Annotated in this window: 54 protein-coding genes (1 of these 54 running past the window's edge); 29 read left to right on the forward strand and 25 right to left on the reverse strand. The window is 52.1% G+C overall.

The genetic code is table 11. From position 1 onward, the window contains the following. From F552_RS0105725 to F552_RS0105740, 4 genes are all read left to right on the forward strand, one after another. Positions 1-309 (forward strand): 5-deoxy-glucuronate isomerase (locus F552_RS0105725; protein ID WP_026182424.1); only part of this gene is annotated, 309 nt, incomplete at its 5' end. A gap of 104 nt (positions 310-413) precedes the next feature. After that, on the forward strand, positions 414-1,178 hold the full coding sequence (locus tag F552_RS0105730; protein WP_245546663.1) for a MurR/RpiR family transcriptional regulator: 765 nt from the start codon (positions 414-416) through the stop codon (positions 1,176-1,178). A gap of 17 nt (positions 1,179-1,195) precedes the next feature. Then, entirely contained in the window at positions 1,196-2,812 is a 1,617-nt protein-coding gene (locus F552_RS0105735) for a methyl-accepting chemotaxis protein (protein WP_018150774.1), read from the forward strand. 65 nt (positions 2,813-2,877) lie between these two features. Continuing rightward, positions 2,878-3,216, forward strand: a complete 339-nt coding sequence (locus tag F552_RS0105740) for a hypothetical protein (RefSeq protein ID WP_018150775.1) — start codon at positions 2,878-2,880, stop codon at positions 3,214-3,216. Here the strand turns inward: F552_RS0105740 and F552_RS0105745 are convergent. The 4 genes from F552_RS0105745 to F552_RS0105760 form a co-directional block, all read right to left on the reverse strand. Beyond that, positions 3,213-4,274, reverse strand: a complete 1,062-nt coding sequence (locus F552_RS0105745; RefSeq protein ID WP_211208229.1) for a LacI family DNA-binding transcriptional regulator — start codon at positions 4,272-4,274, stop codon at positions 3,213-3,215. The two genes, F552_RS0105740 and F552_RS0105745, sit on opposite strands and share 4 nt — an antisense overlap. 219 nt (positions 4,275-4,493) lie before the next feature. Beyond that, on the reverse strand, positions 4,494-5,390 hold the full coding sequence (locus F552_RS0105750; protein ID WP_018150777.1) for a sugar phosphate isomerase/epimerase family protein: 897 nt from the start codon (positions 5,388-5,390) through the stop codon (positions 4,494-4,496). 34 nt (positions 5,391-5,424) lie between these two features. Further along, positions 5,425-6,435, reverse strand: coding sequence for a bifunctional inositol 2-dehydrogenase/D-chiro-inositol 1-dehydrogenase (gene iolG, locus F552_RS0105755; RefSeq protein ID WP_018150778.1), 1,011 nt, complete (start codon positions 6,433-6,435; stop codon positions 5,425-5,427). A 272-nt stretch (positions 6,436-6,707) separates the two neighbouring features. Beyond that, the gene (locus F552_RS0105760; RefSeq protein WP_018150779.1) at positions 6,708-7,373 is read right to left on the reverse strand and encodes an SOS response-associated peptidase; all 666 of its coding nucleotides are present in this window, start codon (positions 7,371-7,373) and stop codon (positions 6,708-6,710) included. Positions 7,374-7,500: 127 nt separating this feature from the next. Between F552_RS0105760 and F552_RS18595 the strand changes: the two genes are divergently transcribed. Together F552_RS18595 and F552_RS0105770 are read left to right on the forward strand one after the other, a co-directional pair. Then, positions 7,501-7,893 carry a LexA family protein gene (locus F552_RS18595; RefSeq protein WP_156802234.1) on the forward strand — a complete coding sequence of 131 codons (393 nt, stop codon included), beginning with the start codon at positions 7,501-7,503 and terminating at the stop codon, positions 7,891-7,893. A gap of 33 nt (positions 7,894-7,926) precedes the next feature. Further along, complete coding sequence (locus tag F552_RS0105770; RefSeq protein WP_245546664.1) at positions 7,927-9,168, forward strand: Y-family DNA polymerase; 1,242 nt, start codon at positions 7,927-7,929, stop codon at positions 9,166-9,168. A gap of 93 nt (positions 9,169-9,261) precedes the next feature. Here the strand turns inward: F552_RS0105770 and F552_RS20915 are convergent, their stop codons facing one another. From F552_RS20915 to F552_RS0105795, 5 genes are all read right to left on the reverse strand, one after another. After that, complete coding sequence (locus F552_RS20915) at positions 9,262-9,393, reverse strand: hypothetical protein (RefSeq protein ID WP_018150782.1); 132 nt, start codon at positions 9,391-9,393, stop codon at positions 9,262-9,264. Between the two features lie 187 nt (positions 9,394-9,580). Next, complete coding sequence (locus tag F552_RS0105780; RefSeq protein WP_018150783.1) at positions 9,581-9,853, reverse strand: hypothetical protein; 273 nt, start codon at positions 9,851-9,853, stop codon at positions 9,581-9,583. Positions 9,854-9,869: 16 nt separating this feature from the next. Continuing rightward, positions 9,870-10,067, reverse strand: coding sequence for a hypothetical protein (locus tag F552_RS0105785; RefSeq protein WP_018150784.1), 198 nt, complete (start codon positions 10,065-10,067; stop codon positions 9,870-9,872). A gap of 150 nt (positions 10,068-10,217) precedes the next feature. Further along, the gene (locus tag F552_RS19975; RefSeq protein ID WP_018150785.1) at positions 10,218-12,149 is read right to left on the reverse strand and encodes an AAA family ATPase; all 1,932 of its coding nucleotides are present in this window, start codon (positions 12,147-12,149) and stop codon (positions 10,218-10,220) included. Positions 12,150-12,238: 89 nt separating this feature from the next. Further along, entirely contained in the window at positions 12,239-12,688 is a 450-nt protein-coding gene (locus F552_RS0105795) for a hypothetical protein (RefSeq protein ID WP_018150786.1), read from the reverse strand. Between the two features lie 238 nt (positions 12,689-12,926). On the opposite strand from F552_RS0105795, the gene F552_RS20700 reads away from it, so the two are divergent. Together F552_RS20700 and F552_RS0105805 are read left to right on the forward strand one after the other, a co-directional pair. Then, positions 12,927-13,136 (forward strand): hypothetical protein, encoded by a 210-nt coding sequence (locus F552_RS20700; RefSeq protein WP_211208230.1) that lies wholly within the window; start codon positions 12,927-12,929, stop codon positions 13,134-13,136. Positions 13,137-13,173: 37 nt separating this feature from the next. Then, positions 13,174-13,452 (forward strand): hypothetical protein, encoded by a 279-nt coding sequence (locus F552_RS0105805; protein ID WP_018150788.1) that lies wholly within the window; start codon positions 13,174-13,176, stop codon positions 13,450-13,452. 25 nt (positions 13,453-13,477) lie between these two features. Here the strand turns inward: F552_RS0105805 and F552_RS0105810 are convergent, their stop codons facing one another. Continuing rightward, the gene (locus F552_RS0105810) at positions 13,478-13,741 is read right to left on the reverse strand and encodes a hypothetical protein (protein WP_018150789.1); all 264 of its coding nucleotides are present in this window, start codon (positions 13,739-13,741) and stop codon (positions 13,478-13,480) included. A 216-nt stretch (positions 13,742-13,957) separates the two neighbouring features. Between F552_RS0105810 and F552_RS0105815 the strand changes: the two genes are divergently transcribed. Both F552_RS0105815 and F552_RS0105820 read left to right on the forward strand, forming a co-directional pair. Next, a complete protein-coding gene (locus tag F552_RS0105815) occupies positions 13,958-15,109 on the forward strand; it encodes a branched-chain amino acid ABC transporter substrate-binding protein (RefSeq protein ID WP_018150790.1) in 1,152 nt (383 codons plus the stop codon). Positions 15,110-15,130: 21 nt separating this feature from the next. Next, entirely contained in the window at positions 15,131-15,322 is a 192-nt protein-coding gene (locus F552_RS0105820; RefSeq protein WP_156802235.1) for a hypothetical protein, read from the forward strand. 281 nt (positions 15,323-15,603) lie between these two features. Here the strand turns inward: F552_RS0105820 and F552_RS0105825 are convergent, their stop codons facing one another. Genes F552_RS0105825 through F552_RS20785 form a run of 3 tightly spaced genes read right to left on the reverse strand, consistent with a single transcriptional unit; the run spans position 15,604 to position 17,794 of the window. Continuing rightward, positions 15,604-16,380 (reverse strand): SDR family NAD(P)-dependent oxidoreductase, encoded by a 777-nt coding sequence (locus F552_RS0105825; protein ID WP_018150792.1) that lies wholly within the window; start codon positions 16,378-16,380, stop codon positions 15,604-15,606. Positions 16,381-16,406: 26 nt separating this feature from the next. After that, a complete protein-coding gene (locus F552_RS0105830) occupies positions 16,407-17,663 on the reverse strand; it encodes a purine-cytosine permease family protein (RefSeq protein ID WP_018150793.1) in 1,257 nt (418 codons plus the stop codon). Next, complete coding sequence (locus F552_RS20785) at positions 17,663-17,794, reverse strand: cytosine permease (protein ID WP_018150794.1); 132 nt, start codon at positions 17,792-17,794, stop codon at positions 17,663-17,665. The genes F552_RS0105830 and F552_RS20785 overlap by 1 nt, the downstream gene beginning before the upstream one ends. A 320-nt stretch (positions 17,795-18,114) precedes the next feature. Here F552_RS20785 and F552_RS0105840 point away from each other — a divergent pair, with 320 nt between their 5' ends. Then, complete coding sequence (locus F552_RS0105840; RefSeq protein WP_245546660.1) at positions 18,115-19,038, forward strand: helix-turn-helix domain-containing protein; 924 nt, start codon at positions 18,115-18,117, stop codon at positions 19,036-19,038. 219 nt (positions 19,039-19,257) lie between these two features. Here F552_RS0105840 and F552_RS20705 read toward each other — a convergent pair whose 3' ends face one another. Continuing rightward, the gene (locus F552_RS20705) at positions 19,258-19,458 is read right to left on the reverse strand and encodes a hypothetical protein (protein ID WP_018150796.1); all 201 of its coding nucleotides are present in this window, start codon (positions 19,456-19,458) and stop codon (positions 19,258-19,260) included. Here F552_RS20705 and F552_RS20710 point away from each other — a divergent pair, their 5' ends adjacent. The 5 genes from F552_RS20710 (at position 19,459) to F552_RS0105870 (ending at position 23,808) form a co-directional block, all read left to right on the forward strand. Continuing rightward, positions 19,459-19,662 (forward strand): biotin/lipoyl-containing protein, encoded by a 204-nt coding sequence (locus tag F552_RS20710; protein WP_018150797.1) that lies wholly within the window; start codon positions 19,459-19,461, stop codon positions 19,660-19,662. It abuts the gene before it with no gap. Between the two features lie 238 nt (positions 19,663-19,900). Further along, on the forward strand, positions 19,901-20,452 hold the full coding sequence (locus tag F552_RS0105855) for a HutD family protein (protein ID WP_018150798.1): 552 nt from the start codon (positions 19,901-19,903) through the stop codon (positions 20,450-20,452). 12 nt (positions 20,453-20,464) lie between these two features. After that, positions 20,465-21,202, forward strand: a complete 738-nt coding sequence (locus tag F552_RS0105860) for an electron transfer flavoprotein subunit beta/FixA family protein (RefSeq protein ID WP_018150799.1) — start codon at positions 20,465-20,467, stop codon at positions 21,200-21,202. A gap of 24 nt (positions 21,203-21,226) precedes the next feature. Beyond that, positions 21,227-22,159 carry an electron transfer flavoprotein subunit alpha/FixB family protein gene (locus tag F552_RS0105865; protein WP_018150800.1) on the forward strand — a complete coding sequence of 311 codons (933 nt, stop codon included), beginning with the start codon at positions 21,227-21,229 and terminating at the stop codon, positions 22,157-22,159. An 11-nt stretch (positions 22,160-22,170) separates the two neighbouring features. Continuing rightward, the gene (locus tag F552_RS0105870) at positions 22,171-23,808 is read left to right on the forward strand and encodes an electron transfer flavoprotein-ubiquinone oxidoreductase (RefSeq protein WP_211208231.1); all 1,638 of its coding nucleotides are present in this window, start codon (positions 22,171-22,173) and stop codon (positions 23,806-23,808) included. 63 nt (positions 23,809-23,871) lie between these two features. Here the strand turns inward: F552_RS0105870 and hutG are convergent, their stop codons facing one another. Then, positions 23,872-24,669 carry an N-formylglutamate deformylase gene (gene hutG, locus F552_RS0105875; RefSeq protein ID WP_156802236.1) on the reverse strand — a complete coding sequence of 266 codons (798 nt, stop codon included), beginning with the start codon at positions 24,667-24,669 and terminating at the stop codon, positions 23,872-23,874. Positions 24,670-24,817: 148 nt separating this feature from the next. On the opposite strand from hutG, the gene F552_RS0105880 reads away from it, so the two are divergent. Further along, entirely contained in the window at positions 24,818-26,008 is a 1,191-nt protein-coding gene (locus tag F552_RS0105880; protein WP_018150803.1) for an NAD(P)/FAD-dependent oxidoreductase, read from the forward strand. 67 nt (positions 26,009-26,075) lie between these two features. Here the strand turns inward: F552_RS0105880 and F552_RS18610 are convergent, their stop codons facing one another. Continuing rightward, positions 26,076-27,350, reverse strand: coding sequence for a DUF3422 family protein (locus F552_RS18610; protein WP_018150804.1), 1,275 nt, complete (start codon positions 27,348-27,350; stop codon positions 26,076-26,078). Positions 27,351-27,604: 254 nt separating this feature from the next. On the opposite strand from F552_RS18610, the gene pruA reads away from it, so the two are divergent. From pruA to F552_RS0105920, 7 genes are all read left to right on the forward strand, one after another. Beyond that, on the forward strand, positions 27,605-29,215 hold the full coding sequence (gene pruA / locus F552_RS0105890) for an L-glutamate gamma-semialdehyde dehydrogenase (RefSeq protein WP_018150805.1): 1,611 nt from the start codon (positions 27,605-27,607) through the stop codon (positions 29,213-29,215). A gap of 15 nt (positions 29,216-29,230) precedes the next feature. Continuing rightward, positions 29,231-30,307 carry an ABC transporter ATP-binding protein gene (locus F552_RS0105895; RefSeq protein WP_018150806.1) on the forward strand — a complete coding sequence of 359 codons (1,077 nt, stop codon included), beginning with the start codon at positions 29,231-29,233 and terminating at the stop codon, positions 30,305-30,307. A gap of 20 nt (positions 30,308-30,327) precedes the next feature. Continuing rightward, positions 30,328-31,398: an ABC transporter substrate-binding protein gene (locus tag F552_RS0105900; protein WP_018150807.1), complete on the forward strand. Its 1,071-nt coding sequence runs from the start codon at positions 30,328-30,330 to the stop codon at positions 31,396-31,398. Positions 31,399-31,439: 41 nt separating this feature from the next. Next, positions 31,440-32,699: an ABC transporter permease gene (locus F552_RS0105905; RefSeq protein WP_018150808.1), complete on the forward strand. Its 1,260-nt coding sequence runs from the start codon at positions 31,440-31,442 to the stop codon at positions 32,697-32,699. 4 nt (positions 32,700-32,703) lie between these two features. After that, positions 32,704-33,534, forward strand: coding sequence for an ABC transporter permease (locus tag F552_RS0105910; RefSeq protein ID WP_018150809.1), 831 nt, complete (start codon positions 32,704-32,706; stop codon positions 33,532-33,534). 17 nt (positions 33,535-33,551) lie between these two features. Beyond that, positions 33,552-37,283: a proline dehydrogenase family protein gene (locus tag F552_RS0105915; protein ID WP_033374872.1), complete on the forward strand. Its 3,732-nt coding sequence runs from the start codon at positions 33,552-33,554 to the stop codon at positions 37,281-37,283. Positions 37,284-37,354: 71 nt separating this feature from the next. After that, a complete protein-coding gene (locus F552_RS0105920; RefSeq protein ID WP_018150811.1) occupies positions 37,355-38,335 on the forward strand; it encodes a LysR family transcriptional regulator in 981 nt (326 codons plus the stop codon). A gap of 136 nt (positions 38,336-38,471) precedes the next feature. Here F552_RS0105920 and F552_RS0105925 read toward each other — a convergent pair whose 3' ends face one another. The 3 genes from F552_RS0105925 to F552_RS0105935 all read right to left on the reverse strand — a co-directional run bounded on the left by F552_RS0105925 (position 38,472) and on the right by F552_RS0105935 (position 41,908). After that, the gene (locus F552_RS0105925) at positions 38,472-39,596 is read right to left on the reverse strand and encodes an FAD-binding oxidoreductase (RefSeq protein WP_156802237.1); all 1,125 of its coding nucleotides are present in this window, start codon (positions 39,594-39,596) and stop codon (positions 38,472-38,474) included. An 8-nt stretch (positions 39,597-39,604) separates the two neighbouring features. Beyond that, entirely contained in the window at positions 39,605-40,855 is a 1,251-nt protein-coding gene (locus F552_RS0105930) for an aromatic ring-hydroxylating oxygenase subunit alpha (protein ID WP_026182430.1), read from the reverse strand. 138 nt (positions 40,856-40,993) lie between these two features. Further along, the gene (locus F552_RS0105935; protein ID WP_018150814.1) at positions 40,994-41,908 is read right to left on the reverse strand and encodes a LysR substrate-binding domain-containing protein; all 915 of its coding nucleotides are present in this window, start codon (positions 41,906-41,908) and stop codon (positions 40,994-40,996) included. A gap of 299 nt (positions 41,909-42,207) precedes the next feature. On the opposite strand from F552_RS0105935, the gene F552_RS0105940 reads away from it, so the two are divergent. Both F552_RS0105940 and F552_RS19805 read left to right on the forward strand, forming a co-directional pair. Continuing rightward, positions 42,208-43,278, forward strand: coding sequence for an ABC transporter substrate-binding protein (locus F552_RS0105940; RefSeq protein WP_026182431.1), 1,071 nt, complete (start codon positions 42,208-42,210; stop codon positions 43,276-43,278). Between the two features lie 125 nt (positions 43,279-43,403). Continuing rightward, positions 43,404-44,324: an Ldh family oxidoreductase gene (locus tag F552_RS19805; RefSeq protein WP_018150816.1), complete on the forward strand. Its 921-nt coding sequence runs from the start codon at positions 43,404-43,406 to the stop codon at positions 44,322-44,324. A gap of 195 nt (positions 44,325-44,519) precedes the next feature. Here the strand turns inward: F552_RS19805 and F552_RS0105950 are convergent, their stop codons facing one another. From F552_RS0105950 to F552_RS0105965, 3 genes are all read right to left on the reverse strand, one after another. Beyond that, positions 44,520-45,797 (reverse strand): MFS transporter, encoded by a 1,278-nt coding sequence (locus tag F552_RS0105950; protein ID WP_245546661.1) that lies wholly within the window; start codon positions 45,795-45,797, stop codon positions 44,520-44,522. A gap of 735 nt (positions 45,798-46,532) precedes the next feature. Then, positions 46,533-47,186, reverse strand: a complete 654-nt coding sequence (locus tag F552_RS0105960; protein ID WP_018150818.1) for an SOS response-associated peptidase — start codon at positions 47,184-47,186, stop codon at positions 46,533-46,535. Positions 47,187-47,487: 301 nt separating this feature from the next. Beyond that, the gene (locus F552_RS0105965) at positions 47,488-47,898 is read right to left on the reverse strand and encodes a winged helix-turn-helix transcriptional regulator (RefSeq protein ID WP_018150819.1); all 411 of its coding nucleotides are present in this window, start codon (positions 47,896-47,898) and stop codon (positions 47,488-47,490) included. A gap of 91 nt (positions 47,899-47,989) precedes the next feature. On the opposite strand from F552_RS0105965, the gene F552_RS0105970 reads away from it, so the two are divergent. Continuing rightward, positions 47,990-48,841 carry an SDR family oxidoreductase gene (locus F552_RS0105970; RefSeq protein ID WP_018150820.1) on the forward strand — a complete coding sequence of 284 codons (852 nt, stop codon included), beginning with the start codon at positions 47,990-47,992 and terminating at the stop codon, positions 48,839-48,841. Positions 48,842-48,901: 60 nt separating this feature from the next. Here F552_RS0105970 and F552_RS0105975 read toward each other — a convergent pair whose 3' ends face one another. Beyond that, positions 48,902-52,252, reverse strand: a complete 3,351-nt coding sequence (locus F552_RS0105975; protein ID WP_018150821.1) for an EAL domain-containing protein — start codon at positions 52,250-52,252, stop codon at positions 48,902-48,904. Between the two features lie 194 nt (positions 52,253-52,446). Next, positions 52,447-54,036, reverse strand: a complete 1,590-nt coding sequence (locus tag F552_RS0105980; RefSeq protein ID WP_018150822.1) for a methyl-accepting chemotaxis protein — start codon at positions 54,034-54,036, stop codon at positions 52,447-52,449. A gap of 292 nt (positions 54,037-54,328) precedes the next feature. Here F552_RS0105980 and F552_RS18620 point away from each other — a divergent pair, with 292 nt between their 5' ends. Together F552_RS18620 and F552_RS0105990 are read left to right on the forward strand one after the other, a co-directional pair. After that, positions 54,329-55,252, forward strand: a complete 924-nt coding sequence (locus tag F552_RS18620) for an NUDIX hydrolase (RefSeq protein WP_018150823.1) — start codon at positions 54,329-54,331, stop codon at positions 55,250-55,252. 77 nt (positions 55,253-55,329) lie between these two features. Next, positions 55,330-55,530, forward strand: coding sequence for a hypothetical protein (locus F552_RS0105990; RefSeq protein WP_018150824.1), 201 nt, complete (start codon positions 55,330-55,332; stop codon positions 55,528-55,530). A 118-nt stretch (positions 55,531-55,648) separates the two neighbouring features. On the opposite strand, the gene F552_RS0106000 is transcribed toward F552_RS0105990, so the two are convergent. Beyond that, a protein-coding gene (locus tag F552_RS0106000; RefSeq protein ID WP_018150825.1) for a malate synthase G crosses the window boundary here: on the reverse strand, positions 55,649-57,671 show its 3' portion. The gene runs 143 nt beyond the window's last position; only the last 2,023 of its 2,166 coding nucleotides appear in the window; the start codon falls outside the window, past its right edge; it ends in the stop codon at positions 55,649-55,651.

Raw genomic sequence — 57,671 nt, forward strand, 5'->3', positions numbered from 1 at the left:
AGCTTTCTGGAAGAAACCTACTACCACCGCATCAACCCGCCGCAGGGCTTCGTGTTCCAGCGGGTGTATACCGACGACCGCAGCCTGGACGAAAGCATGGCGGTGGAAGACGGTGACGTGGTGATGGTGCCGCGAGGCTACCACCCGGTGTGTGCCCCGTACGGTTACGAGAGCTACTACCTGAACGTGATGGCCGGACCGAAGCGCCAGTGGTGCTTCAAGAACGACCCGGCGCACGAATGGCTGATGACGCGCGGACCGGGGCAGGCCAATGCGCCAGCGCCGACACCGCCGGTGTTCTTCAAGTAAATTCTTTGCTGGGAAAAGGCTTGCGACCTTTGCAAGCCTTCCTTTCTGTTTAACCGGGTGGAGCCTATATGTCTGGTGGAGAAGTCATGCAACAGATGCGGGTAATGGAAAGGATTTCGTTTGCCTATCAGACGTTGAGCCCACAGCTTCAGCGCGTGGCCGATTTTCTGGAAAAGAACCAGCATCAGGTCTGGCAGCTCCGCAATATGGATATTGCTGCAGCTTGCAATGTGACGCCCTCTACCATCGCCCGATTTGCTAACCGGTTTGGGTATGCGGGTTTCAGCGACATGCAAGCCGCATTCGTGAATGATTTTATTGCCAGAAACATACCAGTCAGCAATCCGATAGATGAGACACCGGCAGGTAGTATCACTGATCAAGACGTGCTCCAGCGGCTGAAGGGCGACATAGACAGTATCCAGCAGATCATCCGCAATGACATCGTCGGTTTCAGCAAGTTGAAATCATCCATTGTCAATGCACATCGGGTCTATGTCATTGGTCTAGGCTGGCTGTACTCTGCCGCTATTTATCTGGAAAACACCTTAGTCGACTGCGGACTGGACGCAAGCACGCTCAACGGTGTCAGCGGTTTCTTCGTCAATGATGTTCATCGGGTGAAAAGCAAAGATATCCTCATCGTGATTGGCGAAAAAAAGGAGCTGCAATTATTTGACGAGCTGATGAGGTTCAAAAGCGGTATCAAGCAGCAAACCATCCTGATTACCGCCGATGATCATGTAAAAACGCCATCCTGGGCAAGCTATGGCGTGACAATCCCATCCCGAAGAAATACACAGCAAAACAAGAGGTCGATGATTGGCTACATTGCATTCCTGAATGCATTGATAGCGTCATTAGAATAATAAAGCAGGAGAGCACAATGCAGATTCGTCATAAACTGGTGGTTGTTCTCGCCATTTTATTTGGTTCGCTGTTATTGGTTGGGCTGGTCGGGTTTACCTTGCTCCAGCATTCTGAATCCCGTATGGAGTCAGCACAAACGGCAGCATCAGCACGTATCGAATCTTTATCCGCCCTGAAGGACAAGATTGCCAGCATCAGAACCCAGGCTTTCATGCATGCATTTAACTTTGACATGGATGCCAAAGCCGAACTGGAAGAGCAGATCAAGCGGCAGGACAAGGAAATTGCCAGCGGTTTTGATGCCTATACCAGTCTGCAACACGGGATGTCGCATGATCAGGCATTGCTGGATAAAGACGTGTCAGCATTCAATCAGTTCAAGTCGACCCGCGATCTGATGCTGGAGAAATCTCGAAATAACGACAGCTCATCGGCCCGGGAGATCATCACCAAGGATTTGTCTGTTGTGTCAGACCATCTGGATCTGGCGATTGGTAACCATATCCGTGCTAATCAGGATGATCTGAAAAAGTCCTATGTAGACATCATCGCCTTTAACAAGCAGGCCAATTATTTTCTGGGGATATTTATTATCGCGATTGGTGGTTTGACGCTACTGATCTCGATCAAGGTGTATCGCGAAGTGGGCGGCGGACTGTTTCAGATCAAGCAGTATGTGTCGGATATCGAACAATCCAAAGACTTTACTGCCCGGCTTAATTACGGTGGCAAAAACGAGTTTGCAGAACTGGCCGGATCGTTTAACAAATTACTGGAAACCCTTCAAACCAGTTTCAAGCGCTTTGCAGAGACGTCCGGGAATATGTTCCAGTCATCCCATGCCATGAAGCAGTTCTCTGAAAATGTAGGCTCGGCTGCCAGAGAGTCTTCCTCAGTCTCACATGAAGCGCTGGATTCGGTACGCGTTGTACAAACGCTGATGTCCGAAGTATCGGACAAATCCTCACAAGCCAAGGCCGTAGCAACTTCTGCCAGCGAATACGTGATTAATTGTAGCTCGGTGATTTCCAATACCCTGCTGGATGTGAAAAACGTGATCAACTCTGTCAATGAGGTTAGCAAGAGCATTTCGACGCTGGAAAACTACAGTAACGATGTGGGCCGGATTATTCTGGTGATCAAGGAAGTGGCAGACCAGACCAATCTGCTGGCACTAAATGCAGCCATTGAAGCTGCACGGGCAGGGGAGCTGGGCAGGGGCTTTGCCGTGGTGGCGGACGAGGTAAGGAAGCTCGCTGAACGCACATCTTCTGCCACCATGGAAATCAAGGAAACGATTCAGGCTATCAATTACCAGACCATGGCGGCGTCTGGTCACATGAAACGGGCGGAAGGCAAAATTTCGGAAATCATCAAAGGCTCGGATGAAGCCCTGATTGCTATGACGGAAATCGACCATACGTCCGAACGGCTGACCACCTGCATTCACTCGATAGCGGAAGCCGTGATGGCTCAGGAGACGGTTACGGGGGCCGTGTTGAACAAGGTCGGTATCATTTCTGAAAACGCCTCACTTACAGAGGCGCTCGCCAATGAAAATGCCGTCAAGTCTGGTGAGCTGGCGTTGCTGGCCAATGAGCAGATTTCATCAATAGAAATCTTCAAGTATTAAGGTCCAGTACGCTGATGCAGTCGTTGTTACTTGCACATACGCACATCGAGCTTACAGGTTCGCGTATGGTGCAGGTTATCTACGGGGTGGATCTCTTTGATCATACCTGCCTGTTTCTGAAACGGGCAGATGCATTTTCTGCTGCAGATCTGCGAGTCCTGGGAGGCTCCGGTAAAGTCATTTTCAAGGATGCAGACTCCCGGGCCATTTTTCTGGCAGCGGTACAAAGACACCAGATCTACTGGCAGTGCCAGATGCAGATAGACCGGCAAGTAAAAAGCTTTTTTGAAGACTTTCTTAACCGGTTTCTTGCAAACCGATATTTTGTATGTTCGACAGAAGGACTGGAACACAGCCTAGCCTGTGCCCGTCAGCTTTACAACCAGCAGTATGATTGTCGCTAGCTGTTGAAGTACTGTGTCTTCCAGATATTGGCTTCACAAAAGAGTTTGAAGTCAATCGGCTTGGATTGGGGGTCTGTTTCGATAACTTTGTTGGCATACAGCACATGCTGTAAGGCTGAGATTGCCTGGCCATCCGGATCCTGATCAATAACAAAGTTAAGCAGGCCAGCCTCCATAAACTTTCGGTGTTCATCGGTAGCTTCATGTGCCACCCAGGTCAACTGATTATCCGGCAAAAATTTGCGAATGGCCGCCTCGATGCCTGCAGAGCCAGCGCCACTGTTGTAGATGGCTACAATGCATTCTGGTGCAGGATGCTGTCTGATATGGTTCTGCAATGAGAAATAGACATTATCGACGTTATCCAGGGTCTCAATTGGCTTGTCATTATGGGTCAAATGGCCAAATTTCTCATGCAGGATAGTGGAAAAACCTCCGGTTCTGTCCTGGTGGGCTTTATAGGCCAGATTGTTGGTGAGCAGAATGACATCACCCGGCTGACGGTTCAATTTGCCAATCAGATATCCTGCCGTTTCACCTGCGCGGTAGTTATCGATCCCCGCATAATGATGCGGCTGAATACCCGGAAAATCTGACATCATGGTCACTACGGATTCTCCGCGTGCCATGACCTGTTCAAGCGCATTTCTAATCATGTCGTTGTAACGTGAGACCACAATCAGGCCGTTGCGTCTAAATTTTGGGTACAGGATATGCTGTACATACCCGTCATTGCTGGATTCCGGAATCACGGTTCGTTGCACGATCACTCGGTTATCCAGCATCTGGGCGTAGCGTTGCAGACTATTGGTCAGGCGCTGAATGAAATGGGTTTTATCTGCAGGTAGCAATACTTCGATACGCACCAGACCATGACGGATATCCGGCAAGATTCTGGGTACACCCAGTTTTTTGGCGGCGGCGACCACTTTGGCCCGTGTTGCTGCTGAAACACTACCGCGCTCGTTCAGTACCCGATCCACCGTGGTCTCGCTGACCCCTGCTTCAATGGAGATTTCTTTCAGGCGTGGTGCGCGTTTTCTTCTGTTTTCATCCATGGCAATGACCATCCTGCTAGGTTGTGGCAAACAGGCTGCCGTGACCGAAAACTATACTGTTATTGATCAGGAATCAACACATTCCAGCTGGCGTCTTGCAGCTAGAAGCAAGGAACAAAAAAATGAGGGGAGGCCAGATGGCTTCCCCTCAAAGTTACCCAAAGGAGCTGAGAGTAAAACTGATTCCGTTAAACTGCGTAAAACAATAGAAAAAGCTGTTTATTTCCAGTATTTGCGGATGTATTCATCCATTTTCTTGCGCATGAAAATGGACGATTCATCTGCGCGTTCTTCCCATGCAAATACACAAGAAGACATTACGCCATCAAAGCCGTTTTCAGCCAGGGTAGAAAAGAACACATCCCAGTTGATTTCACCCTGACCGATGTCCAGATGTTGGTGCACGCGCACATTGGAGCCTGGCGGGTTCACAATGTAACGAAGACCGGAAGAAGCCTTGTGGTTAAAGGTATCTGCCACCCGCACGTGTGCCAGAATCGGCGCCGCTTCTTTCAGCATGGCCGCCATGTCATCCCCGTAGTAGAAGGTATGCGGGGCTATGTAAGACAGTTTCAGGCGATCTGAGCCCAGCATTTTCACAATGTCGATGGCCGGGTGGAAAGTCTCTACCCAGTCTTCCGGATGCGGCTCAACCGACAGGGTGATCCCTTCGCGTTCCAGGATGGGTAGAAGTTCATCCATGGAGGCCAGGAATGCGGCCTCACACTGTTCGCGTGTATTCACGCCTGGCCCCATGCCGACAGAACGCTCTGGTGAGGCACCACGGCCAAACTCAGAAATCATCAGCTCACAACCCATCTCTACAGAGACTTCGATGGCTTTCTTCCAGTTTTTCATGGCCGTCTTGCGCTCGTCTTCAAACGGACTAGCCCAGCGATACATGGGTTGCAAGGTTGCAAGCTGTACGTGATGGTCTTTCAGGGCCTGCTTGAATTCCTTGATGCGCTCAGGGTAAGCCCGTGGCAGCACCCACCAGTCCAGAAAATCGGCGCGTGGCGAGAGTTCAATGTGCTCGTATCCCAGATCTGCCGTTTTTCTGACCAGTTCCGGCAGAGAAAGATGACGGTGCATGTATGGATCAAGTGCGATCTTCATGTGTGTCTCCGTTCTTGTGGTGATGGCTTAATGCTTACAGGTAGAAGGCCGGGGTTGGTGGGGTAGTAATTGCCACAATTTTCCCGGAGTTTTTGGCTTCGATACATGCATCAGAGGTCACAGCGGTGAAGTAGCCATCCCAAGCAGACGGGCCGGTCATCTTGCCTGCTTTGGTATCGTTGATCCACGCTTGCAGTTCTACGTCGTAAGAATCGATAAAGCGTAGTTTCCAGTCGTTCATGATGTTGGTAGACAGTTTTTCGTGCTGGCGAATCAGCAGGCTGCTTGGTTCCGGCAGGCTGACCACGCCTTCTTCTGCAACCACTTCACACTGAATGTCGTAACCGTATTTGCAGTTCACGAAGATTTCACCGTTAATACGGATACCTGATTTGGTTTCCAGTAGTACCAGAATCGGGTCTTTCAGGTTCGGATTGGCGTATTTGGTGTTCTTGGAAGCAACCACTTGCACGCTGACATAATCATCATCCAGCAACCAGCGTAATACATCGATTTCATGCACAAAGGTATCTGTAATTGGCATATCACCTACGTAGGCGTCCGGCACTGACGGATTGCGGTGGGCGCAATGAACCATCAGTGGCGCACCGAACTGGCCGCTGGTCAGCGCGGCTTTCAGCTGTTTGTAACCCTGGTCATAACGGCGCATGAAGCCTACCTGCACCAGTTTTTTGCCGGCTTTCATTTCGGCTTCAACAATGCGGTAGCAGCCTTCTGCGGTGGTAGCCAGTGGCTTTTCGCAGAAAACCGGCTTGCCGGCAGCAATGGATGCCAGCACAAATTCTTCGTGAGACGGACCCCAGGAGGTCACCACAATCGCATCAACATCAGCCGCGTTGATCAGGTCATGCGGAGAATCAATAAAGCGGGCATTCAGTGCTTCGTTATCCAGAAACTTCAGCGCACCTTCTTTATTGATATCATTAACGGCCACTACCTCTGCGCCTACCAGTTTTTTGGAAAGACGACGGATATGCTCCTGACCAATGGCACCGGTACCGATTACACCAACACGTAAACTCATGATTGCTCCTCGAAATAGTTATATTGACTTGTAAAAATAATCAGACAGTGGCCCGCTCGGGTATCTGATTGCACAACGGATTTGAAGAAAATATACAAGGAGGGCAGGGATGCCTGCATCAAGAAGAATGACGATAAATCGTCATTGATTGCTAAATATTAGTTGGCTAATTTGAATGATGATGCAGCTGGTTTCATCCTGTCTTGATATTGATTTTTCTGACTTTAAATAGTGGGCCTTACTACCCGACTTTCGTACTATCAAGAAATTTCTTAAAACAGGTTCAAATTACCAGTATTTTTATCAGTTTTCCTTGGCACTGCTTGAGCGGCCATTTTTGTGCTTGGATACAGTGCTAGAAAACTTCTTGTCACCTCCGAGTCTTTGCAGTTCAGCCAGTCTTGATATTGATCCGCTGGCACGATCACTAAAGAGCGCTTTTCATCCCCCGGCTTGTGCATGCGTTTCATTAACGGGTGCTCATCAGCATTGATGGTGATTTGCGTGAACGAGTGCCTGATATCTCCCTCTGCTTCATTCCATGCTCGCCACAGCCCTGCCACCGCAAACGGTTCACCATCTGCCATGCTGATTTTCCAGCGTTCGGCTTTACCTGATTCATAACACGGTTCAAAGAATCCCAGCATCGGGACAAGACATAAATGGGCATTGTGCCAGGCGTGGCGATAGGTTTTGAGCTGACCGATCGTTTCGGCTCGTGCGTTCATCGTCGAAATGCGTACCCCTGCTGGTAAATGCTGTTTCGGGATCATGCCAAAACTAGCCAGTACCGCCTTTGAGGTTCCATCCTCCTGCAAGATGATCGGGGCAGCGTAGTCTTGCCACGTTTCCGTCGGCCAGCCTGTGCTGGTGTCCAGTTGCACCTTGAAATGCTCGCGCAACTGCTGAGGAGATGGGGGAATAAAGTTCACGCACATGATGCAGCTCGCAAGCAAGTTGATATCTGTATTGTAGGCATTTCTTCACCTATTCATATCGGGTATTTGTTTCTGTAAGTGCTTTACGCACTTCACTTAACAGAACGATCGTTCTACAATGTTTTGTATGAACACACTAACCCAGATTCCTTTCGATCCAAACAGTCCAACCCATTGCTACCAGATGCTAATGGGGCGCGTGACTGCGGGCTTTCCAAGCCCAGCCGCAGACTGGCTTGATGAACCCCTCAATGTCGTGGATTACCTGATTGAGCATCCCTCAAGTACCTTCTTTATGTCCTACACCGGCAAACCCATCCAGAAAGTGATGGTGAATACGGGCGATATTCTGGTGGTAGATAAGAGCGTGTTACCCCGCACTGGTACTTTGGTGGTGCTCTGTCAGGAAGGGGAAATGAAGCTGCGCCTGTGGCAGGGAGATGAGAACGCCACGCTTGAAACCGAGGACTGGTATGTCTGGGGTTCGGTGATTGGTCTGGCGAGAAAATTGGTGAAGTAAATGCTGCTGTGGGCGCTAGCGGATGTGAACAGTATGTATGCCTCCTGCGAGCAGGTCTTTCGGCCTGATCTGCGAGGTAAGCCTGTGATCGTGGCGTCAAACAACGACGGTTCCATTATCGCCAGAAACAAGGAAGCCAAGCTGCTGGGTATCAAGATGGGCGCGCCGCTACATCAGTGCATGGATGTCATTCGTCAAAACCGGGTGGCGGTGTTCAGTTCGCAGTACACCTTGTATGGCGACATGAGTAATCGGGTGATGACCTTGTTAGCAGACATGGCACCTGCGCATGAGGTTTACAGTATTGATGAAGCGTTCTTGCTGTACCCGAATGGACTGCATCAAGCGGAAAGTCATGGCCGTGCGATTGTGGAGCGCATCAAACGGTGTACTGGCTTGGGTATCGGAGTCGGATTTGGCCCGACCAAAACACTGGCCAAACTGGCCAACCATATAGCCAAGACTAGCCCATCCGCTAAAGGAGTATTTGATATTTCGGTACTCAATCAGCTGGAATTGGATGCGTTGCTGGAAAGCCTGCCTATTAGTGAGGTTTGGGGCGTGGGGCGGAGACATGCAGAACGTCTGGGACTGTTGGGTATTCAATCGGTTAAACAACTGCGTGACGCAGATATTGATCAGATTAAAACCCAGTTTGGTTCGGTACTGTGCCGCACGGTGCTGGAGCTGAGAGGGATTGTGTGTTTTCCGCTGGAAGAAAATGCGCCCGACAAACAACAGATCATGTGTAGTAGGTCATTCGCGCATGAAGTGTCTGATCTAGATGTACTAGGCTCTGCCATTTCCCATCATGTCTGCCGGGCGATGCAGAAGCTGCGCAGCCAGCAATCTGTCACTAACGGTTTCACTATAATGATTCGGACGAATCCGTTTAAACCGGAACTGATTCAACACTATGGCAGTATGACCGGTATGCTGTCACGCGCTACGGATGATACGTTGGTGGTACAACGACTGGCACTTCAGGTATTGGCCAAGCTCTATCGCAAAGGTTACCGTTACAAAAAGGCAGGGGTGATGTTGCTGGAAGTCCAGCCAAAGAGCTTTCACCAGCATGACCTGTTTGAACCAATACAGCTCTCCAACCCTCGCCGTGATGCCCTCATGCAATCCATGGACAAAATTGCGCACCGATTTGGCCGAGAGAAAATCAAACTGGCCAGTGAGCTATACAAGGGGTGGGAGATGCGTCGGGAGCGTTTGTCTCCTCGCTATACCACCCGGTGGAACGAACTCCCCAAAGTGACTTGCTAAAGGCAATTCAAAATTAGAAATGGACATAGTCTCTCATGCAGGCCGTCGATCCCAGTTGATCTACACAAATCATCTGGTGTCGACGGTATCTGCTTAATCCCTTGGCTTCGCTGCTATAAGTAGCTTCACGATAAAGCGATACATCCCCACCAGCGGCTTAAAGAACAGCCTTGGAGTCTCTTTGGCAGCTGCCCAGGCGATCTGTTTCAGGGTCGGGTTTTGCATATGTTTCTCCTTGTTTCATTCGGTTTCATGATCTGCTGACATTTTGTTGCAGTGCAATTTACTGCCTATTTCTTCATCATCGCAGTGACAGGCCTGTTTGATCAGGGTTTTTACGGAGTCATCCCGTCGTTTTTCAACAGATTCTGTGGATAACTCTCAAATCCTGATCGTCTGCCTAGATGCGGATTTATGAGGTCTGCACATAACGGATGGTCTCGACGTTTCTGGGGCCGATCATCACCGGTGTATGTGGGTCCTTGATCAACCACGGTTGCTTCGGATTCAGTTTGTCCGGAATGTTCAGATTGCAGCGGACGGGCAGGGGATCGTGTACCCGTAGTTCTGCACTCAAACGATGACATTGGGTTTCCAGCTGGTTAATACGACGCTGTGCGATCAGGCGATAACGTAGCAGTTGCAACAGATTGAGTAGCGTCAGGGCCAGAATAAGCTGGTTCATGATGTTTCCTTTTCTATCAGTGGTCGTACTGTGCTGCTTCCGGTTGCCGCAGGGCTCTTACATACCGTGCGAGTGCTGCGCGCACCTTTGCGTTGCCGGGGCGTGGCGAATCAAGCTGCTCCAGTAACCACTGCGTCCGTTTGCCCTGGCAGGACCCTGTGGCCATGCCTGGCTGCCCATCGTCGTGATGGGTGAGGTGTCTGTCTTGCTTCATAGCGATAATCTCCTGAGTGATGTAGTGAAGATATGCAGTACAGTCATGACCTGGTGCAGTAAAACCAGCTTCTCATAAAACGTTCCCGAGTCAAGTTTCCAGGATGTGCGAATCCGGCCGGGATTTTCCCCATACGCTGTATGAATTTCTTCACGCAAAATCCTCATTACGCAGCCAGACTTTGCCTTCCGGGGTACGCAAGATCGCCTTGGTCGCCGCCTGATTCAGACAACTCACCACGTCCGCATGCGCACGACCAGCGAGTCGTCGATACAGCGTGTCCAGGTGGAGCTCTGGTGCAAACTGCAGTTGTGGGCGTTTGGCGTGCCAGCGTTGCAGTAATGCTTGGACCTGATGCAGGTCGGTGACTTCAAAGGTAATGGCTTGCCCGAAGCGTCCGCCGCGCAGAAAGGCCGGGTCGATCATCTCCGGGTGGTTGGTGGCGGCCAGAAACACCACCTCACTGACCGCCGACTTGGTGCCATTCATGGCAGTCAACAAGGCTTCAAACACGGTGCTGTTGCTGTGATATTGCGCACGGTCCAGCATCACTTTTTCTGCTTCATCAATGAACAGAATGGCGGGTTTGGACTGTTTGGCTTTCTCTAGCAGGGTAGCCAGCTTGTCCGGATTACCGATCAACTCACTGGCAGTGGTGCTGAAGAAGGTCCAGCTGGCGGCATGGGCAATGGCCATGGCGGCTTCCGTCTTACCGGTGCCTGGAGCCCCAGTCAGTAACCAGCCTCGCGGGATGGCTTGTCCCATCTCGACTAAGCGCTGTGCCTGTTGCAAGGTGGCGACCAGTTCATGAACACGAGCCTTGGTATTAGGGCTAAAGACCAGTTCATCCAGACTCAGGGCATCTTCCCGCCGGGTTTCGCCGGCCCGGGTAATCTGTTTGAGCGCCTGCTGCAGGGCGGGGCCATCCACCACCGTCAACGATTCGTCATCCGCCAGTTGCCGAGTGACGGCTTCCAGCCGCGCCACCGAGAAACCATCCCAGCGCTTGGCCACTTGTACCAAAGCCTGCTCATCCAAGCGGATGGCGGTCGATCTTGCCAGCACATACTGGTGAATGAATTTCTTCAACAAGCCGATGCGGGCGGCCAGGTCAGGGCAGGGGATGTGGATTTTAAGGTCAAAGCGCCCGTCGCGAATGGCGGCCGCATCCAGCTTGTCCGGATGATTGGTCGCCCCAATCAGCACCACCTTCTGTTCACGCAGCAGCACTGAGGCACTGAGAAACTCGTTCACCAGGTCTTCTTTCTCGCTGTTGGCACCCGCCACCATGGCACCCCGATCGGGTAAAAAGCTGTCGATCTCGTCCAGAAACAGGACACAGGGTGCCTGTGCGCGGGTATCTTCAAAGATCTTGCGCAGATTCTGAGTCGATTCCCCAATCCACATACTGCGGATATCGCCAAAGGACACATAAATCATCGGTAGCTTGAGACTACCCGCCAATGCCTTGGCAAATTCGGTCTTGCCGTTACCGGGTTCACCTTCCAGCAAGATCCCGTTGCGACGTTTCACGCCATGGGTATCCCGCATCCCCGCAGCTTCCTGGCCAGCCTTTAACAACGCCTGTTTGGTGTTCGCCATGCCGGCGAGATCGTCCAGCGTTACCCGGGTAGGTACAGCCTTGTAACGGATGCCGGCTTGTCCGGCAGGTAGCTGTCCCGGATGCAGGGTGCTGGGGGCGCGTTCTAAGGAGGCAGGTCCGGACCAGGAGGGATCCACTGCACTTTGATCAAACATGGCTGCCACCAGCGGTACCAGAAACACCACCAGGTTCAAGCCGGCAAACAACCAGAAGGTGCCACTCTGACCGGTCCCCGCCTCAAGGAACTTGCCGCCGGCAATGGCATTCACCAGAAAGAACAACAGATTGATGGATGCCCAGGCGACAGCCCAGAACGAACCCAGGAGCGTGACAAATGCGGCACCGCCCACCGCAATGACGATGGCCGCCTGGGCCATGAATAATGCATCCCCGCCTAATTGATGGGTGGAATGCAGCAAGCCCACCAACAGGGCAAACGCGATCAAGACGGTGTTGAGTAAGCCAAAGCCAGCCAGCATGATGAACTCCTGTGTTGCAGTGTGATAAGTATTCCGATCCAGCCAAATCAAAGCGCTCCGGATGAACGCGGTGGAAGATGATTGAATGACTACATCCGCACGCCCGAAGTGGACAAACGATGCTTGCCTTTGCCGGTGTGACGGGGACGAGGCGAGGCCGGTACGACAGACACGGGCGGCGGGTCTTTGAGCACAATCGTGCCATGCATGCTCGAACCGGTCAGATGTGCCCAGAAGGCTTCGTTATTGCTGACTGGAAAGGCATCCAGTGCCTCTTGAAAATCCGGCAAAGCCGCACGTTCAGCCGGGGACAATTTGGAGGTATCCAGGGTAAGGCGATACTGAATCACCTTGCCATTGAACAGATTCGGCACTTCGGTGTAACTGTCCATGTGCAGGCAAGCGGGATGGCCCATACACAAACTACGTGGGTAATCACTGCCGAGATGAACACCCCGATACATGGCAATCATTTCCAGACCTGCAAACCCCACCAGAGCCGAAGCCCCGAGACGCAACAACACTTGACGACTAGACATGGCGAATCTCCTGAGGTGATATCCACCAAGCTAACAAATTTTTTTGATCTGGCAAGTTTGTAACGGGTTCGCAGCAACTCGAAGATAGCGGCCGCCAACTACCATAAAACTTGCCATTGTCAAGTGCATGTCCAGACGAAAAATCCAACCCTCGCAAGGGTTTACCGGCAAATTAATGGGTGTATGCTAGGAAGAGAGGCTGCATGCCGAATGAAAGGATATTTCAATGAAACCGCACATGTCTGATGCCGATAGTGGTACTGCGAATATCACCCCTGTGGGGGGAAATATATTTTTGGATCTGGGGTTCCCACCTGATGAAGCTGTTGCCTTAAAAGCAGCGTCGGACCGAAAGATCTGGGCCCAACTGGCTGCAAACGCGGCCGCTGGCAAGGACAATGCCACCGCAGAGGAAGCACCCGCAATCCGGCAGGATGAACGCAAATAGTGGTGAATGACTCTAGCAGACCAACGTGGAGACTGATATGACCGAACTGGTTTTGCAATTGCCCGAGAAAGACTCGAATACCGGTGTCTCTCTGGAAACCCTGTCGATGTACTGCCAGCACCGGGGTGTCGATCTGAACGCCTTTATCAATCAAACCCTGGCCTGGCATATGGGGTTTCGAGTGCCTGCAACTGACTATGATGAGTGGGAAACACCGCTGCGCCGAATGGGGGTAGAGCCTATCGACCCTGAAAGCTTGCGAGGCAGCATGGATAAATTCCTTGCTCAGATGGAACTACTTAAAAAAGACGAATAAGTAGCCCATCTTGAGTATAAATGCGTCAGATCCTAAAGACCGCCTGTAGCAGATAGAGGCTAGTCAGTATCAGCCCGGCATCCAGAGCCAACCCTCCCCAGCGTGCGTGCAAGCGTTTTGGCCCGGTGAGTACAAGCCAGACAAATCGAAGTGAACTTCCCAGTTGATAGGCAAAGGAGCGGTCGCCATCCAGGTCATAGCGCAGTCTCAACGGTAGGCGAGGAAACCAGCCGCCATGCAACTGGTAGGAAGTTGAACGGTAATCCGTATAGGCATGATCGCGTTGCATGATGTAATCCTCAGTGAGTGAATGACATCTTCAAGCTATCATAAAAAGGACGTCTGGCAAGTTTTTGGTCAGGGATAGATCATAAAGGACCCTATACAGATTGTAGAGCTGAAATATACCCAATGAATTTGTATTGCTATAGAACAATTACTATATTAAAAATTACAAGCAAGCTGGGAAGTAGGAGCTCAATTTGCATACAAAAAGGAGAAAAAAATGCAAATTTGGAAAAATAATTTTAAGACACTTATGATTTTTCTAGCTGTTTGCACAGTAAGCCGAATTGTTAGTGCAGAAGAAATAACCGTTATCAAAATTGGCTTTGCTGCGCCACTAACCGGCCCTGCTGCCCCCAATGGTGAAGATGTGATGCATGGCGTGGCTTTAGCTATTGAGGAGGCTAATGCCAAGCGGATTAAAATTGCAGGAAGAACCGCTCAGTTCAAGTTGATCTCGGAAGACGATGCGGGAGACCCGAGGACAGCGACAACGGTCGCTCAACGGTTGGTAGATGCCAACGTTGCAGTGGTGATTGGGCACTATAATTCGGGAACCAGTATCCCGGCTTCACGTATCTATGCCCAAGCTGGGATTCCGCAGATATCACCTTCAGCGACTAATCCAACACTTACTAGCCAAGGGTTTTCTAGTGTGTTCCGGGTACTTAATAGCGATTCAACACTTGGACGCTATGCCGGTAGCTATATGGTGAAAGACCTTAAAGCCAAGCGCATTGCGGTGATTGATGACCGTACGGCATATGGGCAGGGCTTGGCGGATGAAGTTGCCAAATCGATCAAAAAAGCAAACGGCAATCTGGTGGTACGAGAGTTTACGAATGACAAGGCAACGGATTTTAGTTCACTGCTGACATCCTGCAAGGCTGCAAATGTGGATCTGGTGTTCTTTGCTGGGCTTGATTATCAGGCAGCACCCATGGCTCGCCAGATGAGGAGCTTGGGGATGAAAGCCATGTTTATGAATATTGGTGATCTACCCAACGAGAATTTTGTAAAGATGGCAGGAAATGCAGCCGAGGGTGTTTATGCATTGAACTATGGGCTACCTTTATTGGACATGCCTAAAGGGGCTCAGTTTGACAAAAAACTCAAGCAGAAGTATGGGCAGGGCGTATTGCAGTATTCACCATTTGCGTACGATGCAACCTGGACGGCTATCACGGCGATGGTAAATGCAAATTCGGCCGAGCCTGCTAAATTTTTGTCTGCCTTGAAGAAAGTGACTTTCAACGGTATCACTGGGACAATTTCGTTTGATGCACGTGGCGAACTCAAAAACGCAGCGGCAAGTGTATTTCAGTTCAAGGGCGGCCAGTGGAAAACGCTTGCTGTTAAACGCAGTGAATAGTGACTGATGACGGATATTGGCTTGAATCTCCAAATCTGGGACGGTTCAGCCTATGGCTGCGAGGTGACTGTGAACAATACGCGGGAGTTTATCCCGCTGATTAACGACCCGGCGATGACCCGTGCTGCCGTATCGGCTGCCGAAAAGGTGTTTTTGCCCGGTGGCGTAGCGATGGAGCGACTACCGATTACCGTATCAGAAGACTATGCTTAATTCCTGAGCGCTAGGAAGGTGACTGTTTAGCGATTCAACTCCAGTCTTAATTGATCAGCCTAATGGAATATGAGAAATACGGATTAATTGCGATGAGCAGCTTCTGCTCAGGCCCAAGATGCAGTGCATATATAGTCTTAACGTTCATAGACATGTACTTACATCAAGCGCCCTGCTTGATAATGACAATTAAATGAAATGCAGGTCAATCAACACAAGTTTAAAAAAACACCACCTCAATTGTTTGAGGTGGTGTTAGCCCAGGTACTGCTCTGTAAACATTACATAGCGGAAAAGGCGTTATCTACAAACAGGTGCGTACCGTTAACGAAGCTGGATTCATCTGATGCCAGGAACAACGCGGCACTGGCGACTTCGTGGGGTTCACACAGGCGACCTTGCTGTTGGACGATGGCTTCTTCACTGACATCAACCCCCATGGCATGCAGGTCTTGTAGTTCCTTCATGCCGTGTGGGGTGCGGATGAACCCTGGTGCCACGGCGTTGCAACGGATACCTTTGTCGCGGTATTCGACGGCTATGGCCCGTGCAAACATGTGGCAGGCACCTTTGGTGGCGTCGTAAAGCACCTCTCCCGGGGTTGCACAGATGGCCGAGATGGACGAGGTGCAGACGATGCTGCCTTTGCCTTTTCTGAGCATCTGCGGCAGCACGGCTTGCGTCATCAGGAACATGCTTTTGACGTTGACCCCCATCAGCCAGTCCCACTCGCTTTCCTGAATCTCCAGAAACGGTTTGACGATGAGCGTGCCGGCGTGGTTGAACAGAATGTCGGCGTCGCCATGGCGGGCCTGGATTTCTGCGACCGCTGCGTTGACCTCTGCCTGCCGGGCGACGTCGGCGTAGTGTGCCGATGCGGCCCCGCCGGTATCACGGATTTCAGCCGCGACGCCGCTGGCGAGTTCGATGTTGCGGTCAACGATGGCGACGGTGGCGCCTTCTTTGGCGAAGAGTACCGCCGCGGCAGCACCGCAGCCACTGGCGCCGCCACTGATGATGGCGACTTTTCCGGCAAGGCGTCCTGATGGATTTGGCATCTTGTTATTCCTCTGGTGATGTCTTGTTAGCGGTTTTCATAAGCGAATTGGTTGCTTTCGAAGACATCCAGATGCAGCTGTTTGTTGCGGTTAACCAGGTAGTACAGCACGCCCGGGATAACCAGTGCCGGCAACCAGGAAATATCAGTACCGACGATATGGTCGATCGGCCCTTTGTAGAAAGACAACTCCATGAACGGAATTTGTGCGACAACGGCGATGGCATAGATGGCCAGGGTGTTCCAGTTGACCTTGCCGTAGATGCTGTTGACATCGTACATGGCTGGGACGCTGTAACGGCCCTTGCGGATCAGGTAGTAATCCACCAGGTTAATCGCGCTCCATGGCACCAGCACATAGACCTGACCAATCAGGATGTCGCTGAAGTAGGCACCAAAGTTGTACTGGGCGGCGATGGCGATCCAGGTGACGATGGCTGCGACGATAGCCATGATGATGAATTTGGTCAGCATGCCGATCTGTTGTGCACCTTTGAAGCCGGTGAAAATGGTTGTAGTGGACATGTAGGAGCTATACAGGTTCATTACGTTCCATTCCAGTACGCCCAGAATGATCACGTAGTATGCTATTTGCTTGTGGCCCGGGAACAGCTTGGCAATGGCACTGCCCGGGTCGGTTATGACGTCCATGGCAGCGGCGGCCATGATGGCACCCAGCAGCATCACTACGGTTGAACCCACCACAATGCCCAGATAGCTGTACCAGAAGGTTTCTTTGGTAGAGATATTGGATGGCAGGTAGCGTGAGTAATCTGCAACATAAGGGCCGGCACCCAAGGTCCAGGATGCCGCTTGCGTGACGACCAGACAGAATGTGGCGAACTTGAAGGTGGTAGCAGACAGCACCCAGACACCCGCTGGCAGGCCTTTTTGCAGCACGACATAGGCGGCAATGGCGAAGATCACGAAGGACACCGCGCTCATGTAGGCGCCGATCTTGTGGATCAGTTCATAGCCGATAAAGCCGACGATCAGTGTCAGGACGCCAAACAGGATGATGGCGTTGTTATCCGAGACGGGTACCACGGCCTTGATGGAGTCGCGCATGACGACGCCGTTGGCGGCGGTAAACAGAATGTAGGCCAGGACCACAATGGCCAGCGGTACGCCGGCACCCAGAACGCCAAACTGTGCACGGCTCTGGATCATTTGCGGAATGCCCAGATGCGGGCCTTGTGCAGAGTGGGCAGCCATGAAAATAGAGCCGATCAGGTTGCCCAGGATCAGCCCGATGAAGGTCCAGCCTAGATTCAGCCCGGCCACTACCCCAGTGCACCAATCACCATGGTGGTCACTTGCATGTTGGCACTGCACCAGATGGTAAATAGCCGTTTGGCTGACCCGTAGCGTTCATTCTCTGGAATGAACTCGATACTTCTGTTTTCGATATCCATGCTCTCTCCCTCTGGATGTCTGATGAGATTTGTCGTCAAACCGTATTCAGCCTAAAAGATGCGTCATATGGCCTGTGGGGGAAAATCTAAGGGATGCTTTGATCTGCCACTATCAGATATTGGCAAGGATGGAAAATATTGTTCCGACTGGCGGAAATGTAAATGTGCCGGCAGGGTTGACAGGGGACTAGGATCACGACAAGCTTTGCTTGCACCGATGAGGTGACAGTGACCGGGTCATCTATTGTTCATTGGGAACCGATAGCATGCTGACGAACTACCCCCCATCTGCTCGGCAGATACTGCAATGCAGCTACAGTGTGAACAGAAACACGGAAGATCAGGCACAGCAGTTTGTTGACTGGCAACTTCAGTACACGCAGATTTCGGCGGGTAAGTTCCGCGGGTGTTCCAGCATCATCAAGCGGGAAGGCATCAGTATCCATATTGAAGACCTGAACAAGCGGATCTTGCAGCGCGGGCATGTGCCTTCATCTACAGTGGCTGTCGGTATTCCTTTATCGCTGGAGGGCCACGCCCAGATCTGCGGCGAGCAAAGCAGCCGAGATACTCTGCATGTGTTTTCCTGTTATCCCGAATTCGAATTTGCATCGCCGGAATGCCATCTGGTTGCCAATGTGGAACTGGCAACCGAGCAGCTGAGTACTCCTGCCAATCAGGCGCTGGCACAGGAACTGCGCAGCCGTCTGAATGCGCCGGCCATCTTGCTGACACCGGATGCTGCTGAAAACGTACGTGGTCTAATTTCTACCGTCAGCAAGTTGCAGGATTTGGATACCGTGGCGGATGAAGGTGTACGGCAATCGCAGCAGGCGCAGCTGGAGCGCTGGTTGATGTACGGCCTGCTGGAGTCTGTCTCCGCCCACACCGAAGCCCATCGCGAAGTCCCTAAGCTGAAGAAAAGCTGGCAAGTAGTCAGGCAGGTTGAGTCGTTGCTGGAAAATCCGGCGACGTGCGTGAAGTCGATTGCCGAGCTGTGTGTGGCGCTGCAATTAAGTCGCCGGACCATCCAGTATGCGTTTGAATACGCGCTGGGCATGAACCCGGTCAGCTATTTGCGGGCGGTAAGGCTGAATCACATAAGGACTTTGTTGATTCGGGGCGAGTCCGTCACTTTTGCTGCCACGCAATGGGGATTTCTCCATCTGAGTGCGTTTGCCCAGGATTATTGCCATCTGTTTGGCGAGCTGCCTTCTGCCACCCATAAAAGATACCGGGCCTGAAAATGTCAAGGGATGCCCGGATGCAGATGGCGTCACGCATGCAGGTAGTAGAATATTATATTTCTGCTTTGGCCGAATAGTTGTTTACCCAACAGATCCACCGACAAATCCTCGGGCAAACCGATCGATCTCCTCATCTATCCTAGCCTCAGTCACTACGCTCGAACCTCCCTTACTTTACCCTATTCAAGATAGAGAGCATCTGCTTCTCATCTCTATCTACGCCTGCTTTAGACTCATAGCCGCTAGTCGCTTCTCCAACGATTCAACATCAGTTATCAAATCAACAGTCAGGCGGACCTGCCGGAAGACGGCGAAGTGAAGCTGTTCTTCGAACTGAATGGCGAGCAGCGCGTGCCGAAAGCCGGCGCCGGCAAGTAAGCCGAAGCGCGTAAGACCGAGACCGGTAACAGTAACCACGTGGGTGCCCTGATGCCGGGGATGGGGGGGACGGTGTCGGTACAACTGGGGCAGAAGGTAGCGCAAGGCGACTCGCTGGTGTCGATTGAAGCGATGAAGATGGAGACGGCGATCCGTGCGGAGCAGGGTGGTGTGATCAAGGAGGTATTGGTCAAACCTGGTCAGTCGGTGAATGCCAATGATTTGCTATTGGTCTATGCGTAGACCGATAACTTTTCTACATAAAAGAGATGAGAACAAGGACTTTGATAGCACAAGCTAGCATGGTCCGAAAGATTGTTTAAATTAATAACTATTTGAATAAATTGAAATTTATATCGCTTATGTGATGGGCGTCATGGTGCCATAGAACACCAAATCGAAGGTTTAGTATTAGATTTTCTTATGCAAAGACGGGGGATTAAACGTCGACACTAGAATCCTTGCAAAAGGAGCGAGAAACATGCTTGACGTATACAGCATTAACAAATCTGAACCGGTTTTATGGAAAAACGGTTTGGGTAAAACCAGATTACTCTTTAGCGGTTATACGCGTCAATCTGACAGCGTCAGAGTGAGTCTTGCTTACTTTAACAAGTCAGTTGAGTTTTCCCGGTTCCCTGGCATTCGCCGCATCAGCATTCTGCTGACGACGAGTGATATCAAACTCGATTTTCTGGATGGCGAATCTGTACAGCTCAAGTATTTGAGGCCTTATCAATATCAAGGCGACAGGGCGTTATATGGAAACGTCAAATCGGGAGAGCCGAATATTCTGAACATCATGTCGGCATCTGATGCTGTGAGTGCTCAGGTCATTGGTATTGATGGTTGCTACAAAATCGGGCCCGGGAAATACATATGCATAACACTGAATGAGATTGAGATTACCTGCGATGGCAGATGCAAAGCGGTGTCTGCAGGCAATGTGCTGTCGGTTGAGTCAAACACGGATATTCAGATCAGATCAACTGAAGGTAGCAAGAAATCAAGAATGATTGTAGTGACCTTATAAAGGAATACGGTAATGAAAGTACTGGTGTGCATTAAAAAAGTGGTGGATTCCAATGTAAAGATCCGCGTAAAAGCGGATGGCAGCGGGGTGGATGTAACCGGTGCCAAGATGAGCATGAATCCGTATGACGAGATCGCTATCGAAGAGGCGGTCAGGCTGAAAGAAAAAGGGATTGCAACGGAGGTTATTGCGATTACCTGTGGCGACCAAGGCTCAACGGAGACTTTGCGTAACGCGCTGGCGATTGGTGCAGATAGTGCTGTTCTGGTGGAGACGGGGATGGATCTGCAGCCGTTGGCCATTGCCAAGACCCTGACCAAAGTGAATGCGTCGATTAATGCCGATCTGATTTTCTTTGGCAAACAGGCAATTGATGATGACTCAAACCAGACCGGCCAGATGTTTGCTGCGTTAAATGACTTCCCGCAGGCCACCAATATTTCCGAGATTACGATTGCAGATCGTGTGGCAATCGTGAAGCGGGAAGTCGATGGTGGCGTTGAAAACGTGAAACTGCAACTCCCTGCCGTCTTGACGACGGATCTTCGCCTGAACGAGCCGAGATTTGTGACCTTGCCAAATATCATGAAGGCGAAAAAGAAAGAAATCCGTGTTGTGCCAAACGCGGAAGTGCAGATGACCAATCAGTCTCGATTAACCGTAAAGAACTATTTTGAACCCAAGGGACGTGAGCCAGGAATCATCTTGTCTTCTGTTGAAGAACTTGTCGAGAAACTCAAGAACGCCTAATCCATCCTGAATCGAGGTGATGAAATGAATGCATTAGTAATTGCTGAAGTAAAAAACAAAGAAGTCAAACTGTCTACCCATGCCACCATCACTGCGGCACTCAAGGTGAGCCAACAGGTGGACGTGCTGGTGATGGGCGATGATGTGGCTGCGGCTACGTCGTTGATTGCTAGTCTGGCTGGCGTGCGTAAAGTGCTGGGTTGCACGGATGGCAAGTTCAAGCACCTGATGGGTGAAGATGTGGCATCCGTCGTGGTGTCGATTGCCAAGGCGTACCAGTTTATTTTTGCGCCGGCCAATGTGTTCGGCAAAGACTTTATGCCACGTGTTGCGGCCAAACTGGACGTCAGTCAGGTGTCTGATGTGGTGGACATCATTGACCAGAAAACCTTTGTCAGACCCATTTATGCGGGTAATGCGTTTATTACGGTGGAATCCAGTGACGAAATCAAGCTGGTAACTATTCGCACGACGTCATTTAGCACTGAGTTGGCGAATGTTGCCCCGGTTACCATTGAGCAGATCAGTACACCGGCACTCTTTGCCAAGAAAGAAGTACTGTCTGTTGACGAGATCAAGAATGATCGCCCTGAATTGAATACAGCCAAAGTTGTGGTGTCTGGCGGCCGAGGGCTGGGCTCCAAAGAAAACTTTGATGGTCTGCTGATCCCACTGGCGGATAAATTGAAAGCTGCACTAGGGGCTTCTCGTGCAGCGGTAGACGCGGGCTATGTGCAGAATGATTTGCAAGTGGGGCAAACCGGCAAGATTGTCGCGCCGGAACTCTACATTGCCATTGGTATCTCGGGCGCCATCCAGCATCTGGCCGGCATGAAAGACTCCAAAGTGATTGTGGCCATCAACAAAGACAAGGATGCCCCCATCTTTTCGATTGCTGACTATGGTTTGGTGGGTGATCTGAATGAAGTGATTCCTGCCCTGACGGCCAGACTTTAAGGGGTACCGGCATGAGTGAGGTAATGGAATATGATGTGGTGATTGTCGGAGCTGGTCCATCAGGGCTGGCTACGGCCATCAAACTGAAGCAATTGGCCGAGATTCAGCAAACCGAGATTAATGTTTGCGTTCTGGAAAAAGGGTCTGAACCAGGCGCTCACATTCTGTCGGGGGCAGTGATGGACCCGCAAGCCCTGACGGAGTTGCTACCGGATTGGGAAGCCTTGGGTGCGCCGCTAAAAACTCGGGTTGTCGCTGATGAGTTTCACTTTTTGGGCTCAAAGGGATCATACAAATTACCCCACTTTTTGTTGCCTGACTGCTTTCATAACGAGGGTAACTATATTGTCAGTCTTGGTGATGTCACCAAATGGCTGGCCGCACAGGCCGAAAGTCTAGGTGTGGAGATTTTCTCTGGTTTTCCGGCCCAGAAGGTAGTGTATGGTGCACAAGGAGAAGTGATCGGGGTAGAAACCGGCGCATTTGGTATCAACAAAGATGGTTCGTTGAGTGATGGCTATCAGCCCGGCATGGAAATCCACGGGAAATACACCGTGTTTGCGGAAGGGGCGCGGGGCCATCTGGGCAAGGAACTAATCAAGCAATTTGGCCTGGATAACGAGGCTGATTCGCAAAGTTATGGTCTTGGCATCAAGGAAGTATGGGAGATCAAACCCGAGCTGCATGAAGAGGGCAAGGTCATCCATACGGCAGGCTGGCCGCTCGATCGTCATACCTATGGCGGGGCATTTTTGTATCATGCGGCGGATAACAAGATTTTCATCGGCATGGTGGTTGGCCTGGGTTACGAGAACCCGCACCTGTCGCCTTTTGAGGAGTTCCAGAAGCTCAAGACGCATCCTTTTGTTGCCCGGTTGCTGGAAGGTGGCAAGCGAATCAGCTATGGGGCACGGGCCATTGCCGCTGGCGGTTTAAACAGTCTGCCCAAGCTTTGCTTCCCGGGTGGCGTCTTGGTTGGCTGTGATGCGGGTTTCCTGAATGCTTCCCGAATCAAGGGTAGCCATGCTGCCATCAAAAGTGGTGCCATGGCGGCAGAAGCCATTGCTCAGGCGCTGCAGCAAGGTCGCCAGCGGGATGTGCTGTCAACGTATGCCGACTTGTTCAAGTCCTCCTGGCTGCAAGCGGAATTGCACAAAGCCAGAAACTTCAAGCCGTGGATGAACAAAGGCTTGATCATCGGCACCCTGATGGTGGGTCTGGAACAGAAAATCCTGAGGGGCAAGTACTTCTGGACCGTACATTCCAGAACCAAAGATGCAGCCAAGCTCAAGCGGGCAAGTGCTTTCCCGAAAATCCAGTACAGCAAGCCCGATGGCAAGTTGACGTTTGATCGGTTGTCTTCGGTTTATCTATCCAATACCAATCACAACGACAATCAGCCTGTACATCTTCGTTTGACGGACCCGAAGATTCCGGTGATGCATAATCTGGCCCATTATGATGGTCCGGAGAGCCGCTATTGCCCGGCCGGGGTGTACGAGTTTAGCGAGGAAGGCGGGGATAAAAAACTGGTGATCAATGCCCAGAACTGCCTGCATTGCAAGACGTGCGATATCAAAGATCCGCTACAGAATATCACCTGGGTGACGCCTGAAGGGGGCGGCGGACCAAATTATACGTCGATGTAACGCTGGGTGTCGTCCTGAAGTCCCCTGGTCCGGTTTTTCGCCAGGGGATTTTCCATTGTGATCTTATGGTTTGAGGGCTGACATGGCATCAAACGCTGCTTGGATCAGCATCTTTAGGGTGGATTTCACCTCGGGTGCCTGGGTGTTATTCAATGCATACGGAAATGATTCGTTCATGTAGATCCGCTGGCTCATTTCCAGCTGGATAGCATGGACGTGTTGCGCAGGGGCGCCATAGTTGCGGGTAATGAAACCGCCTTTAAAGCGCTGGTTTGCTACAAAGTCCAGTTGCAGCCTGTCTGCTGCTGCCAGTACCGCGGCAAGAATCTGATCATCACATGCCCCACCATCTGCCGTGCCAAAGTTAAATGCCGGTAGCAAGCCTTCAAACAGGTAAGGCAGCTCGCTGGCGATCGAGTGTCCCTCCCATACCAAGGCCTGACCATGGACAGATTTCAGACGTGCAATTTCGTTTTGCAATGCCAGATGATAGGGCGACCAGAAGTCTTGAATGCGCGCTTGGATTTCTCCGTCGGTGAGCACTAACGGGTCTTTATACAAAGGAGTGCCCATGAACGTGGTAGCAGGACACAGGCCGGTAGTGTTTTTTCCCGGGTACAGACTTTCGTTCTGGTTACTGCGGTTGAGGTCAATCACGTATCTGGAGTACAGGGGGGTAATGATGGATGCTCCAATATCCGCAAAAAAATCATACAGCTCGCCCAGATGCCAATCGGTATCCGGCAGAAATTTGGCATCGTCGGTTAATTGCCCGCGAATCTCTTCGGTCAGCCCGGTGCCAATATGGGGCAGAGAGATCAGGATAGGCGCTGTGCCCTGTATCAAATTGAACGTTTTCATCATTTCCTCCGAAAACAAGGATTATTGTTTTCAGGAAAATATGATCGGGCTGCATAAAGTTATCTTTACTTTAAGATAAGCATTGCTTATGAAGTCTCGGCGATTGAATTGTGATTCTATGATGACACCAATCAAACAGGAGGTTGGTATGAATCAGAATTACGATTACATTGTGATTGGCGCAGGGGTGATTGGTACTTCTACCGCTTTTCATCTGGCAAAGCTCGGGGCTAAGAATGTGCTGTTGATTGACAGAGGCCAAGTAGGTGAAGGAACAACCTCCCAGTCATCCGGTATTTTGAGAACCCACTATTCTGTGGTGCAGAATGTGGAAATTGCCAAGCACTCATGGGATGTGTTCAAGAACTTCAGCGACTATCTGGAAGACCCGGAAGCATCGTGTGGCCTGGTGAAATGTGGCTATATGATTACCTCTCCAGACAATGACAAGCTGGGGGCCCTGAAAGGGGCGCTGGACGCCCAGCGCGACATGGGTATCCAGGTGGACTTTCTTTCCAGGGCGGAAGCCAAAGAGTTGTTGCCGATTGCCCAGTTTGAAGACTCTGCGTTGATCGGCTATGAGCCGGAAGCCGGTTTTGCTGATGCGTATCTGGTTGCCAGTTCTTTTGCCGCCGGCGCCCGTAAGCGCGGTGTGGACGTCAAGCAAGGTGTGGCAGTAACGGGGCTGATCAAGCAGGGCAACAAAGTGGTTGGTATTCAGACAACGGATGGTGAGTTCTATTCTTCCCATATCGTCAGCACCCAGAACATCTGGTCTGGTGTGCTGAAAGAATGGACCGGGATTGATATTCCGCTGGTGCCGGAACGCCATGCGGTGATGTCGCTTGAATGTGCGGGGGCCGCGTATACCTACGAGATGCCGGTGTATAAGGACCTGGGCTCGCCTGGCATGTTGTACTGCCGCAGTTATGGCGGTAACCAGATGCTGGTCAGCGAGGGCATTGTCGGTGACTCGCTGAATAACCCGGAGACAGAACAGGCCGATATCCCGCTGGATTACGTGGTCGAAGTCGGTGCGCAGGTGGCAGAACGCTTCCCGGCCTATGAAGCAGCCGGGCTGGCGTCCTCCTGGACCGGTGTTTACGATGTAACCCCGGACTGGAACCCTGTGATGGGCTTTTTGCCGGGCATCGAAGGCTTCACCTGCGCTTTTGGTTTCTCGGGTCATGGCTTCAAATTGTCCCCCGGTGTTGGCTTGCTGCTGGCCCAACAGGCCATGGGCCTGAAAACGGATATTGATCTGGCGCCTTATGCTTACGACCGTTTTACCAGCGGCTCGCTTCTGACCGGTAAATACGGCCTGGGCGCGGTTTCCTGATTACAGTTATTTCTCCTCACTCTGCTGATAGTGCCCGGGCGCCGTACTCTACCCGGGCATTTTTTTATCAGACCTTGATTTTCTTGATGGCGAGCGAGTGCTTGTACACCATATACACGGTTGGAAACAGGATCAGGAATTCTGCGACCTCTACATTCACGTCAACCCCCAGATGGTGGACGGCCTTGAGTCCCACACCGATCAGGTTGACGATGTAATAGCTGATAGCGGCAACGGATAATCCCTCTACGGCTTTTTGCATCAGTAATTGCGAGTTGGCCGTTTTGTTCATGCCCGCCAGTAAGGAGTTGGTTTGCTTCTCCTGCACCAAGTTCACCCGTGTACGCAACAGGTCTGCCGCCCGGGAAACATTTTTGGCCAATTGCTCATGCCGAACAATGATGGTGCGGCAAGTATCAATAGCGGGCTTCAGGCGCCTGTCCATGAACTCGCCTACTGTCGGGTAGCCTTCGATTCTGGTTTCACGCAGCTCATGAATCCTCGATCTCACAATATCGTCGTAGGCAATTGAGGCAGAGAAGCGCGAGCTATGGTGGTAGTACTTGTGAATTTTTGCCGAAAGGCTGGTTAATTGAATCAACAGGTCTGCATCGCTTGTTGTCTGGCCTGCATCGATCAGGGCAATAAAACTGGATAATTCGGATTCCAGAAAGAATAGCTCTTGTGCCATTTGCCGGGCGATGGGCAAGGCTAACAAGGCCATCATCCGATAGTCTTCAATTTCCAGTAATCGCTGCACGGCCCGGCCAAGCTGTCGTTCACGAAAATCCACGTCATAAACAAGCATGCTGGAAAAGCCATCCGGATTCAGTTTCCAGTCACACAACACTTCTCCGCCGCTCAGTACACGGGAGTTCACCAGCGTGCGGCCATTAAACAGTTGGTGGGCGATCCGTTCTTTTTCCTGGTAATCCTCTCGATTCAAGGCCAGTACCCGGACCGCGGTAATCAGGCAATGCTGGATGGACTGATACCAGGATGGCGGCAATAAATGATGGTGACACAACAGGATCTCGTCCGTGTCGATGCTGGGTAAATCATACACAAAGGTATAGCTGGAGAACTCCGTATGCCGTGACCACTTGACCGTGACACCGGCTTCTTCGTGAAAAAAGGCAGAGATATCTTGTGCGGGTGGTTGTATGCCAAGGGCTGCGCAGAGTTGATTCAGCAAGCGCTCATGCACGTCGGGGTCCTCCGAGCTAAAAATGCCCAGATGAAAAATGATGGAGCGATGCTGGATTTTCAGGAAGGGCCTGGCATGTACTTCGTTTGCCAGCAGGGTGCGGAGAGGGTGATCTTTCTGTGAGTGTGAATCCATTTTCAACTTTAGTCGTGATGTCTTTTTTGATTGTTCTGGACGATTGGATGTGTGTAGGTATCAGAAGGTGTGGGGCAGATTATTGGGGGGCCGCTTCAACAGTCAGTTTGTATTAAGTTTCGTGATACTAAATATAAGAAGGTGTTGATGACAGGGGGTAAAAAATCGCACTGGTCTATCCTACTCAGGAGGCAAAAACCTACCGTTCTTGTGCGCAGCTTTTTCACATTTTTTTGTTTGCTAGTGGAGTAATCATGAACTCTGTTCCAAATATCCCGTACCCGAAAAACGACCCAGAACTTTCATTTAAGGCAGGTCTGCCCCAAACTGAAAAACTGAAAGACCAACTGGCAAATGCACCTGTAGTAGATATTCCAGCGGTGATTGGCGGGGTGAAGTATTACTCCGAAGACATCATCGAGGTTCGTCCTCCGCATGACCAGTCTCGTGTCATTGCCCGTATTCATCGCCCAACCAAAGAGATGATCGAAAAAGGCATCTCTGCCTGTGCCGATGCTGCAAAAGACTGGGCCAACACCTCTTTTGCCGACAAAGCAGCAATCCTGAATCGTACCGCAGAAATCATCGACAAGAAAAAGCGTATCGAGATTGATGCCGCAACCATGCTGGGTCAGAGTAAAACCATTGATCAGGCAGACCCTGATAGTGGCAATGAACTGATCGATTTCTTGCGCTTTAACGCCTACAACGCACAGCGCATTTATGCAGAACAGCCGCTGACCGTGCCAACCGCGCTGAACCGCATCGACTGGCGTCCGCTGGAGGGTTTTGTGTATGCCATCTCTCCATTCAACTTCACGGCAATCGGCGGCAATCTGACGACCGCGCCTGCCATGATGGGTAACACCGTTCTGTGGAAACCGGCCGAGAAGGCCTCGCTGGCCAACTACATTTTCTATCAGGCACTGGAAGAAGCAGGCCTGCCACCCGGCGTAATCAACTTCATGCCAGGTAAGGCTAGCGAAGTTTCAGCTGCTGCACTGGGCTCCAGAGATTTGGCCGGCATTCACTTCACCGGCTCTTCTGAAGTGTTCCAGGGTTTGTGGAAAGGCGTGGCGGATAACCTGTCTCGTTACAAGAGTATTCCGCGCATTGTGGGTGAAACTGGTGGTAAAGACTTTGTTTTGGCACATGCCTCTGCAGATGCCGATGTCGTTGCGATTTCGCTGATCCGCGGTGCATTTGAGTACCAAGGCCAGAAATGTAGCGCAGCCTCACGTGCTTATATCTCAGAGTCTCTGTGGCCATCTGTCAAAGACAAGATGCAGAGCATGCTAGCCACCCTGAAAGTGGGCGATGTGGCGGACTTGTCTACCTTCATGGGTGCCGTGATCAGCAAAGAATCTCACGAGAAGCTGACCGCTCGCATCCAGAGCGCCAAAGACGACAAAGAATGCCAGATTGTGTACGGCGGCAAGACCTGGCGTGAGCCCGGTTTCTTTGTTGAGCCGACCATCATCCAGGTTAGCAACCCTAAACACAACCTGATGGAAGAAGAGCTCTTTGGCCCGGTACTGACGGTATACGTTTTTAAAGACCAGGAATGGGACAACACGCTGCAACTGATTGATGCGACCAGCCCGTATGCCTTGACTGGCTCCATCTTCTGTACCGAGCGCTACAAACTGGTGCAGGCAGAAAAAGCGCTCGTGAATGCAGCGGGCAACCTGTACATCAATGACAAGCCAACTGGCGCGATGATCGGTCAGCAACCGTTTGGCGGCATGCGTGCCAGTGGTACCAATGACAAGGCCGGCTCATGGCTGAACCTGATGCGCTGGGTGTCTCCACGCACTGTCAAAGAGTCCTATTTCGTTGATCCGAACTGGGTATTTGGTCAATAACTGCCGGGTAAAGAAATGAATAATATCGTCTCGTTCAAAAGTGTCCAGAAGACTTACGACGGTGAAACACTGGTCGTCAAAAATCTGAATCTGGACATTAAACGAGGGGAATTTCTCACCATGCTTGGCCCTTCGGGGTCAGGCAAAACAACCTGTTTGATGATGCTGGCGGGGTTCGAGACCGCCACTCATGGTGAGATCCTCTTGGAAAACAGGCCTATCAACAAGATTCCGCCAGAAAAGCGGAATATCGGGATGGTGTTTCAGAGCTATGCCCTGTTTCCACATATGTCGATTGCAGAAAACCTGGCTTTTCCGCTCAAGCTGAGAAAAGTCTCAAGGTCTGACATCGAGAGCAAAGTAAAGCGCGCTTTGGCCATGGTGAACATGGAGCGTTTTGCCTCTCGCATGCCAGGGCAATTGTCTGGTGGTCAGCAGCAGCGGATTGCCGTTGCCCGTGCACTGGTGTTTGAACCTTCCATCGTGCTGATGGATGAACCGTTAGGCGCACTGGACAAACAACTGCGTGAGCAATTGCAGTTTGAAATCAAGCGAATCCACGAGGAAAGCGGCCTGACTGTGGTGTATGTCACCCATGATCAGAGTGAAGCCATGACCATGTCAGATCGGATTGCGGTTTTCAACAACGGGATCATCCAGCAGCTGGCTACACCTGCCAAATTGTACGACGCACCCGAGAACGCATTTGTCGCCAATTTCATTGGTGAGAACAATGATATTTCCGGGGTTATCAAGACAATTGAAAACGGCATCTGTCACGTAGAAACAGAGAGTGGCGATACCGTCTGCAGCAGCAATTTCCAATCGCTAGAGGTGGGTAACCGGGTATCTGTTTCGCTTCGGCCAGAGAAGGTCACGCTGGGTATCAGAGATGAAAACCATATGAATTGCTTCCAGGCCAAGATTACCGACCTGATTTATTACGGTGATCACACTCGGGTCATGATGAAGGCCTGTGGTAAAGAAAGCTTTGTTGCCAAAGTGACCAATAATGGCGCCATCTTCAATCACAAGATTGGAGACATGGTGAAGATTGGCTGGTCTGAAAAGGTTTGTTGCGCACTGCAATAGTTGTATTCGGGAGAAGAGTCGTGAAACTGAAAACCAAAACATATTTATCTGTACTGGCTGCATTTGCAGTGACCGGTGCACAAGCATCGTCCAGCCTATCATTTACCTCTTGGGGCGGGTCGTATCAGGAAGCACAGGAAAAAACCGCGGTGAAACCATTTGGTATCGCCAACAAGGTAGATATCAAAACTGACGCTTACAACGGCGGGATTGCTCAGGTCAGGGCGCAGGTTCAGACCAAGAACGTCACTTGGGATATCGTGGACATGCAATTAAGTGATGTCATCCGTGCCTGTGACGAAGGTCTGCTGGAGAAAATCAATCCGGATATCGACCTTGCCAAAGACAAGAGCGGCAAGCCGGCCAAGTCAGATTACTTGCCGGGGGCGATCAATAACTGCATGGCGGGCAATATCAGCTGGTCCACCATTCTTGTCTTTAACAAAGACAAGTTCAAGGGAAGCCAACCGAAAACAGTGGCAGATTTCTTTGACCTGAAGAAATTTCCGGGTAAACGCGCGTTAAGAAAGTCACCCGAAGGGGCGCTGGAGTGGGCGCTGATCGCGGATGGCGTACCTCCTGCCCAGGTATACAAAACGCTATCAACGCAAGCCGGTGTTGAACGCGCCTTCAAGAAGCTCGATACCGTCAAGTCTTCGATTGTCTGGTGGGAGGCGGGTGCACAGCCCCCCCAGCTGCTGGCTGACGGCGAGGTAACGATGGCCAGTGCGTACAACGCACGCATCTATACCGCCATCATGAATGACAAAAAGCCGTTTGAGTTCCTGTGGGATGGCCAGCTAAAGAACATAGAGGGTTATGTCATTGTGAAAGGCAGCAAGAATGTGGCGGCTGCCAAGGCATTCATCAAAGAAGCGACAAAACCGCAGGCATTGGCTGATCTGGCTACCAGCACTGCTTATGGTCCGTTGCGGAAATCGGCTGTTTCACTGGTCGATCCTAAAGTGGGCAAATATCTGCCGACTGCACCAGAACACCAAAAAGGATCACTCGATGTTGATCCTCTTTTCTGGGCCGATAACGCAGATGCGCTGAACCAGAAGTTTGCGGTTTGGCTAGGTCGCAAGTAACCGATAGACAGGGAGGGCGGTGCCTGCCGCAATGACCGATCATGACCAATAGTACATATACAGAAACATTAACTTCTGCTGAAGCCAAAGTGCTGAAGCGGAATTTAAGAAAGTCTGAACGTTTCGGATTGTATAAGGCACTGCTACTCATTTTGCCTTTGTTCGTTTTTCTGATGTTTACGTTCATTCTGCCGATTGGCAGTTTGCTGTTCAAGTCGGTAACGGATGATGTGATCCCGACCGAGTGGCCAGCACTGACTCAGTCGCTTGCCGCCTGGGACCCGGCCAAAAAGCAGTTGCCTGACAGCCAGACCTACTCAAATCTGGTTGTGGACTTGCAAAAGTCGATTGAAGACGATGGCAATAGCCGTGTGGCAACAAGACTGAATTTTCAGCAGTCGGGCATGCGTTCATTGATCATGAAAACCATGCGCCATCTGGACGGCATGGACCTGAAGGATGCAAAGCAGTCGCTGATCGACGCCGATGAACGATGGGGTCAGATTGGCACATGGACCATCATCAAGTTTTCGTCACAGCGACTGACGTTTGATTACTTCCTGAATGCATTTGATTACACAAGAGATGAGTTCGGCAATGTGGTCCATAACGCCCCTGCAGACAGTTTGTATCAGGATGTTTTCATCCGGACGATTGTGGTCAGTCTGACCGTTGCTGTGTTGTGTGTGCTGATTGCGTATCCGGTAGCGTCTTTTCTGGCTGCGCTGCCGAGCAAGTTCAGCAATCCGCTGATGATCCTGGTGTTGCTACCTTTCTGGACGTCGTTTCTGGTACGTACCACTTCCTGGATCGTGATGTTGCAAACCAACGGGCCGATCAATCAGTTCTTGCTGGAACTAGGGCTGATACTGAAGCCGCTGGAGCTGATCTACAACCGGTTTTCGGTGCTGGTTTCCATGACCCACATCTTGCTGCCGTATTCCATTCTGTCGCTGTATAGCGTGATGAAGGGTATCTCGCCGGTATATGTCAAAGCCGCACGTTCTCTGGGGGCCGGTCCCATCAAGGCCTTCTTTAACGCGTACTTCCCGCAGACCCTGCCTGGCGTGGTGGCGGCTGGCATCCTGAGTTTTATCCTGGCCATTGGCTATTACATCACCCCGGCGCTGGTGGGTGGGGCAGATGATCAGCTGGCCAGTTATTACATTGCGAATCACGTGAACACTACGCTCAACTGGGGCCTGGCGAGCGCTTTGTCCGTCTTGCTGTTGGGTGGCGTGATGGTTCTTTACATTGTGTTTGTCCGCATGACCGGCGGCAAAGGCATGAAATTAGGATAACAGTATGATGAATTTCCCGGCATATACCAATCTTTGGGGAAAGCTTGCCAAGTATCTGCATGTGATCTATTCGCTGTTGATACTGGTTTTCCTGATTATTCCGATCATTGTCATCATCCCTTTGTCATTTAACTCGGAGCCCTATTTCACTTATCCGATGCCGGGACTGAGTCTGAAGTGGTATGAGGCATTCTTTACCAGTCCTGTCTGGATCAGTTCGCTCAAGAATACCTTGCTGGTGGGCGTGATTTCGACACTGATTGCGACGGTGCTGGGCATCATGGCCTCGCTTGGGCTGATGCATCCCCGCTTGCAACGGCTGGCATGGCTAAAAGGGGTACTGATGTCCCCCATGATCGTGCCACTGATCATTACTGCGGTAGGTGTCTACTTTGCCTTTAGCCCGATTGGGTTATCAAACAGCCTGCTTGGCTTGATTTTGGCCCACTCGGCGCTAGGTGTTCCGTTTGTGATTGTGACCGTGACCGCGACACTGGCTGGCTTTAACGAGACCTTAACCCGGGCAGGTCGGATTCTCGGCGCCTCTCCGCTGCAATGTTTCTTTCAGGTGAAATTGCCGCTGATTGCCCCGGGCGTGATCTCCGGTGCGCTGTTTGCTTTTGCCACCTCGTTTGACGAAATCGTGGTGGCCATCTTCCTGACTAGCGCAGATCAGCGGACCGTGCCGCGGCAAATGTGGTCAGGCATCAGGGAGCAGCTGAGTCCAACGATTCTTGCCGTAGCGACAATCCTGATTGTCATGTCAACCATCATGCTGATTACGTTAGAGCTACTCAGAAGACGTACAGAAAGAATCAGATCAGGCAGCTTGTAATTTATTAAGGAATTATCATGACAATTTCAGCGATGAGTAACGGTGAAGAGCTTAACTTGCTCAAAGGAAAAATAGCATTCGACAATACCCAGGAAGAAGAACTGGTTATCAACCGGCTGATGCAAGAAGCAGAGTTCTCTGCAGATGAGATCACGGAAATTCAGTTACTCGCAACCAAGTTGGCCGAGGGGGTCCGGGAAGCACGTACTACAGCGGGTGGCATTGATCTGCTGACACAAGAGTTCTCTCTGGATAGTAAAGAAGGTATTGCCCTGATGTGTCTGGCGGAAGCCATGTTGCGCATCCCTGATACCGGCACCCGTAACAAGCTCATTCGAGACAAGATTGTCGATGGGGACTGGAAGTCCCATCTGGGGAAATCCCCATCGCTGTTTGTGAATGCCACCGCTTGGGGCTTGCTGGTGACCGGTAAGCTGCTCAAAAAGAATGATCACGCCAAACTGTCAGAAGCACTGACCAGCGTGATCCGGAAAGGCGGCGAAGCGGCCGTTCGTGCCGGTGTGGCCTATGCCATGAAGCTGCTGGGTAATCAGTTTGTTACTGGCCAGTCGATTGAGGAAGCCATCAAGGTAGCCAGCAAGCGCGAGGAGCGTGGCTATAAATATTCTTATGATATGCTGGGTGAAGCTGCGCTTACGGTAGAAGATGCCGACCGCTATTTCAAAGATTACTACCATGCGATCGAGGAAATCGGTAAAGCGGGGGGCGGGCAAGGTCCGATTGACGGGCCTGGTGTGTCGGTAAAAATCTCTGGTTTGCACCCTCGTTATGAAGTGATGCAGCATGAACGGGTCATTCAGGAAATGTACCCCAAGCTGCTGCAACTGGCCCAATTGGCCAAGCAATGCAATATCGGTTTCCATCTGGACCAGGAAGAAGTCGCACGTTTTGACCTGACGCTGGAAATGTTGGAACGACTGGCCAAAGAGCCGAGCCTGGCTGGCTGGGATGGTTTGGGCATTTCGTTACAGGCCTATCATAAGCGTGGCCGTGCCGTGGTGGACTTCATTATTGCATTGGCGCGGGAATCCAGACGCAAGATTCTGGTACGACTGGTGAAAGGTGCTTACTGGGACTCTGAAATCAAGCGTTGCCAGAGTGAAGGTACTACCAACTATCCGGTCTTTACCCGTAAAGTACACTCGGATGTCAGTTACATCGCGTGTGCCCGGGCGCTGCTGCAAGCACAAGACGCCGTGTTCCCGCAGTTTGCCACTCACAATGCATTCAGCATTGCCGCCGTCTATTGTCTGGGCAGCGGCAAACAGTTCGAGTTCCAGTGCTTGCACGGCATGGGCGAAAGCGTCTACGACCAGGTAGTAGGCAAAGACAAGCTTGGCAAGGCATGCCGCATCTATGCCCCTGTTGGCCCGCATGAAACACTCTTGGCGTATCTGGTCAGACGTTTGCTGGAAAATGGTGCCAACTCATCATTTGTAAACCAGATTGTGGACCCGGCGGTATCGATTGCAGAGATCGTTGCCGATCCGGTAGAGAAAGCCAAAAGAACCAAAGGCTATCCGCATCCAAAAATCGTGATGCCCCCCAATATCCTGCCTGGCCGGAAAAATGCCAATCCGCTGGACTTCTCGACCCAGGCATTTGCAGATGCATTGAAAAAGCTGACCAGCGAGACGCGTCGTTTGAGTGATGGTGGGAATCATGCGGCAAGCACAACCCTTGCTTTCCGTGCACCCAATGACTTCAATCAGCTTGCTTACCAAGTAGACATGGTCCCCGTGGAGGCTGTCGGCATCCGCCTTAACAGCTTCATTGCAGATGCCGGTTTTGAAAAAATGGCGCTGGCCACCAAAGCCGAGCTGATTGCCAAGCTGGCCGATGTGCTTGAATCTAATGCCGTATTCCTTGGCACCATACTGGTACATGACTTTGGCAGAACCCTCAGTGATGCAGCCATCGAGGTCAGGGAAGTCATCAACATTCTTCGTTTGCATGCGACTCAGGCGTCTACGGATGTGCAGCTTGCTGCAGAACAATCAAAAGATGCCGTGACGATCATCTGGTCTGAATTGTTCGAGGCAGGTGCACTGTTTGCAGATTTGATGCGCGCCTTCTTGTCCAATACCAAGGTGCTATTGCTCTCTGTGCCCCGCTTGATGCCATTGGTGAATCATCTCACGGCCGAGCTGTTTTCCTTGTCGCCTGCGGCACGTACCACCGTGGCGGTTGCTTGCGTCAATGAGGAGGATATCACCAAGGTCATTCAGACGCTCCGTACAGACGTGATTGTGGCCAATGCGCTTAGTAAAGTGGCGCTTTCCCGCCTGAGTGCGCAATTAGCGCAGAGCAATGGGCCAAAGCTGGTTCAAACCTTTGTTCCCGGCACCAATGCCATGATTGTGGACAGCACCGCACTGCCAGAACAAGTCATTTCGGATGTCATGGTTTCTGCCTTTGACTTTGCCGGTCAGCACCCGAATGCATTGAAGCTGCTGTGCATCCAGTCCGACACGGCAGACAGCATTATCTCCATGCTCAGCAGCATGCTGAATGAGCGTACCATTAATCATTCCGGAAAAGTGTCTACCGATATTGGTCCCGTAGCGCAGGCTGACCTGGCAGAAGAATATGACCGTTATATTGAGCATCTGAAAAAACTGCGCTTCAAGGTGTATCAGGCCAAACGTTTTGATAAGTCTTCACTCAATGGTAATTTCTGCAACCCGGGCATTGTCGATTTGGGGACCATGACTGACTTGAAGAATGCGGATCTCACGCTGCGTGCGCCGATCGTCCATGTAGTCCGGTGGGAGGCAGACCAGCTGGATCAGCTGCTAGCCGTGCTTGATACCTCCCTGCACGCGAACAGCATTTGTGTGCATACCAGGATCAACGAAACGGTAGGGCAGATCTTGTCCCGATCAACGGCTGGGTCGATCTTTGTCAATCGGAACATCTCCCGTCGTGTTTCCGGCATGCAGCTTAGCGGAGGGGCGGGCAGGTATTGCACCGGGCCAAGCTATAACGGCCCACTGGCTATCTCGACATTTGGACGTTTCAAGCGTTCCGAATGGGCTACGGATGCCTGCTTCCAGCGTCCTGCGCTGATCAACAATGATAAATACTACGAGATGCCGTTTGTGGATGAAAATGCCAAACTGACCGCTCGGCTGACCAAACTGCTGGACAATGCCGAGTCCCGCAAATCGCGGCTGAATGATCTGTACCAGTTCTCGTTGAAGTATATCGGCTTTAATAACGAGTTCCGCCAGTATTTGTCGCAATTGATTGCCAAGCTATACCATCTGGTGGACAGTTCCATGCCGATTGTTCTTCCATCGTTGACAGGGGAAGAAAATACGCTGGAATTTATGCCGCGGGGCAATGTGCTGGTGCTGGGTTCCAATGAGGCTAATCAGATGGGGCTTATCCTGTGTGCCTTTGCATTCGGGAACAAAGTATTTATCAAGAAAGGCTCGCTATCCGAATCTGTGGCCGGGGTGCTGAAGTCGTCTGATCTGGTACTGATTGATAATGTGAACGAAGCATCGGTTAACTACAGCAAAATAGATGCTGCACTCTATATGGCCAGCGACAAGGTTGACTCGGGTCTAGTCAGTAGCCTGAGAAACGAAGGTTGCCCGGTATTTGAATGTAGTAACGACTACTTCAATGTGCATCCGTATGTTAAAGAACGGGTGGTATCGATTAATGCGAGTGCATCGGGTGGCAACACCCAATTGATGATTTTGTCTGAGACCCTGTAAGGAGAGGGCCATGCCAAGCATGGCCTTTCCTTATGCTAAACTGGAGAATCACCCTTGATGCTGGTCTTGCAATGAATACATGTCCGCCACTTGATTTACTCCAGACCTGGGTTACGGTTGTCGAGCTAGAGTCGGTTTCTAAAGCTGCCATTCAGTTGCGGGTATCCCAGGCGGCTGTATCACAGCATGTGCGGGCGCTGGAAGAAATTATTGGCGTACCCCTGCTGGACCGGTCATTCCGTCCTGCCCGGCCAACGCCGGCGGGCATGCGTCTGTATCAGGATGCCGGTTTGCTGATCGAGCATGCCAGCCAGCTGATCAGCAATGCAAGAAACGTCATGCGTGCTAAAGGAACCACCGTCAAGATTGGCTGTGTAGATTCCTTTGCTGCGACCATTGGCCCGCAGCTCGTCAAAGGTCTATCGAATTCATCGCTCAAGATCACGCTCTGGTCGGGTATTACCCCGGTACTGGATGAGCAGATGAATAACCGCTTGCTGGATATTGCCATTACTACCGAAGGCTCAACCAAGCGAGCTGGTATCAGCCGCCAGAAATTATTCAGTGAATCTTATTTCGCCGTTTTTCCCAAAGATTTTCCGCTACAGCCGGTCGAGAACCTGATTCAACTATCCCATCGTTTGCAGTTTATTCGCTATAGCTCCCGTTCCGTGATTGGTGCACAGATTCAGGCATATCTGGACGGTCTGGGGGTAGAGATCGAGCGAAATTTTGAATTTGATGCGACCGACCCGTTGCTGAGTCTGGTAGCCGCCGGGTTGGGGTGGGCCATGATTACGCCACTATGCTTGTGGCAGTCCAGGCACCACTTGGAAAACGTCACCGTGATTCCTTTGAACCGGATTCGGTCACTGGGCAAGCCTTGCCCCCCGCTGGAGCGGAGTTTTTATATGCTTTGGCGGAAGGAAGAACTGCAGAAAATCCCGAGCTACGTCAAAGAAATCGTCTCTGAAGTCGCATCCCGACAAATTTCCAAAGAGATTGCCGGCATTCTGGGCATTGATGAGGACTCGCTATTTTCTTTTGGATAGCATGCTGTTACTGGTTGTGGTGCCTGTCGCTTTTTGGGACTGACGTACCAACCGTTATCTCTCCATGAAAAAGTGCCCGACAGTTAAACTGTGCGGGCACTTTTGGTTTGTCATGCATCACTGATGGATTTTTAGATTATAGTTCGAGCTGCACCAGCTGCCCGGATGGTTTGCTACAGCAGAGCAAACAGTACCCCTTGTCGATTTCCCGTTGACGGATACCACCTTGGTGCTTCATTTCTACTTGTCCGCTTACCACCCTGGTTTTGCAGGTTCCGCAGACTCCTTGACCGCAGGAAGAGGGGACAGGGACCCCTTGGGCTTTCAGGCTGGCCATCAGGTTTTCTGCCTGATTGACTTTGATCACCCTGCCAGATTTGATTAATTCGACAACACAGATATCTCCGCTGATGGCGGCTTCGGTCGGTACGGCACTCTCCAGTGAGAAACTCTCCTGATGATAGTGCGCTTCGGGAAAACCGTGCTCCAGGAGCAGTTTTTTGACGTAATCCATATAACCGGCCGGACCGCACACAAAGACTTCCCGCTCGGTAAAGTCCGGTATGTTTTTCTGTAGTACTTGCGCGTCCAGTCGCCCGGTCAGGCCTTGATATGCTGAATTGTTGCTCACGTTGTCACAGAGGGTGACGAGACGGAAATGGGGGTTCTCACCGGCCAACCTGGTCAGTTCCTGATGAAATATAATATCGTCAGGGCTCCGGGCATTATGTACAAACACGATATCTTGATGGATGCCCAGATCAGCATACGTTCTCGCCATCGACATGACCGGCGTGATGCCAGACCCTGCAGACAGAAATAGCATCTTCGCTGTCCGGTGACCCACTGGCGTAAATGCACCAGCCGGATCGAACGCCGTCAGTAGGCTATTTGGCTGGAGGTGATCATGCAACCAGTTGGAAACTCGCCCCCCGGGTACCCTTTTCACGGTAATAGCGATGGTATGTGGCTTGGTGGGAGGAGACGAAATGGTATAACACCTGGAAACCTTTTCTCCCTCCATATCCAGTTCCAGGGTCAGAAACTGCCCTGGTTCGAAATAGAACTTCTCATAATCGATGGTGCTGAATGTAAATGTTTTTACATCATGTGTTTCTGCTTTGACCGAACGGCAAATGAGCAACCTTTTGCCTGGATGACTGGATGAAGTTGCCTTCATTTCCCATGTTGCTGCCTGTGAAACCGGGTCAACCGACGTTGACCCGGTGGCAGCCAAGTGTGTATTCACTAGCTGGTTCATGTTCAATATCAAATGTTGTGCGCTTCCAGGCGCCCGGTATACCAGTTCACGAACCCATCTACATATTGTTCTGAAAACCTGGAGTAAGGGCCTGGTTCATAGCCAGGGTCCTGGGTACCACTGTGGTTGATGGCCACTAGCGCAGCATCTTGTGCATTGGTGGCCATCCAGACAGACGTCAAATTCTTGACATCGTAATCTACCCCTTCCACCGCATCGGCATGCACTAGCCATTTGGTTCTGACCAGGGTCTTGTCTGGTGTCAGCGGAATCAGGTATGAGACCACCGCATGATCACTCATGACATGGTTCCAGCCGCTATGCGTCCACAGATGGGTGTCGCCCTGGTCTTTGCGGGTGCCATTCCCCAGTAGTTTGGTACAGGCAACCTTGGTATCTGGTGTCTGGCTCTCCCCATGGCCCGCCATCACCAGCCGCTGGGTTCTGAACAAGGTTGCCACATCGGGCGTCAGTTTTTCGACTGGCTCACAGATCAAACCGTCTTTTTCCCAACTTGCCTGATAATCTGCATTCTTTTTGCGATAGTCGGCCAGGGACTTTTGTCCCTCTTCATTCAGTTCTTCTTCGCAGTAGCCAAAGTCTTCAGCCAGGAAGGTGGTGGTTAGCTCTGGATGAGTACCTGCGCAGTGATAACACTCGCGGTTATTTTCCATGACCAGTTTCCAGTTGCCGTTCTCGATAATCTCTGCTTCATACGCGATTTTGGTATTGTCGAGTTGGTAGGGGGCCAAGCGTGGCAACATGGTTTCTTCCAGTGCTGCAATATCGGCAGGTGCCTCATTGGCCAGACAGATAAAAATCAGACCTCCAACCACTTTGGTGTGAACGCTCTTTAACCCCTTGCACTTGTGATCAAAATCCTTGCCCATCTGAGTGGCGTGCAACAAGTCGCCCGTTAGCTCATAAGTCCATTGGTGGTAAGGACACACCAGTTTGCCAACCGTTGCTTTGCCAGCCTCTTTGATTCGGGCACCGCGATGCCGGCAGACATTTCGGAAGGTGCGGATTTCATTGTCATCGTCACGAACGATGATCACGGATGACTTGCCAATATCGACGGTACAGACATCACCGGGTTCTGGAACATCTGCACTGACACCAACCAGGATCCAGTGTTTGTGGAAAAAGACATCCACGTCATTTTCAAATACATCCTGACGGCTAAATAGCTCGCTTGGCATGCTGTGCCCTGGCACTCTGCTACGCAGCAACTCGGCATGGCTCTTCATCTTTGACATGTTCCTCTCTCCTAAGTAAATGCGAAAATGATGTGTTTCATCACGCAAACATTATTAGGATTGGGGAAATTTTCCGTCAACGCGCTTTATTTTCCAGTGGCATTCCTTGAAGTCATGCGAGAGCTAAATGAAGCCGTGTCATTCGTTTTTCAGCCAGCTCATGACATCATGAACCGCTTGTGTTATTTGCTGCCCGTTTGGCAGAACCAGATAGTAACTTTCATCCATTTTGGCCGTATGGGGAGTTACCCGCACCAGCTTGCCGGTCGACAGAAAATCCTCCAGCAAGCGGCCCCAGCCAAGCACCACGCCTTGTCCATGCAAGGCTGCCTGAATGGCATCCGTGTATAGGCTGCAGCGTAATGAATATCTCAGCTTTGGTGCCTGAAAGTGATTCAGTTCAAACCACTGATGCCAGCCCAGCCATCCTTCCAGTGTCGAGTCATATTCGATGAGCGCGGATTTTGATAATTGCTCAAGGCTGGTGATATGGGGGTGATTGTTTAACCAGGAAGGAGAGCAAACCGGAAAAACTTCCTCGTCAAATAAAAAGAATGACTTGCCATCTGGCCAGACGCCATCGCCATATCTGACAAACAGATTCACATCATCCGGGTGCAACTCGGACGTAAACATCTGGGTGGCAAGGCGCAGATTAATCTCGGGGTGCTCATTTTTTAGCTGGGATAATCTGGGCAACAGGTGAAAGTGAGAAAACGCAGCTGTCGTTCCAAGTACCACTTCTCCCTCATCAGGCTCCAAGGCAAGCTTGTCAAAGAAACCGGCAATTTTCTGAAGTGCTGACGTCACCACTTTGTTCAGTTCTTTGCCCGCTTCTGTGAGCTGAATGCTTCGATACTTCCGGTGAAAAAGATCTACCCCCAGCTGTTCTTCCAGTGTCTTGATCTGTCTACTGACAGCGCTCTGCGTCACACCCAGCTCGTGTCCTGCCTTTGTAAAGCTCGATAGCCTGGCTGCCGCCTCAAATTCTACCAGTGCCGTGAGTGAGGGCAGCAACCGCCGGTAACCTTTTGTATGCAAGGAGGGTTTCATGATGTATGCGGGCTTTTCCTGTGATGGTTAAACGGGAATCCTGATTGGCAGCATCTCAGGGCTGAAGGGTGCCTTCTTTAACATAACCAAGTCTGATGAAAAACATAAGAAAGTGTTGGCTTCTCCTGTTTGTTGCGCAAGTTGAACTACGCTCACTCCAACGTCTTGAAATGAATTTCAGGCCATAACGCCAGATCCAGCAAACTACCGCAGATATGGTGATGGCAAGACGAGAGTTTATTTCCAATGCTTTTCTGGTGCGTCCTTCATTCATAGTTTCATTTTATAGGAGAAGAGTCATGAAACTAAATAGAAGTACTATGTCGATCGCGTTGTCTGCCGGTTTGGTAGCGGCATGTGCAGCGCAAGCTGGTGAGCTAACTTTTACATCTTGGGGTGGTTCATACCAAGAAGCACAAGAAAAGCTGGCCGTAAAACCGTTTGCAGAAAAGACGGGTACCAAAATTAAGGTAGATACCTACAACGGCGGGATTGCGCAAATCCGTGGTCAGGTACAAACCAAGAATGTGACATGGGATGTTGTCGATATGCAGCTGAGCGACATCATTCGTGCATGTGATGAAGGCCTGCTGGAAAAGATCGACCCGGAAAAAGATCTGGCTGCAGGTCCAAAAGGGGTCAGTCCTAAAAATGATTTCTTGCCAGGCGGGTTGAATACGTGCATGGCCGGTAATATTTCCTGGTCCACCTCATTGGCATTTAACAAAAGCAAACTTGCCAAGGCACCTACAAAAGTGGCCGATTTCTTTGACCTGAAGAATTTTCCGGGCAAACGGGCCTTGAGAAAATCCCCTGAAGGCGCACTGGAATGGGCGCTGATTGCAGATGGCGTACCTGCCGGCCAGGTTTACAAAACACTGTCTACGTCTGCCGGTGTGGATCGTGCCTTCAAGAAGCTCGATACCATCAAGGCTTCCATTGTATGGTGGGAAGCCGGTGCACAACCGCCCCAGTTACTGTCAGATGGTGAAGTGGTCATGACCTCTGCCTACAATAACCGTATTTATTCTGCCATTACCAAAGACAACAAACCGTTTGAATTCATGTGGGATGGCCAATTGCAGAACGTAGAAGGTTTTGCGATTGTGAAAGGCTCCAAAAATGTGGCCGATGCAAAAGCCTTTATCAAGGCATCTACCACGCCAGAAGCACTGGCCATCTTTGCAAATGAAACCGCATACGGGCCAATCCGCAAGTCTTCCATTCCTTTGCTGGACAAAAAGATTGCCAAGTATTTGCCAACAGCACCACAGAATCAAAAAGGTGCATTGGCTGTTGATACCTTGTTCTGGGCAGACAATGGCGATGCCCTTAACCAGAAGTTTGCAGTTTGGTTAGGCCGTAAATAAGCTCTCTCCACTTGAGCCACCGACAATGGGTAAGGCCTCCCCTTACTGGTTGTCGGTTTTTTTATCTGTATTGCTGAAAAAGCACTTCAACTTCTTCGGCGTTTTTAGACAGGATAAAACAAGACATGCTGACGCTGGCTGTACATGAAGCGACGGTACTGTGTACCCGTGCGGCAATCGCCAGTGGCGCAGCTATTGCGATGGCCGAGTCACTCGCCAAAGCCATTATTGCAGCAGAGCTCAGGGGCAAGCACCCGGTCGGGATTGCGCATTTCTTTGATTATCTGGAGGCGATCCAACAGGGGCGTATCGATGGGTTTGCTGCGCCCGTGCTGAGTTACCCGACGCCAATGATTGTCATGTCTGATGCCAAAGGCGGCATCGCCCAGCTAGGTTTTGACCTGGCATTTGAACAACTCGTCACATCGGCCCGCCAATCGGGCATCACCATCTTTAGCCAGAAAAATGCGTACACCTGTGGCGAGCTAGGCTATTTTGCAGAACGTCTGGCCAAACAAGGTCTCATTGCGCTGGCGTTTGGTAATTCGCCTGCATTACTCGCGGCTGGAGGTGCCACCAAACCCGTATATGGGACAAACCCGTTTGCATTTGCAGCCCCACTGGACAATAACGAGATCGTGCTGATTGACCAGGCATCCAGTGCAACCGCATTTGTCAGTATTCGCGCGGCAGCTGCCAAAGGGGAGAATATACCCGCCGGCTGGGCAATGGATGACAAAGGGCAGGCAACCAATGACCCCGCCAAGGCATTGATGGGGTCATTACTGCCATTTGGCGGCATGAAAGGCGGCAATATTGCCTTGATGGTAGAAATACTGGCTGCCTTGTCGGGTGCCAACTGGTCACTGGATGCACCTGACTTTCTGTCCGGGAGAGCATCTCCGGGTGTCGGTCTCACGATTATTGGCATTTGTCCGGCTTTGTTTTCTCCAGATTTTTGTCATCGACTCACAGCGCATACCCAGCGGCTGAATGAAGATTTCAATGTTCATATTCCGGGCCAGCGCCAGCGGGCCGCCCAATAGGCTTCTGCAGAGAAGGATATTCAGGTATCGGAGGCTGACTACGTCAGGCTTTGTGCCATGGTAGGGGCTTAGCAGGGCACAAAAGATCAACAAAACCAATGCCTAGATTTAGGGTAGGCTCAGGTTATTGTGGCATTTTAAATGCTTTTTAAAAGCCACCCCATCCCGGATAACCAGTCTCTGCTGTGGACCTTGTTAGTGCGAAAACCCGGTAGCCGTTTCACTGAGACTCTTGCCCTTGGTTTCCGGGGCCAGCCATTGTGAGATGGCGGCGCCGATAGCGGCAATGCCGGCGGCGATGAGGATCGTTTGTGAACGCCCAAGATTGGTCATGCACCAAGGCATCAGGAATGTGCCGAGTCCTGCACCGATCCGGCTGAAAGCCGCGGCAAAGCCGGTCCCGATGCCACGGATTTCGGTGGGGAATACCTCCCCCGGGTAGATACAGGTCAGTGTGCCGCAACCGGCATTAAAGAATGAAAATACCAGGAACAGACCCAGCACGACCATCCCCGGCGCATTAGCCCATAGCCCCAGAATGGCGAGGATGATCGTGATGATCCACTGCGGAGGTACTGTAAGCACCCGACGACCCGCTTTGTCTATCAGCACTACCGTGAGCACGCTACCGGCCAGCGCAACTGCCGATAGCCCGACACCACCGGCGAGGCCTCCACCCAGTCCAAACGTCTGCAAAACACTATCGGCAAATGTAGCGATGGCAAAGTATGGTGTCACAACACAGAAAAAGAACAGTGATACAAACAGGGTAGAGCGCCAATACTGGCGGGAGAATAGCATCCGGAAGCTGCCGTTTGCTTGCGTAGTTTCCTTTTCCATGTCAGCCATGTCAGAAGCACTTTCCATATACCTGCGTGCTATGGTGCGGGCTTCCTTGGTCCGGCCTTTGCTCCACAGCCAGCGTGGTGACTCTGGCATGCCAAGTCGACCAAGGAATAACGCCACTGCGATAAACGTGCTGGTGCCAAGAATGTTTCGCCAGCTCATGCCCGTATAATGGTCCAACAGATAGCCTACCACGAAGGCAACCATGAACCCGGCGTACCAGGCAATCAGGGTCAGCCCCATGAGCTGCCCACGGATCCGGGCAGGGGCAAATTCTGACAGCATGGGCCAGCCTACCGAGTATTCGGCACCGATGGCGATACCCATCAGTAGTCGCACCACAAACAGCTCTAGCGGCGAATTGGTAAAAACCTGCATGACCGATGCAATCACAAACAACCCGATATCGAGCATGAACAAGGGTTTACGGCCAAACTTGTCGCCAGCCCAGCCGCCCAGCGGCGAGCCGATGAGAATGCCGAACAGCGCGCCAGCAGCGATCAGGCCTTCCCAGAACAGGGAGATGCCGAGTTCGGCCGTCATGTGGCTTGTTACCGGTCCGACAATCCCGAGGATATAGCCATCCAGAAATGTACCGCCGGTAAGTACAAGGATCATCCTGATCATAAAGCGTCGCTTGAACGCTGAGGATGTGTCGTTTCCCATTACATCGGCAGAAACAACGGCTTCATTTCCATACGGGGTCATGCCTCTCTCCTTTATTGCAGCCTGCTTTCAGAAAGCCGGGTCGTACTGGCTAACGGTGATGGTGGTCACCTGCTGCCAGTATTCTTGATAATTGTGCGATGCTGTGATTTTCTGCTGTAACCAGATGGGCTGCGTATTATTTTGATCAAACGAATCCCGATCTGTGGTTCTGAATGAGATTACTTGCGGTCGCAAGTGTATTAATCTGCAGAAATTCCCGAACTAACCCAGACGTCTGAAATCCGATCATAACCGACACCGAGGCGCGGGCTATGCGAGTTACGTCGTTTGGGTATGGATGAGTCGTACGGATTGACATCATTGTGAGGCTATTTAGGCTGCTAGGACACCTAGAGCGATTCTGAATCATCGGGACGCTATCGGTAAGTGTTGTTGCAATGACTAGCATTAACCTGCAATGTTGTGACAAGCGGTTTTTTTAAGGTACTGATTTTATTGGATTAAATTTATTTATTCCTGCATGGGGTGCAAGGGGTCGGAGGTTCGAATCCTCTCGCTCCGACCAAAATCATATCAAAGACTTACAATCGAAAGGTTGTAGGTCTTTTTTGTTTGGTAACGATCAAGGCAAAATACCCCTGCAATTTGTAAGGCGGCGAAATCTTTTGCATATACGTGCATCTCTCTGCCGATTCAGAAAAGCGACAAATTTTGCGAGACCCTGGCCGCTTTGGGCGATGCAAAGGCTGTCATTTTGTCGCCTGGATAGGCTCTCAAAAAGCTTCTGGCGGTTTCTGTGTTTTGGCAAGTTAGCCAGGCATCGTATTCTTCTGGCCGGACAATCACCAAAGACCGCTTTTCATCCTCGGGTTTGTGCATGCGTCTCATCAAGGGGTGATCATCTGCATTGATGGTGATCTGGGTGAAGGCGTGCGAGCGTTCTCCGGTGGCTGTTTGCCATGTCCGCCACAAGCCTGCGACGGCAAAGGGAGAGCCATCTGCCATGCCGATTTGCCAGCGTTCTGCTTTCCCGGATTCGTAGCAGGGTTCAAAAAAACCGAGCATCGGTACCAGGCAAAACTGGGTGTGCTGCCATGCATAGCGGTATGCTGGCCGCTCGCCCAGTGTTTCTGCCCGGGCATTCATGGTAGACAGTCTGGCACCTTCAGGCTGGTGCGCTTTGGGGATCATGCCGTAGCTGGCCGTTTTGGCGATGCCGTGTGGCAGGATGATGGGCGCGGCATAGTCTTGCCAGGCTTCTTCCGGCCAGTCTGCGTCATGATCAAACCGCGCGCTGAAGTGGCTCCGGAGCTGGTGTGGTGTGGGCGTAAGGTAGTTGATACACATCGTTGGCTCATCGTCCTGGCAATCGGGATGATTGTAACCATTACATGGCTGCTTTGGTACGGATAGAAACGCAGGTTTGCAAATCTGCACCTGTTTGTTCCAGGCTGGCCGGTGTGTTTCTGGCCATGCTGTGCGCAGATGGCGCAAGGGCAGGGACGGGGCAGCTATTGGAGATGGATGATGTCTTCGACATCGTTGTACCGCGGCAATACTGGAGGATGGGCACGCACGAACCAGAGCGTCCGGTTGTGCCTCTCAAAGGTATTCCAAAGACTCCCCGGCTTGTGTTTGTCTGCCAAATCTACTTGGTAATGTCTGTCCGGTTCATTTCCTCTCTGGCCTGCAAGATACTGGGCAGATGATGTTCGATCCAGTCTGCCAGTTCTTGCACTCGTACGCCCACGTCCTGCCCCAAAGGGGTCAGCGAGTATTCGACATGCGGCGGAACTACCGGGTAAGACTTGCGTAGCACAAAGCCGTCTCCTTCCAGCCATTGCAGGGTCTGGGCCAGCATTTTCTCGCTCACGCCACTGACCTTGCGGCGCAAATCACTGAACCGTAGCGTGCCGCCCAGCAAGGCCACCAGTACCAGGACGCCCCAGCGGCTGGTGACGTGCTTTAGCACCTCGCGGGAGGGACATTGTTCGGCAAACAGGTTGCCGCGCAGCAATTGGGCAGAGAGAGATTGGGTTTGCGGCTGCTGAACGCTCATGATACTAACCTTTAGGTGCGTACTTACAAAATGTAAGTAATGGCGTTATTCTGACATTTCTTCTACGCAACATACAAAGGAATTTTTAACCATGATCGCTGTTACCGGTGCTACCGGCCAATTGGGCCGCCTTGTTATCCAGTCCCTGCTGGCCAAAATGCCTGCTTCGCAGATTATTGCCGTAGTGCGCAATCCTGCGCGTGCAGCGGATCTGGCCCAGGCCGGCGTGCAGGTTCGCCAGGGGGACTATACACAACCCGATAGCCTGATTTCTGCTTTCCAGGGTGTCGAGAAGGTATTGCTGATTTCTTCCAGTGAACTCGGGCAGCGGACTGCGCAGCACAAGCATGTGATCCAGGCAGCCAAACAGGCGGGCGTGTCGCTGCTGGCGTATACCAGCTTGCTGCATGCAGACCGCTCGCCACTTGGTCTGGCCGCAGAGCATCAGGCCACAGAAGCCTTGCTTAAAGAATCAGGGGTACCGTTTGTGCTGCTGCGTAACGGTTGGTATACAGAGAATTACCTGGCCAGCATTCCGCCAGCTCTCCAGCATGGTGCGTTTATTGGTAGTGCGGCTGAAGGCCGGATTGCCTCTGCTGCCCGGGCTGACTATGCCGAGGCTGCTGCTGTCGTGCTGACACTGGATGACCAGGTGGGCAAGGTGTACGAACTGGCTGGTGATACGTCTTATACATTGGCTGAATTTGCCGCAGAACTGAGCAAGCAGGCGGGTAAAACCATCCCGTACGTGAACATGCCGGAGGCTGACTACAAAGCTGCGCTGGAAGGAGCTGGTTTGCCAGCGCCAATTGCGGACTTGCTGGCGGATTCGGATACCGGCGCCTCAAAAGGCGGGCTGTTTGACGACCAGCATCAGCTCAGCCAGCTGATCGGCCGTCCGACTACACCGTTGGCTGCGTCCATGAAGGCTGCTCTGGCATAACCGTGTGATGACCGTCTGCTGCATCCAGCGGCAGACGGTTTCTTATTGTTCTCTGCGGCACTAACTATCCGCCATACTCTGCTGATACTGGCTTAGCCAGTCCTGAAACACCCCGGATGCCATCGGGCGGGCAATCAAGTAGCCCTGCGCGATATCACATCCTAACTGGGCCAGGTGCTGCCAGTTTTCTTCTGTTTCGATACCTTCGGCCACCACTTTGTGTCCTAGCTCATGTACCAGGTCGATGGTAGAGCGGACAATCAGTTCGGCATCCTTGCTGGTGCCCATGTTGCGAATAAAGGACTGGTCGATCTTGATGTATTCAACCGGCAGTTTTTGCAAATAGCTGAGCGATGAATATCCGGTGCCAAAATCATCGATATACAGCGAAATGCCCTGATCTTTCAGGCGATGCAGTACCTGTAGCGCAAACTCTGCATCTTCCATGACCGTGCTTTCGGTCAGCTCTATCTCAAACAGCCCGGGGGCTATGCCAAGACGCGTGCGCAAGGCATAAATGTGGTCCAGCAACTTGCTGTCTCTCAGGTTGATGGCCGACAGGTTGACGGCAATCGGCAAGGCTTTATCCTCTTTTGACCAGGCCAGATTAAGGTTCATGGCCGTTTCGACCACCCATTCGGTCAGGGGCTTGATCAGGCCGGTATCTTCCGCCAGCCCGATAAATTCATAAGGGGGAATCAGGCCTTTTTGGGCATGCTGCCAGCGCACCAGCGCTTCTGCGCCACAGACTTGCCGGGTGCGCATGTCCACTTTGGGTTGCAGGTAGAGCCGCAGGTCCCCGTTCTCGATGGCGTGCCGCAGTTCGCTGGCAATGGTGAGCCTGCCGGTATTATCCGGGCTTTTGTCCGGGTCAAAAATGACATGCTTGCGGCCGGTTTTTTTGGCAAGATGCACCGCAATATCCATGTGCCGGTACAGGTCGTGCGGAGAGCGTCCGTGCTCCGGGCAAATGACGACGCCAATCCGGGCAGAGACATCAAATGAAATATCCTCTATCCCGAAGGGCCGCGACAGCGTGCTTTCCAGCTGGTGCAGCAGATGGGCCACCGAGGACTTGCTGCTATCGGGCAAGAGAATGGCAAATTCATCGCCCCTCAGGCGCGCCACGGTGGCGGTGGGGGGGACGGTATGCAATAGCCGGGTCGCAAATTCGCACAGCATCTGGTCTCCCTGGCTAAAACCCAGCGCATCGTTGATGTCGCTTAGCTTCTCGATATTGGCTTGCAGCAAGGCAAAAGACGGGTGTGGGACATCCAGCATGACCTGAATGATTTCGGTAAATTGTGTCTCGTTGGGTAACCCTGTCAGCGTATCAAAGTGAGTCAGGCGGTACAGGCTGCTCAGATGGTCTTGCTGCTCTGCCTTGACGCGCAAGGTGGCGATCCCGAAAGCCAGATCATCCGCAGATTCTGTCAGCAACAGGCTTTCATCCTGGCCAAACGTATCGGGGACCGTGCTGTAAATTGCCAGTGCCCCAATGATTTGTCCAGCAACCGTCAGCGGGCAGGCGATGGCGGAGGCGTAGTCATATAACCGGTTCTCCCAGACGGCGTAGTTGGGGTCATGCACGATATCCCGGGCAATGCAGGTTTGTCGGGTCCGAATGGCCCTTGCAACGGCTCCTTGGCCAAACGCATTGTCTGCCCAAGTAGTTTGTAGTGCATTCAGGCCGGCGAGGTCTCCGGGGTAACCGGCCACGGCCATGGCCCGGAGTGTTTTCTCCTTATCCTGCTGGGCGTACCAGACCACGGCCGTGTGGTAGCCACCGGCTTCGACAATCGCGGTGCACATGCTGTCCAGCAGGTTTCGCTCATCGGTGGCACGCAGCATGGCCCGGTTGCCGGCACTGAGGGTTTTCAACCCTTTGCCCAGATGCTCCAGGTCGTGCACGTGCTGTTCAAGCTGGGCATTCAGTGCCTGGATTTTCTCTTCTGCGTGTTTACGGGGGGTAATGTCAGTGCCCAGCACATAATACCCCGTTACGTTGCCGCTACTCCCCCGGGTGGGGGCGTAATGAATGACCTGCCAGACATCGGGGAACGGCTGCCAATCGTAGCTTTGAGGTTCGCCCTGCAGGGCATTGGTAATCAAGGGAGATGCAATGGCATAACGCTGCTCGCCCAGTATCTCCCTGACGGTACAGTTGGTCAGATTGTCCCGGTCTGGCGCAAAACGGGCCCGATATTGCTCATTGACATAGACATAGCGCTGGTTGGCATCTACATAAGCGATAAGCGCAGGTACATTGCTGACCACACTGCGCAGATGGCTTTCACTTTCCTGCAACTGTGAAGTACGTTCTCGGACGTGTTGTTCCAGCAGTTCATTCTGGGCAAGTAGCACCCGCTGTGCCTGGCGTTCCAGTGTGGTATCGCGGAAGACCAGTACCACCCCCCGCAATGTACCTCGGGTGTCGCAGATGGGGGATGCACTATCCGATATCGGGTACTCAGTGCCGTCACGGGCAATCAGGACCGTATCACCGGCCAGGGCATGGGCTTTGCCGGTGGTCAAGACCTCCTCTACCGGAATGAGCGCTGGCTGGCGCGTCTCTTCATGGATGATATTGAAAACGTCACTTATCGGACGACCTTTGGCGTCGGCAAATGGCCAGCCGGTGAGTCGCTCTGCCACCGGGTTCATGCGCGTAATGCAAGAGTGGGTGTCGGTTGCCAGAACGGCATCGCCAATCGAGTGCAATGTCGTGGACAGGTTTTCTTCGCTGTCTGCCAGGGCGCGCTGACTGGCCTCGGTGGCACGCAACTGCCTGCGCATGACCACAAAGGTGCTGGTCAGTACAAAGAAGACAAATAGTGCCACCAGCGTGGCAACCGTAATCAGGATGCGATGGTTATATTGCTGGAGCTGGTTCCGGTGATTAAGGAGCCGGCTTTCTTCGGCCGCCATGTCATGGAAGAGCCGGTAAAGACGCTCGCGCGTGGCCTTTAGCGGTGCGGTATTGGCATAGGCGGTGGCGGCGGCCAGACCTTGGGTTGCCCGTAACTGCTGCACGCGATTGGAAATGGCCAGCCGCTGGTCAATGACCAGGCGCAGTTGTTGCAGGCGTTGCTGCTGTTGCGGGCTATCTGCGGCTAACTGTTGCAGTTTGCGAAACGTGTCTTCCCGGTGGCGGATGTACAGGTCCCGCTCCTGAATAAAGGCGGGGTCGCCGGTAATGCGATAATTTTGGGTGCTGAGTTCGATTTGCAAAGAGCTTGCCCGTGCCTGGGCTATATGATTCAAGATTTCATGGGTATGCGCCACCATGACGCTTGCATCGACTGCATCTTCGGACAGCTTCCATGTGGTAGCGCACAATCCTGCAATGACAATGGCCGCTGTCGCGAAAATGGTCAGAACCTTGTTTTCTAAACTGTAAAAAAACGTCAAGTGCGTGCCTCACGGAGCCCATGCATGTCTGCAAAAAACTATTTAATGTCCTAATAATAGGTATAGACCAATAACCGTCAGCTGGCTGGCATTTTGGGGGCGTGAGGCAGAAAAAACAGGGATGGGAAGATCAAAAAAATAAACCCGCATGCAGAGAGGTCTGCATGCGGGGTAAGCAAAAACTAATAAAGGGCTTAGAGCGACTTCTTGAAGTGAGCCAGCAGGTCGTTCAGCTCCTGAGATGTGCTCTCCAGTCCATGCGCAGCCACGCTGATATGGGTGCCCGTCTGGATGTTGGTAGCTGACAAGTCGCTAATCCGGGTCATGCTGACGGCAATCTCGTTAGAGGTGCTGGACTGGTGTGCCAGCATGCTGGCAATTTCTTTGGCTTTGGTGCTTACCTGGTCACTGGCTACCGAGATGTGTTCCAGGCTCTCTTTGTTGCCATGGATCAGCGTGGTGCTGTTTTCTACCGCATTGACCACTTCGCCAATGTGAGTGATGGTATGGTGAATGCCATTCTGGATCTGGTTGATGGTGGCAGTGATTTCCACTGTGGTATTGGCGGTACGCTCTGCCAGTTTTCTGACTTCGTCAGCCACAACCGCAAAACCCCGGCCTTGTTCACCTGCGCGTGCGGCTTCAATGGCTGCATTGAGTGCCAGCAGGTTGGTCTGATCGGCAATTTCCTTGATGGTGGTGGTCAGCTGGTCAATCTGGTTGGCCGCTGTCTGCAAGGTTTCCATCTGATTGTGCGTGGTATTCACCACGCTGACCACTTCACTGACTGCCTTGATAGAGGCTTCAACCTGCTGGCGACCGTCATTGACAATGGTCTGCGTTTTTTCAGCTTCCATCGCACTGGACTGGGTGGCATCCGAGATCTCGGCAATCGAGCCGCTCAGTTCTTCCAGCGATGCCGTCATGTGGTTGATGCCTTCCAGGGCTACCTCGGTTTCGCGGTCCATTTTTTCAGCTTGTTCACGCAGTTGCTCTGCATCTTTCTGCACATTCTTGGCTGCATGCAATACATCGCAGAACGTTGCACGCAGGTTAATGCGCATGGTCTGCAATGAGGTCAGCAGCGCGGCCATTTCTCTGAAGCCGGAAATCTGGATGTTCTCGCGCAGGTCGTTTTCGCTAATCTTCTGCACGGCCAGTTGGGCCTGCTTGATCGGCTTGCTAATCAGCCCATAGAGCCATGCCATTAGCCCTGCAACCACCAGACCGCTGATGCCAGCTACCCCATAACGGATATTGTCAGATACCGGGAGGGCCATGGATGCAATGGCCAGCAGCATAATGACGGTGAAGATGACCATGTACAGTGACAGGGGCAGGCCTTGCTTGATCGGGGTGGCGCTCAGGCTGGCCTGACCGGCATTGACGGCTTTGTACAGGGCATCGGCCTGGCGGACATCTTCCGGTTTGGGCGTGTTACGCACAGATACGTAGCCAGTGGTTTTTCCGTTTTCGGTAATCGGGCTGACGTAGGCTTCTACCCAGTAAAAGTCCCCGTTTTTGGCGCGGTTCTTGACGATGCCGCGCCACGGACTGTTGGCTTTGGCGGTGACCCACAAGTCTGCAAAGGCAGAGGGGGGCATGTCAGGATGGCGCACAATATTGTGTGCCTGATGCAGCAATTCGTCTTTTGTGTAGCCGCTGATATCCAGAAAGGCCTGATTTACGTAGGTGATCCGTCCTTTCAAATCCGTTTTGGTTACAATCGGACTGCTTGGATCAACAAAACGTTCATGATCAGTGACGGGGAAATTTTTGCGCATGTGAGTGTCCGGCTATTGGTTTATTTTATGGGCTAGAGTGTAGCGAATCCCTGCTTTTTTTAATAGTTAATTGATGAAAAACGCAGGCGTATGATTGACGTTTTACTGCTTGTATGTATATGGCATTTTTATTCGGTTTTTTAAGGCGAATTTCAGTTTTACCATGATAGTGAGCCGACAAATGATCGGGAACGACGGCAAGCTGGTGATTATCGACGTACCGGGATGATGACGTTATCCGGATTTGGTAAGCAAATGGCCGGTGCACCGGCACACATTGGTAAGGGATGGTATGGCGACATGCTTGGATGGGGGCGTTGTTCGGCAGTTGATCGATGCAATGAGGCTGCTGGATCACCATGATGCCCGGCAAGTCGGACAGCGCTTTGTGCCATGGCGCCTCCACGGGCAACGGCACGGCTGGCTGCAACGGCGTTACCTGACGGAGCATGCAGAGCTTGCAGCATGCTTTACGACCCGGGGAGCAGAGAATGAGTTATCTCTGGAGATGGCGCCGCATGCATTGGCATCGGGGGACTTGTCTCGCTGTTTGCATCAGCTGTTTCGGCAGGGGGTGTTTATCGAATGGCGGGATGAAGCATTTCCGGTCCGGCCGGTGAGCGATGACTTTGCCGCAGCGCCTTTGCAGGATCTGGCGCTGGAGCGCGGGTGCTTCCGCTTGCTGGGCCTGACCAGCCGGGCTGTGCATGTCAATGTCTGGTGCGGCCCTGAGAACGACAGGCGAGTGTGGGTGGCACGGCGTAGTCTGAGCAAGCAGGTGGACCCGGGCAAACTGGATAACACCATTGCCGGGGGCATTGCGGCAGGCGAGTCGGTCATCGAGGCGCTATGTCGGGAGGCCTGGGAAGAAGCCGGCTTGTCTTTGACGGCTTCTGATGTCAGCCACAGGGCGATGTTGCCGGTCTTGTCGATGCGGCTCTTGCCGGAAGGTTTGCACCGGGAATGGCTGTTTATCGAAGATATCGAGGTGGATGACGCATTCCGGCCGCAGAATCAGGACGGGGAGGTGGCCGGTTTTGCCTTGCTGGATGTTCCAACGCTGGCAACCAGTATATTGGCCGGCCAGTTTACCCGCGATGCCGCCTTGACCCTGCTGTGCAGTATGTCGGCCCAAGGCGTCTTTGGTGCTTACAAGCCGTTGTTTGACGACTGGCTGGCCCAGCGGGAGATGCTGACGCTGTTTAGTGAAACCTGAGCTGGCATGTGATTTGCTTAATACAGACCATAGAGAATTTATAACCCCCATGGTCTGTTCATTAAAAGGAGTTCATCATGCCAGCTCAAATCGTACAAAATCTGACCCGTGAAGAACGTAATACCTTGAAATCTCGCGTACATGCGGTGGAAAAGGAACTGAAGTTCTGGAGTTCACAGCCGCTAAGCGCATTTACCCAACGCCGTGTGCATGATCTGGAAGAGTTGCTGATGCAGTTGCGCGGTGCTTTTCCGCATGGTGCGGCGCGTGCAGCCTGACTTGCGTGTCATGTTGTGGTGCATCATGCACAAGAATGAGGCGGTCATGACAGGCAGCTACAACAAAAAACCCGCTCAGGCGGGTTTTTTGTTTACTGCTTGATCAAGTGGATGGGGCTCAGGCACTGGCCTTGGCCACTTGGCGCCATTGGTGCAGCAACGGTTCAGTGTATCCGCTAGGTTGTGCGCAACCCTTGAAGATCAGGTCTGAAGCGGCTTTGAACGCAATCGAGTGTTCAAAGTCTGGCGCCATGGGCTTGTAAGCCGGGTCGCCCGCATTTTGCTGGTCCACAATGCTGGCCATGCGCTTCAGGGTTTCTTCTACCTGGGCGGCTGGTACCACGCCATGACGCAGCCAGTTGGCAATGTGCTGGCTGGAAATCCGCAAGGTGGCGCGGTCTTCCATCAGGCCGATATTATGGATGTCCGGCACTTTGGAGCACCCCACGCCTTGTTCTACCCAGCGCACCACATAACCCAGAATGCCCTGTGCGTTGTTGTCCAGCTCTTGTTGCCGTTCTTCTGCCGACCAGTTGGCGTTGTCTGCCACCGGAATGGTCAGCAAATCGTTCAGATAATCGACCTTGGACTGTTTTTCCAGCTGGGACTGGACGTCCTGCACGTTGATCTGGTGGTAGTGCAGTGCGTGCAAGACAGCCGCGGTTGGTGACGGTACCCAGGCGGTATTGGCACCGGCTTTCGGATGGGCGATTTTCTGCTGCAGCATGTCGGCCATCAGGTCCGGCATGGCCCACATGCCTTTGCCGATCTGGGCGTAGCCGCGCAGGCCGCATTCCAGGCCAATCTGCACGTTGTTCAGCTCATAAGAAGAAATCCACTTGGCTTTCTTCATGTCGCCTTTGCGAACCATCGGGCCTGCTTCCATGGAGGTATGCATTTCGTCGCCGGTACGGTCCAGGAAACCGGTGTTAATGAAGGCCACGCGCGAAGATGCTGCGGCGATACAGGCTTTCAGGTTCACGCTGGTACGGCGCTCTTCGTCCATGATGCCCATCTTGACGGTAAAGCGTGGCAAGCCCAGCAGGTCTTCAACCCGGCCAAACAGTTCGTTGGCAAAAGCGACTTCATCCGGGCCATGCATTTTCGGTTTCACGATATAAATGGAGCCAGTGCGCGAGTTGCCTTTGCGCTTTAGGTCATGCATGGCAATCAGGGTGGTCACAATGCCATCCATGATGCCTTCCGGCACTTCGGCGCCGTCTGCCAGCAGGATGGTCGGGTTGGTCATCAAATGCCCGACGTTACGCACAAACAGCAGCGAACGGCCATGCAGCACCAGGGTGTCGCCATTCGGGGTGGTATAGCGGCGGTCTTCATTCATCCGGCGGGTGAAGGTTTTGCTGCCTTTGCTGACTTCTTCAGTCAAATCACCTTTCATCAGGCCAAGCCAGTTGCGGTAAATCACCACTTTGTCGTCCGCATCCACTGCGGCAACAGAGTCTTCGCAATCCATGATGGTACTGACGGCCGCTTCCATTACGATGTCTTTGACGCCTGCCAGATCTTGCGCGCCAATCAGGTTGGATTTATCGATCTGCAAGTCGAAATGGAGAGCGTTCTGCTTGAACAGGATGCTGGTAGGAGCATCGGTAGTGCCGTTATAGCCGACAAACGCACTGGCGTCTTTCAGACCGGTCTTGCTGCCATCGACCAGCGTCACTTGCAGCTGGCCATTTGCCACCTGGTAAGCCGTGGCCTGATGGTGCGAGCCAGATGCCAGCGGTACGCTCTGGTCCAGAAAATCACGGCCAAACTTGATGACCTTGTCGCCACGGGCCGGGTTGTATGCGTTGCCTTTTTCTGCGCCACCGTCTTCAGAGATGGCGTCGGTGCCGTACAGCGCATCGTACAGGCTGCCCCAGCGTGCATTGGCCGCATTCAGGGCATAGCGCGCATTCATGACCGGTACCACCAGCTGCGGGCCGGCCTGCTGGGCGATTTCGGTATCGACATTCGGGGTATCAACCTTCACGTTGGCTGGCACGGGGCGCAGGTAGCCAATGCTTTCCAGAAAACCGCGATAGGCAGCCATGTCCCGGATCGGCCCCGGGTTAGCACGGTGCCATTGGTCAATCTCGGTTTGCAGGCGGTCACGCTCGGCCAGCAAGGCTTTGTTCTTG

This window comes from Leeia oryzae DSM 17879, from assembly GCF_000376945.1.
GTDB classification, from domain to species: Bacteria; Pseudomonadota; Gammaproteobacteria; order Burkholderiales; family Leeiaceae; genus Leeia; species Leeia oryzae.

Excerpts from the sequence above, each read along its gene's own strand:
- iolG (WP_018150778.1), bottom strand. The coding sequence starts at position 6,435 with ATGAGTTTACGTGTTGGTGTAATCGGTACCGGTGCCATTGGTCAGGAG.
- F552_RS0105810 (WP_018150789.1), bottom strand. The coding sequence starts at position 13,741 with ATGCAACGCGATCATGCCTATACGGATTACCGTTCAACTTCCTACCAG.
- F552_RS18595 (WP_156802234.1), top strand. The coding sequence starts at position 7,501 with ATGAACACACTAACCCAGATTCCTTTCGATCCAAACAGTCCAACCCAT.
- F552_RS0105990 (WP_018150824.1), top strand. The coding sequence starts at position 55,330 with ATGCCAGCTCAAATCGTACAAAATCTGACCCGTGAAGAACGTAATACC.
- F552_RS0105855 (WP_018150798.1), top strand. The coding sequence starts at position 19,901 with ATGCTTGACGTATACAGCATTAACAAATCTGAACCGGTTTTATGGAAA.
- F552_RS0105965 (WP_018150819.1), bottom strand. The coding sequence starts at position 47,898 with ATGAGCGTTCAGCAGCCGCAAACCCAATCTCTCTCTGCCCAATTGCTG.
- F552_RS0105925 (WP_156802237.1), bottom strand. The coding sequence starts at position 39,596 with ATGAACCAGCTAGTGAATACACACTTGGCTGCCACCGGGTCAACGTCG.
- F552_RS19805 (WP_018150816.1), top strand. The coding sequence starts at position 43,404 with ATGCTGACGCTGGCTGTACATGAAGCGACGGTACTGTGTACCCGTGCG.
- F552_RS0105805 (WP_018150788.1), top strand. The coding sequence starts at position 13,174 with ATGACCGAACTGGTTTTGCAATTGCCCGAGAAAGACTCGAATACCGGT.
- F552_RS0105935 (WP_018150814.1), bottom strand. The coding sequence starts at position 41,908 with ATGAAACCCTCCTTGCATACAAAAGGTTACCGGCGGTTGCTGCCCTCA.
- F552_RS0105730 (WP_245546663.1), top strand. The coding sequence starts at position 414 with ATGGAAAGGATTTCGTTTGCCTATCAGACGTTGAGCCCACAGCTTCAG.
- F552_RS0105760 (WP_018150779.1), bottom strand. The coding sequence starts at position 7,373 with ATGTGCGTGAACTTTATTCCCCCATCTCCTCAGCAGTTGCGCGAGCAT.
- F552_RS0105745 (WP_211208229.1), bottom strand. The coding sequence starts at position 4,274 with ATGGATGAAAACAGAAGAAAACGCGCACCACGCCTGAAAGAAATCTCC.
- pruA (WP_018150805.1), top strand. The coding sequence starts at position 27,605 with ATGAACTCTGTTCCAAATATCCCGTACCCGAAAAACGACCCAGAACTT.
- F552_RS0105785 (WP_018150784.1), bottom strand. The coding sequence starts at position 10,067 with ATGAAGCAAGACAGACACCTCACCCATCACGACGATGGGCAGCCAGGC.
- F552_RS0105915 (WP_033374872.1), top strand. The coding sequence starts at position 33,552 with ATGACAATTTCAGCGATGAGTAACGGTGAAGAGCTTAACTTGCTCAAA.
- F552_RS0105960 (WP_018150818.1), bottom strand. The coding sequence starts at position 47,186 with ATGTGTATCAACTACCTTACGCCCACACCACACCAGCTCCGGAGCCAC.
- F552_RS18610 (WP_018150804.1), bottom strand. The coding sequence starts at position 27,350 with ATGGATTCACACTCACAGAAAGATCACCCTCTCCGCACCCTGCTGGCA.
- F552_RS0105860 (WP_018150799.1), top strand. The coding sequence starts at position 20,465 with ATGAAAGTACTGGTGTGCATTAAAAAAGTGGTGGATTCCAATGTAAAG.
- F552_RS0105950 (WP_245546661.1), bottom strand. The coding sequence starts at position 45,797 with ATGATCAGGATGATCCTTGTACTTACCGGCGGTACATTTCTGGATGGC.
- F552_RS20915 (WP_018150782.1), bottom strand. The coding sequence starts at position 9,393 with ATGCAAAACCCGACCCTGAAACAGATCGCCTGGGCAGCTGCCAAAGAG.
- F552_RS0105940 (WP_026182431.1), top strand. The coding sequence starts at position 42,208 with ATGAAACTAAATAGAAGTACTATGTCGATCGCGTTGTCTGCCGGTTTG.
- F552_RS20700 (WP_211208230.1), top strand. The coding sequence starts at position 12,927 with ATGTCTGATGCCGATAGTGGTACTGCGAATATCACCCCTGTGGGGGGA.
- F552_RS0105780 (WP_018150783.1), bottom strand. The coding sequence starts at position 9,853 with ATGAACCAGCTTATTCTGGCCCTGACGCTACTCAATCTGTTGCAACTG.
- F552_RS0105740 (WP_018150775.1), top strand. The coding sequence starts at position 2,878 with ATGGTGCAGGTTATCTACGGGGTGGATCTCTTTGATCATACCTGCCTG.
- F552_RS0105750 (WP_018150777.1), bottom strand. The coding sequence starts at position 5,390 with ATGAAGATCGCACTTGATCCATACATGCACCGTCATCTTTCTCTGCCG.
- F552_RS0105895 (WP_018150806.1), top strand. The coding sequence starts at position 29,231 with ATGAATAATATCGTCTCGTTCAAAAGTGTCCAGAAGACTTACGACGGT.
- F552_RS0105910 (WP_018150809.1), top strand. The coding sequence starts at position 32,704 with ATGATGAATTTCCCGGCATATACCAATCTTTGGGGAAAGCTTGCCAAG.
- F552_RS20785 (WP_018150794.1), bottom strand. The coding sequence starts at position 17,794 with ATGGATATCGAAAACAGAAGTATCGAGTTCATTCCAGAGAATGAACGC.
- F552_RS0105920 (WP_018150811.1), top strand. The coding sequence starts at position 37,355 with ATGAATACATGTCCGCCACTTGATTTACTCCAGACCTGGGTTACGGTT.
- F552_RS0105825 (WP_018150792.1), bottom strand. The coding sequence starts at position 16,380 with ATGCCAAATCCATCAGGACGCCTTGCCGGAAAAGTCGCCATCATCAGT.
- F552_RS0105970 (WP_018150820.1), top strand. The coding sequence starts at position 47,990 with ATGATCGCTGTTACCGGTGCTACCGGCCAATTGGGCCGCCTTGTTATC.
- F552_RS0105795 (WP_018150786.1), bottom strand. The coding sequence starts at position 12,688 with ATGTCTAGTCGTCAAGTGTTGTTGCGTCTCGGGGCTTCGGCTCTGGTG.
- F552_RS0105930 (WP_026182430.1), bottom strand. The coding sequence starts at position 40,855 with ATGTCAAAGATGAAGAGCCATGCCGAGTTGCTGCGTAGCAGAGTGCCA.
- F552_RS18620 (WP_018150823.1), top strand. The coding sequence starts at position 54,329 with ATGGCGACATGCTTGGATGGGGGCGTTGTTCGGCAGTTGATCGATGCA.
- F552_RS0105865 (WP_018150800.1), top strand. The coding sequence starts at position 21,227 with ATGAATGCATTAGTAATTGCTGAAGTAAAAAACAAAGAAGTCAAACTG.
- F552_RS0105870 (WP_211208231.1), top strand. The coding sequence starts at position 22,171 with ATGAGTGAGGTAATGGAATATGATGTGGTGATTGTCGGAGCTGGTCCA.
- F552_RS0105980 (WP_018150822.1), bottom strand. The coding sequence starts at position 54,036 with ATGCGCAAAAATTTCCCCGTCACTGATCATGAACGTTTTGTTGATCCA.
- F552_RS0105880 (WP_018150803.1), top strand. The coding sequence starts at position 24,818 with ATGAATCAGAATTACGATTACATTGTGATTGGCGCAGGGGTGATTGGT.
- F552_RS19975 (WP_018150785.1), bottom strand. The coding sequence starts at position 12,149 with ATGCTGGCTGGCTTTGGCTTACTCAACACCGTCTTGATCGCGTTTGCC.
- F552_RS0105770 (WP_245546664.1), top strand. The coding sequence starts at position 7,927 with ATGTATGCCTCCTGCGAGCAGGTCTTTCGGCCTGATCTGCGAGGTAAG.
- F552_RS0105735 (WP_018150774.1), top strand. The coding sequence starts at position 1,196 with ATGCAGATTCGTCATAAACTGGTGGTTGTTCTCGCCATTTTATTTGGT.
- F552_RS0105815 (WP_018150790.1), top strand. The coding sequence starts at position 13,958 with ATGCAAATTTGGAAAAATAATTTTAAGACACTTATGATTTTTCTAGCT.
- F552_RS0105905 (WP_018150808.1), top strand. The coding sequence starts at position 31,440 with ATGACCAATAGTACATATACAGAAACATTAACTTCTGCTGAAGCCAAA.
- hutG (WP_156802236.1), bottom strand. The coding sequence starts at position 24,669 with ATGAAAACGTTCAATTTGATACAGGGCACAGCGCCTATCCTGATCTCT.